The 55679-nt window shown below is 56.0% G+C and carries 55 protein-coding genes and 3 pseudogenes (1 of these 58 running past the window's edge); 30 read left to right on the top strand and 28 right to left on the bottom strand.

Going from position 1 to position 55679, the window contains the following annotated elements:
- The 3 genes from E1H13_RS12890 to E1H13_RS12880 form a co-directional block, all read left to right on the top strand.
- Positions 1–544: the 3' portion of an S-layer homology domain-containing protein gene (locus E1H13_RS12890; protein WP_169613821.1), read on the top strand. Its footprint begins 1604 nt before the window's first position; 544 of the gene's 2148 nt are visible here — the last part of the coding sequence; the start codon falls outside the window, past its left edge; the stop codon is at positions 542–544.
- A gap of 114 nt (positions 545–658) precedes the next feature.
- A complete protein-coding gene (psb28, locus tag E1H13_RS12885; RefSeq protein ID WP_169613820.1) occupies positions 659–991 on the top strand; it encodes a photosystem II reaction center protein Psb28 in 333 nt (110 codons plus the stop codon).
- Positions 992–1003: 12 nt separating this feature from the next.
- Positions 1004–1498, top strand: coding sequence for a MogA/MoaB family molybdenum cofactor biosynthesis protein (locus tag E1H13_RS12880; RefSeq protein WP_169613819.1), 495 nt, complete (start codon positions 1004–1006; stop codon positions 1496–1498).
- 125 nt (positions 1499–1623) lie between these two features.
- Here E1H13_RS12880 and E1H13_RS12875 read toward each other — a convergent pair whose 3' ends face one another.
- The gene (locus E1H13_RS12875; RefSeq protein ID WP_169613818.1) at positions 1624–1821 is read right to left on the bottom strand and encodes a hypothetical protein; all 198 of its coding nucleotides are present in this window, start codon (positions 1819–1821) and stop codon (positions 1624–1626) included.
- Between the two features lie 154 nt (positions 1822–1975).
- Positions 1976–4582, bottom strand: coding sequence for a chloride channel protein (locus E1H13_RS12870; RefSeq protein ID WP_169613817.1), 2607 nt, complete (start codon positions 4580–4582; stop codon positions 1976–1978).
- Positions 4583–4885: 303 nt separating this feature from the next.
- On the opposite strand from E1H13_RS12870, the gene E1H13_RS12865 reads away from it, so the two are divergent.
- Together E1H13_RS12865 and E1H13_RS12860 are read left to right on the top strand one after the other, a co-directional pair.
- Positions 4886–5530, top strand: coding sequence for a response regulator transcription factor (locus E1H13_RS12865; protein ID WP_169613816.1), 645 nt, complete (start codon positions 4886–4888; stop codon positions 5528–5530).
- A 224-nt stretch (positions 5531–5754) separates the two neighbouring features.
- Positions 5755–6237, top strand: a complete 483-nt coding sequence (locus E1H13_RS12860; RefSeq protein ID WP_169613815.1) for a hypothetical protein — start codon at positions 5755–5757, stop codon at positions 6235–6237.
- 471 nt (positions 6238–6708) lie between these two features.
- Here the strand turns inward: E1H13_RS12860 and E1H13_RS12855 are convergent, their stop codons facing one another.
- Together E1H13_RS12855 and E1H13_RS12850 are read right to left on the bottom strand one after the other, a co-directional pair.
- Positions 6709–9306 carry a fused MFS/spermidine synthase gene (locus E1H13_RS12855; RefSeq protein WP_169613814.1) on the bottom strand — a complete coding sequence of 866 codons (2598 nt, stop codon included), beginning with the start codon at positions 9304–9306 and terminating at the stop codon, positions 6709–6711.
- Positions 9307–9651: 345 nt separating this feature from the next.
- Positions 9652–10470 (bottom strand): hypothetical protein, encoded by an 819-nt coding sequence (locus E1H13_RS12850; protein ID WP_169613813.1) that lies wholly within the window; start codon positions 10468–10470, stop codon positions 9652–9654.
- A 91-nt stretch (positions 10471–10561) separates the two neighbouring features.
- On the opposite strand from E1H13_RS12850, the gene E1H13_RS12845 reads away from it, so the two are divergent.
- Entirely contained in the window at positions 10562–11635 is a 1074-nt protein-coding gene (locus tag E1H13_RS12845) for a zinc ABC transporter substrate-binding protein (protein WP_169613812.1), read from the top strand.
- Between the two features lie 92 nt (positions 11636–11727).
- On the opposite strand, the gene E1H13_RS12840 is transcribed toward E1H13_RS12845, so the two are convergent.
- Together E1H13_RS12840 and E1H13_RS12835 are read right to left on the bottom strand one after the other, a co-directional pair.
- Positions 11728–11958, bottom strand: coding sequence for a hypothetical protein (locus tag E1H13_RS12840; protein ID WP_206070434.1), 231 nt, complete (start codon positions 11956–11958; stop codon positions 11728–11730).
- A gap of 48 nt (positions 11959–12006) precedes the next feature.
- Positions 12007–12276, bottom strand: a complete 270-nt coding sequence (locus tag E1H13_RS12835; protein ID WP_169613811.1) for a hypothetical protein — start codon at positions 12274–12276, stop codon at positions 12007–12009.
- Positions 12277–12355: 79 nt separating this feature from the next.
- Here E1H13_RS12835 and E1H13_RS12830 point away from each other — a divergent pair, with 79 nt between their 5' ends.
- Positions 12356–13204 (top strand): glutamate--tRNA ligase family protein, encoded by an 849-nt coding sequence (locus tag E1H13_RS12830; protein ID WP_206070432.1) that lies wholly within the window; start codon positions 12356–12358, stop codon positions 13202–13204.
- Between the two features lie 131 nt (positions 13205–13335).
- On the opposite strand, the gene E1H13_RS12825 is transcribed toward E1H13_RS12830, so the two are convergent.
- Positions 13336–14760, bottom strand: coding sequence for a Na+/proline symporter (locus tag E1H13_RS12825; RefSeq protein ID WP_169613809.1), 1425 nt, complete (start codon positions 14758–14760; stop codon positions 13336–13338).
- 109 nt (positions 14761–14869) lie between these two features.
- A complete protein-coding gene (gene sufR / locus E1H13_RS12820; RefSeq protein WP_169613835.1) occupies positions 14870–15535 on the bottom strand; it encodes an iron-sulfur cluster biosynthesis transcriptional regulator SufR in 666 nt (221 codons plus the stop codon).
- 277 nt (positions 15536–15812) lie between these two features.
- On the opposite strand from sufR, the gene E1H13_RS12815 reads away from it, so the two are divergent.
- The 5 genes from E1H13_RS12815 (at position 15813) to E1H13_RS12795 (ending at position 21505) form a co-directional block, all read left to right on the top strand.
- A complete protein-coding gene (locus E1H13_RS12815) occupies positions 15813–16172 on the top strand; it encodes a ferredoxin-thioredoxin reductase catalytic domain-containing protein (RefSeq protein WP_169613808.1) in 360 nt (119 codons plus the stop codon).
- An 86-nt stretch (positions 16173–16258) separates the two neighbouring features.
- Positions 16259–17698: a Fe-S cluster assembly protein SufB gene (sufB, locus tag E1H13_RS12810; protein ID WP_169613807.1), complete on the top strand. Its 1440-nt coding sequence runs from the start codon at positions 16259–16261 to the stop codon at positions 17696–17698.
- A 274-nt stretch (positions 17699–17972) separates the two neighbouring features.
- On the top strand, positions 17973–18761 hold the full coding sequence (gene sufC, locus E1H13_RS12805) for a Fe-S cluster assembly ATPase SufC (RefSeq protein WP_169613806.1): 789 nt from the start codon (positions 17973–17975) through the stop codon (positions 18759–18761).
- Positions 18761–20110: a Fe-S cluster assembly protein SufD gene (gene sufD / locus E1H13_RS12800; RefSeq protein WP_169613805.1), complete on the top strand. Its 1350-nt coding sequence runs from the start codon at positions 18761–18763 to the stop codon at positions 20108–20110. The genes sufC and sufD overlap by 1 nt, the downstream gene beginning before the upstream one ends.
- Positions 20111–20236: 126 nt before the next feature.
- Positions 20237–21505, top strand: a complete 1269-nt coding sequence (locus E1H13_RS12795) for a SufS family cysteine desulfurase (RefSeq protein ID WP_169613804.1) — start codon at positions 20237–20239, stop codon at positions 21503–21505.
- A gap of 37 nt (positions 21506–21542) precedes the next feature.
- Here E1H13_RS12795 and E1H13_RS12790 read toward each other — a convergent pair whose 3' ends face one another.
- The 3 genes from E1H13_RS12790 to E1H13_RS12780 all read right to left on the bottom strand — a co-directional run bounded on the left by E1H13_RS12790 (position 21543) and on the right by E1H13_RS12780 (position 24405).
- On the bottom strand, positions 21543–22247 hold the full coding sequence (locus E1H13_RS12790) for a C40 family peptidase (protein WP_169613803.1): 705 nt from the start codon (positions 22245–22247) through the stop codon (positions 21543–21545).
- Between the two features lie 3 nt (positions 22248–22250).
- Entirely contained in the window at positions 22251–23735 is a 1485-nt protein-coding gene (locus E1H13_RS12785) for a hypothetical protein (protein ID WP_169613802.1), read from the bottom strand.
- A gap of 265 nt (positions 23736–24000) precedes the next feature.
- Entirely contained in the window at positions 24001–24405 is a 405-nt protein-coding gene (locus E1H13_RS12780; RefSeq protein WP_169613801.1) for an AbrB family transcriptional regulator, read from the bottom strand.
- A 312-nt stretch (positions 24406–24717) separates the two neighbouring features.
- On the opposite strand from E1H13_RS12780, the gene E1H13_RS12775 reads away from it, so the two are divergent.
- The 5 genes from E1H13_RS12775 (at position 24718) to E1H13_RS12755 (ending at position 29783) form a co-directional block, all read left to right on the top strand.
- Positions 24718–25161, top strand: a complete 444-nt coding sequence (locus tag E1H13_RS12775) for an Rrf2 family transcriptional regulator (protein WP_169613800.1) — start codon at positions 24718–24720, stop codon at positions 25159–25161.
- A gap of 284 nt (positions 25162–25445) precedes the next feature.
- Positions 25446–26003 (top strand): bifunctional pyr operon transcriptional regulator/uracil phosphoribosyltransferase PyrR, encoded by a 558-nt coding sequence (pyrR, locus tag E1H13_RS12770; protein WP_169613834.1) that lies wholly within the window; start codon positions 25446–25448, stop codon positions 26001–26003.
- Between the two features lie 36 nt (positions 26004–26039).
- Positions 26040–27092, top strand: coding sequence for a type 2 isopentenyl-diphosphate Delta-isomerase (fni, locus tag E1H13_RS12765; protein ID WP_169613799.1), 1053 nt, complete (start codon positions 26040–26042; stop codon positions 27090–27092).
- 324 nt (positions 27093–27416) lie between these two features.
- The gene (locus E1H13_RS12760) at positions 27417–28622 is read left to right on the top strand and encodes a DNA double-strand break repair nuclease NurA (RefSeq protein ID WP_169613798.1); all 1206 of its coding nucleotides are present in this window, start codon (positions 27417–27419) and stop codon (positions 28620–28622) included.
- 114 nt (positions 28623–28736) lie between these two features.
- Complete coding sequence (locus E1H13_RS12755; protein WP_169613797.1) at positions 28737–29783, top strand: WD40 repeat domain-containing protein; 1047 nt, start codon at positions 28737–28739, stop codon at positions 29781–29783.
- Here the strand turns inward: E1H13_RS12755 and E1H13_RS12750 are convergent.
- Together E1H13_RS12750 and E1H13_RS12745 are read right to left on the bottom strand one after the other, a co-directional pair.
- Complete coding sequence (locus E1H13_RS12750) at positions 29780–30178, bottom strand: DUF2294 domain-containing protein (RefSeq protein ID WP_169613796.1); 399 nt, start codon at positions 30176–30178, stop codon at positions 29780–29782. The two genes, E1H13_RS12755 and E1H13_RS12750, sit on opposite strands and share 4 nt — an antisense overlap.
- Before the next feature lie 236 nt (positions 30179–30414).
- The gene (locus tag E1H13_RS12745; protein ID WP_169613795.1) at positions 30415–31131 is read right to left on the bottom strand and encodes a response regulator transcription factor; all 717 of its coding nucleotides are present in this window, start codon (positions 31129–31131) and stop codon (positions 30415–30417) included.
- Positions 31132–31383: 252 nt separating this feature from the next.
- Here E1H13_RS12745 and E1H13_RS12740 point away from each other — a divergent pair, with 252 nt between their 5' ends.
- The 3 genes from E1H13_RS12740 to speA all read left to right on the top strand — a co-directional run bounded on the left by E1H13_RS12740 (position 31384) and on the right by speA (position 36328).
- Positions 31384–33501, top strand: coding sequence for a PAS domain-containing sensor histidine kinase (locus E1H13_RS12740; RefSeq protein WP_169613794.1), 2118 nt, complete (start codon positions 31384–31386; stop codon positions 33499–33501).
- Between the two features lie 69 nt (positions 33502–33570).
- The gene (locus E1H13_RS12735) at positions 33571–34161 is read left to right on the top strand and encodes a type II CAAX endopeptidase family protein (protein WP_347404155.1); all 591 of its coding nucleotides are present in this window, start codon (positions 33571–33573) and stop codon (positions 34159–34161) included.
- Between the two features lie 193 nt (positions 34162–34354).
- Positions 34355–36328, top strand: a complete 1974-nt coding sequence (speA, locus tag E1H13_RS12730) for a biosynthetic arginine decarboxylase (RefSeq protein ID WP_169613793.1) — start codon at positions 34355–34357, stop codon at positions 36326–36328.
- Positions 36329–36561: 233 nt separating this feature from the next.
- Here speA and queF read toward each other — a convergent pair whose 3' ends face one another.
- Positions 36562–36993: a preQ(1) synthase gene (queF, locus tag E1H13_RS12725; protein WP_206070430.1), complete on the bottom strand. Its 432-nt coding sequence runs from the start codon at positions 36991–36993 to the stop codon at positions 36562–36564.
- 280 nt (positions 36994–37273) lie between these two features.
- On the opposite strand from queF, the gene E1H13_RS12720 reads away from it, so the two are divergent.
- The 3 genes from E1H13_RS12720 (at position 37274) to E1H13_RS12710 (ending at position 39887) form a co-directional block, all read left to right on the top strand.
- On the top strand, positions 37274–37876 hold the full coding sequence (locus E1H13_RS12720; RefSeq protein ID WP_169613792.1) for a hypothetical protein: 603 nt from the start codon (positions 37274–37276) through the stop codon (positions 37874–37876).
- A 319-nt stretch (positions 37877–38195) separates the two neighbouring features.
- On the top strand, positions 38196–39026 hold the full coding sequence (locus tag E1H13_RS12715) for a tetratricopeptide repeat protein (RefSeq protein ID WP_169613791.1): 831 nt from the start codon (positions 38196–38198) through the stop codon (positions 39024–39026).
- A gap of 255 nt (positions 39027–39281) precedes the next feature.
- On the top strand, positions 39282–39887 hold the full coding sequence (locus E1H13_RS12710) for an alpha/beta hydrolase (RefSeq protein WP_169613790.1): 606 nt from the start codon (positions 39282–39284) through the stop codon (positions 39885–39887).
- A 240-nt stretch (positions 39888–40127) separates the two neighbouring features.
- Here the strand turns inward: E1H13_RS12710 and E1H13_RS12705 are convergent, their stop codons facing one another.
- Positions 40128–40718 carry a hypothetical protein gene (locus E1H13_RS12705; protein WP_169613789.1) on the bottom strand — a complete coding sequence of 197 codons (591 nt, stop codon included), beginning with the start codon at positions 40716–40718 and terminating at the stop codon, positions 40128–40130.
- A gap of 504 nt (positions 40719–41222) precedes the next feature.
- Positions 41223–41345, bottom strand: a complete 123-nt coding sequence (locus E1H13_RS27680) for a hypothetical protein (RefSeq protein ID WP_256378521.1) — start codon at positions 41343–41345, stop codon at positions 41223–41225.
- 93 nt (positions 41346–41438) lie between these two features.
- Between E1H13_RS27680 and E1H13_RS12695 the strand changes: the two genes are divergently transcribed.
- The 3 genes from E1H13_RS12695 to E1H13_RS12685 all read left to right on the top strand — a co-directional run bounded on the left by E1H13_RS12695 (position 41439) and on the right by E1H13_RS12685 (position 42909).
- Positions 41439–41879, top strand: a complete 441-nt coding sequence (locus tag E1H13_RS12695; RefSeq protein WP_169613788.1) for an SRPBCC domain-containing protein — start codon at positions 41439–41441, stop codon at positions 41877–41879.
- Positions 41880–42117: 238 nt separating this feature from the next.
- On the top strand, positions 42118–42351 hold the full coding sequence (locus E1H13_RS12690; protein WP_169613787.1) for a DNA alkylation repair protein: 234 nt from the start codon (positions 42118–42120) through the stop codon (positions 42349–42351).
- 3 nt (positions 42352–42354) lie between these two features.
- Positions 42355–42909, top strand: coding sequence for a GNAT family protein (locus E1H13_RS12685; RefSeq protein WP_347404154.1), 555 nt, complete (start codon positions 42355–42357; stop codon positions 42907–42909).
- Between the two features lie 151 nt (positions 42910–43060).
- Here E1H13_RS12685 and E1H13_RS28300 read toward each other — a convergent pair whose 3' ends face one another.
- The gene (locus tag E1H13_RS28300) at positions 43061–43375 is read right to left on the bottom strand and encodes a TetR/AcrR family transcriptional regulator (protein ID WP_206070425.1); all 315 of its coding nucleotides are present in this window, start codon (positions 43373–43375) and stop codon (positions 43061–43063) included.
- A 296-nt stretch (positions 43376–43671) separates the two neighbouring features.
- The gene (gene abc-f / locus E1H13_RS12675) at positions 43672–45276 is read right to left on the bottom strand and encodes a ribosomal protection-like ABC-F family protein (RefSeq protein WP_169613785.1); all 1605 of its coding nucleotides are present in this window, start codon (positions 45274–45276) and stop codon (positions 43672–43674) included.
- Between the two features lie 196 nt (positions 45277–45472).
- Here abc-f and E1H13_RS12670 point away from each other — a divergent pair.
- Positions 45473–45655 (top strand): annotated as a pseudogene (locus E1H13_RS12670) (cation transporter); the annotation flags it as partial.
- Positions 45656–45693: 38 nt separating this feature from the next.
- Here E1H13_RS12670 and E1H13_RS12665 read toward each other — a convergent pair.
- Entirely contained in the window at positions 45694–46083 is a 390-nt protein-coding gene (locus E1H13_RS12665; RefSeq protein WP_169613783.1) for a type II toxin-antitoxin system VapC family toxin, read from the bottom strand.
- Positions 46070–46315 (bottom strand): AbrB/MazE/SpoVT family DNA-binding domain-containing protein, encoded by a 246-nt coding sequence (locus tag E1H13_RS12660; protein ID WP_169613782.1) that lies wholly within the window; start codon positions 46313–46315, stop codon positions 46070–46072. Before E1H13_RS12660 ends, E1H13_RS12665 begins: the two co-directional genes overlap by 14 nt.
- Positions 46316–46388: 73 nt before the next feature.
- On the opposite strand from E1H13_RS12660, the gene E1H13_RS12655 reads away from it, so the two are divergent.
- Positions 46389–46700 (top strand): hypothetical protein, encoded by a 312-nt coding sequence (locus E1H13_RS12655; RefSeq protein WP_169613781.1) that lies wholly within the window; start codon positions 46389–46391, stop codon positions 46698–46700.
- A 281-nt stretch (positions 46701–46981) separates the two neighbouring features.
- Here the strand turns inward: E1H13_RS12655 and E1H13_RS12645 are convergent, their stop codons facing one another.
- The 5 genes and pseudogenes from E1H13_RS12645 to E1H13_RS12620 all read right to left on the bottom strand — a co-directional run bounded on the left by E1H13_RS12645 (position 46982) and on the right by E1H13_RS12620 (position 51286).
- Positions 46982–48391: a caspase family protein gene (locus E1H13_RS12645; protein ID WP_206070423.1), complete on the bottom strand. Its 1410-nt coding sequence runs from the start codon at positions 48389–48391 to the stop codon at positions 46982–46984.
- Between the two features lie 18 nt (positions 48392–48409).
- Positions 48410–48835, bottom strand: a complete 426-nt coding sequence (locus E1H13_RS12640; protein ID WP_169613779.1) for a hypothetical protein — start codon at positions 48833–48835, stop codon at positions 48410–48412.
- Between the two features lie 470 nt (positions 48836–49305).
- Positions 49306–50382: a GNAT family N-acetyltransferase gene (locus E1H13_RS12630; protein WP_169613778.1), complete on the bottom strand. Its 1077-nt coding sequence runs from the start codon at positions 50380–50382 to the stop codon at positions 49306–49308.
- Between the two features lie 66 nt (positions 50383–50448).
- Positions 50449–50741: pseudogene (locus tag E1H13_RS27960) on the bottom strand (hypothetical protein).
- Positions 50738–51286, bottom strand: a complete 549-nt coding sequence (locus E1H13_RS12620; RefSeq protein WP_169613777.1) for a DUF1772 domain-containing protein — start codon at positions 51284–51286, stop codon at positions 50738–50740. Before E1H13_RS12620 ends, E1H13_RS27960 begins: the two are co-directional and overlap by 4 nt.
- A 115-nt stretch (positions 51287–51401) precedes the next feature.
- Between E1H13_RS12620 and E1H13_RS12615 the strand changes: the two genes are divergently transcribed.
- Complete coding sequence (locus E1H13_RS12615) at positions 51402–51896, top strand: MarR family transcriptional regulator (RefSeq protein ID WP_169613776.1); 495 nt, start codon at positions 51402–51404, stop codon at positions 51894–51896.
- Between the two features lie 141 nt (positions 51897–52037).
- Positions 52038–52622 (top strand): flavodoxin family protein, encoded by a 585-nt coding sequence (locus tag E1H13_RS12610; protein ID WP_169613775.1) that lies wholly within the window; start codon positions 52038–52040, stop codon positions 52620–52622.
- A 166-nt stretch (positions 52623–52788) separates the two neighbouring features.
- Here the strand turns inward: E1H13_RS12610 and E1H13_RS12605 are convergent, their stop codons facing one another.
- From E1H13_RS12605 to E1H13_RS12590, 3 genes and pseudogenes are all read right to left on the bottom strand, one after another.
- Positions 52789–53079: a DUF2442 domain-containing protein gene (locus E1H13_RS12605; RefSeq protein ID WP_169613774.1), complete on the bottom strand. Its 291-nt coding sequence runs from the start codon at positions 53077–53079 to the stop codon at positions 52789–52791.
- Positions 53030–53209, bottom strand: a pseudogene (locus E1H13_RS27955) (DUF4160 domain-containing protein). Before E1H13_RS27955 ends, E1H13_RS12605 begins: the two are co-directional and overlap by 50 nt.
- 188 nt (positions 53210–53397) lie before the next feature.
- The gene (locus E1H13_RS12590) at positions 53398–55611 is read right to left on the bottom strand and encodes an NACHT domain-containing protein (RefSeq protein WP_347404153.1); all 2214 of its coding nucleotides are present in this window, start codon (positions 55609–55611) and stop codon (positions 53398–53400) included.
- Positions 55612–55679: the final 68 nt, after the last annotated feature.

Below are 55679 nucleotides of genomic sequence, written 5' to 3'. Positions count from 1 at the left end.
AAACCATTGGGCCAAAGCCTATATTCAAGGACTGCTCAGCCAGGCGTTGATCAGCGGCCAGGGGGATGGCCGATTTTACCCTGACCAACCCATGAGTCGAGCCCAGTTTGCGGCGCTGATCAACCAGGCATTTGCCCCGGCCCCCCGCCGCCCTGCGATCGCGTTCCGGGATGTGCCCCCCGACCACTGGGCCGCCACCGCTATTCAGCGAGCGAATCGGGGGGGCTTTGTGGCTGGGTTTCCGGATCAGACCTTTGCCCCCGACCACCCCATGTTGCGGGTCCAGGTGTGGGTGGCGTTGGTGAACGGGTTGGGTCTCGGGGGCGATCGCCGAGGGGATACTTCTGTCCTAGAGCCATTTGGCGATCGCAGCCTGATTCCCGAATATGCCCGCGAACCCATGGCCCAGGCAGTACCCCTGGGGCTGGTGGTGCTGGGGCCTGATACCCCTCAGTTACAACCCAACCGGGTGGCCAGTCGAGCCGATGTGGCAGCGGCAGTGTACCAAGCCCTGGTGCAGCAACGTCGCCTTCCAGCGCTCTGAATCAACCCACTGTACCCCTCTAAACTAGGGATGACCCCCATGGGGATCGGCCCTGACCCTTAACATGCAAAGATAGAAACTTACCGATTGGAAGATTTGATAAGGATATCTGGTATGGCCGAAATACAATTTTCCCGTGGTGTTGCTGAACCGGTGGTGCCTGACGTCAGGCTTACCCGGGCCAAGGATGGCAGCGACGGTACCGCCACCTTCTACTTCGACTATCCCGAAGCCCTTTCGGAAAATGGGGTGGAAGTGACTGGGATGTACCTGGTGGATGAAGAAGGGGAGTTGGTTACCCGCGATGTGAACGGCAAGTTTATCAACGGTGAACCCGCTGGCATTGAGGCAGTCTACGTGATGAAAAGCGAAGCTGAGTGGGATCGGTTTATGCGGTTTATGAACCGCTACGCCGAGCAGAAGGGTCTGGGCTTCACCAAGAGCTAGCACGGCCTGGCCATGTCTCATCCCCAACCGTTGACTAGCCCCGTGGCCTGTGCCGTGATTACGGTGAGCGATACCCGCACCTTTGATAGCGATCGCAGTGGTCAGTTGATTCAGGCGCTATTGCATCAGGCGGGCCATCAGATCAGCGACTACCGGATTGTGCCCGATGAGCCCCTTTCCATCGGCCCGTTGTGTCAGGGCCTGGGGGCTCAATCAGACGTGGATGTGATTATTTTGACCGGGGGCACTGGCATTGCCCCTCGAGATACCACCTACGACGTAGTCGCCACCCTGCTCGACAAAACCCTACCGGGATTTGGGGAAATTTTTCGGCAGCTCAGCTTTCAGGAGATTGGTTCTCGGGCGATGGCATCCAGAGCGGTAGCTGGCGTCTATGGCTCTACCCTGGTGTTTTCCCTACCAGGCTCTAGCAAAGCGGTGCAGTTGGCCATGGAGGCGCTGATTTTGCCGGAACTGCCTCATCTGGTCAGTCTACTGCGATCGTGAGGACAAACCTGGAGACGTAAGGAAATTTTTAGGACGGTTTATTGAGAGCCGCTATAGTCGAGGGGCAGAGGGGATTATCCGTAACTCCCTATGAGTGCAATAACGCCTTAACTTGTCATCAGGTGTTACAGTTTCAAGCTTAAATCACTGCCGACGTTGACACTGGCCCCATCTTGCACCGCTTCTAGAGACTGGCCAGTGGGTTCAATCCGCAGGCGATCGGTAATCACAGCAGCGACAACACAGGCTAAAGCCAACCCGGCCAACAGCAGCGGTAGGCCCCAGGCGTTCGCTAAAATGGGCAGCACAATAGTAGCCAGCACCGCCCCTGCTTTGGCAAAGGCCGCTGCAAACCCATCTTGCGCGTTAGTGGGGAGTTGTCCAGACGCTGTTCAAAGGACCCAGGGCTTACCATATTCATGACCATTCGCCTTTACAGAGATGAGACTTGCCCAGGCACATTATCGGCGGCTTTGATTACTTGATCTCAGTGGACTCTTGGCGCAGCAGGATGATGGTGAGGTCGGTCTGCAGGGCAATTTCTAGGGGAATGTTGCCCTTCAGGACTTGGCTGAGCAGATTTTCTCGGGAGGCCCCCAACAAAATGGCATCGCTATGGCACTGCTGAGCCAGGTCTACCACAGCCTCTGCCACGGACGGATGGGTCAACACATGGGTGGTGACTGGCCGGTGTAGGGTAGCTTCCAGATGGTCGGCCATTTCACTCAAGTGATAGGGGGTCAGGCACTGGCCTTTTTCAGGATGGCATACGGTACAGAGCTGAATCTGGGGAGACTGACCTAGGGTTAACAGCCCCGGCAGCAGGCGATGGGCACTCTGGGCATTGGGACCGCCAGCGGTGGGAATCAGCCAGTGGTTAAAGGTTAAATTGCGGCCCGGGCGCACGACGAGTACTTGGCAGGGGGCCTGACGAATCAGAGTGTCGACTACACCACTAATTACCCGACCGGGGGTGAGGCTGGGATGGTGCCAGCCCATCAATACCAGGTCAATGTGGCGCTCTTTGATCACCTCCAGCAGGGTGCGACCGACTTCGTGGGCAGCCCGCACCTGAAAGTGTACTGACAGACCACTAATGTCGGCATAGGTGGCCGCCAGTTGTCGCAGGGGTTCTACCTCTTGCAGGTCAATGCGAACCTCGGCCGGGGAAACGCTGCGGGGCACCGATCGCACATGGATGCATTCCAGTTCGTAGTGAAAGCTTTTAGCCAGGGCCGCTGCTATTTTGACTAAATCTGGGGCGGTTTGGGGGTCCGCCAGGGGCACCAGTAGTCGCCCCTGGCCAATGGCTGGCCCTTGCTGTTGAAGCACCACATAGGAGGGTTCTGCCTGGGGACCTAACTTTTGTAACTTGCCACTGACCTGGTCAGACTCGGCCCGAATAATGTCGGCTCGGGTAATGATACCTACCAGTTTTTGCCCTTCGGTGACAGGCAGACGACTAATTTTGAGCTGGTTGAGCAGGTGCAGAACCCGGGGTAGGGTGGCCTCGGGGGTGACGCTGACTGGGTTCGGGGTCATGATATCGGCGAGAGTCAGGTATTGATCGAGCCCCTGGGCTGTTGCTTCCCCTAGGTCACTTTGGGTAACGATGCCCACCAAACGCCCCTTTGCTAAGACTGGAAAGCCCCGGTGGTGCGATCGCGAAAAGGCTTGCACCACCTCTGGTAGGGTCATTTGGCTAGACAAGGTCTCCACCCGCCCCTGCATCAGGTCTGACGCTTTTAGATCAGCCCAGGGGTTATTGGCCTGGCCTACAGGCTCGATGTGGATCCCGTGCATCGCCAGTAGTCGGTTATAGATCGACCCGTCATTGGTGCGATCGGCAATCAGATAGGCAATGCCGGAGCCAATCATCAACGGCAAGACCAGGTTAAAGTTAGCCGTCATCTCAAACACAATCACGATCGCAGTGATTGGCACCCCGGTCACGGCACTAAAAAAGGCTCCCATCCCGGTAAGGGCATAGGTAGTGGTGCTAGCGAGTTGATCGGGGGGTAGCCAGGCTCCAAAGCCACTGTAGGCTCCTTGGGCCAAGACACTCACCAAGCCTCCCAAGGCCGCCCCTAACACCAGGGACGGGGCAAAAATTCCGCCCGAAGCGCCAGACCCGTAGGCCAGTAGAGTGAGCAGAAATTTGGTGGCAAAGGCGATCGCGATTAGCTGCCATCCGGCCGAACCCGTCACTAAAAACTCTTGTAAACCTGTATTGTCGGTCGCAGCTACCGGCACAAACACTCCCACCACACCGGTCACCAACCCGGCTAGACCAATGCGTCCAGGCAGCCCTAAGTGCTTAAACTGTCGAAAAAAGCGAAGGCTGCCAAAAATTCCCCGCCGAAACAGAGCCCCCAACACCCCTGCCAGCAACCCCAGCACAATAAAAAACGGCAGGTCGTATAGCGATAGGCTGATAGACCTGGCATCCAACGGTAAATTCAGCCCCTGGCCCCCCAACAAGCGAGACACCACCGCCCCAATAAATGAGGCCAAAATAGCACTGCCCAGGGTCAGCCCTGAGAAATCTTGCAGCAGCTCTTCTACCACAAACAACACCCCGGCAATGGGGGCATTGAACCCCGCCGCTAGACCCGCCGCCGCCCCAGCCGAAATTAACTGGCGACGGTACTCTGGGGAGGTGGGCACCCAGCGGCTGAGCTGAGCCGCTAACCCGGCCCCGATTTGCACCGTCGGCCCTTGCCGTCCTAAAGACAACCCCGACCCCAGGGCTAGCAGCGTACTGAGCAGCTTTACCAGGGCTACCCGCAAGTTCAGCGGTACTGGGGCAAACCCCAACACAGCCTTGACTTGGGGAATACCGCTACCGGAAGCTTCTGGCGCCAGCCGTTCCACCAACCAACCCGACAGCCAACCGCCCCCCAACCCCAGGGCTGGCAACACCAGCCACAGGGGCAGGTCAGATGACATACGCCACAGGGCCAGCCACTCTACCCCTTGTTTCAGCAGTACGGCGGCCAACCCGGACACTAACCCAATGATGCAGGCTTCGGCAATGGCTACCCGTTTACGGCTGAGAAAGGGTTCTAAGCGTTTTCGCAGCATGCTAGGGACAAAGGGCAAATCATGACAGTAGCTCTATAGTCGACCAGCGGCGGCATCCCCAGCAAGCCTCTGGGGGGATTAGGCGTGGGCCTGACACCATCTTATCGGCCAGGCCGGCTCGAAAGTGTTTTGGTGAAGTATCATCAGCAGTAGGGTCAGCCCAACTTAACAAGCTTAAGTAAATGGCTTAAGCCTGTTCCAAGGCTCTATTCCAATTCGTAGAATATTCGTGGAATAGATGTAAGTCGAGGTTAACCTAAGGGGCATACTGAGTTATCAGTTAGTTGAACTTACGGTCAGCGCATGAAGGATTCCAACCCAGGCGATCAAAAGCAGCTACTGCTCATTGACGACGACCCCAATTTGATCTTGCTGGTCAAAGACTATCTCGAGTTTCGTGGCTATGAGGTAAAAACTGCCGGCAATGGCCGTGAAGCTTTGGATGTGCTGGAAACGGCAATCCCAGACATGATCATCTGTGACGTGATGATGCCTGAGATGGATGGTCATACGTTTGTGCAGCATGTGCGGGACAACCCTACTACTGAATGGATCCCGATTTTATTCCTGTCTGCCAAGGGGCAGAGTCAGGACCGGGTCAAAGGGTTAAACACCGGAGCCGATGTGTACATGGTTAAGCCGTTTGAGCCAGAAGAGCTGGTGGCCCAGGTGGAGTCCTCCCTAAAGCAAGCCTCCCGGCTGATTAAGCAGCAGATTAAGAGTGGTGGCGGCCCTGCTATTCAAGTTCCTTTTGATGTCGAGCTAACCCCGACCGAGCTGCGGGTGGTGCAGTTTGTGGCCCGAGGCATGGCCAATCGTGAAATTGCCCAGGAACTCCAGGTCAGTCAGCGCACCATCGAAAGCCACGTCAGTAATATGTTGGGTAAAACTGGCCTCCACAACCGCACCGAATTGGCTCGCTGGGCCATTGAAAATAATAAGGCTTAAGTCCCAGACTAAAGCTCTATCTTTTCAGTGCAGACCCAATCACAATCTGACCATTTTTGTTTTTATCCTTTACTGTCCCTGTAAACTTGAGGCCCTGTAAACTTGAGGCAACCGGTACCAGGGTAAATGAGGATTTAGAATGATGCTCTCGATGATACTCCCACTCGTGCGGACACTGCACCAGGCCATGCTTCACCCAGGAGCTCGATCAGGCGGCGGACACCATGGAGCGATTGGCCAATCTGCGGGTTAAGATACGAGAACAGCAGGCGGATCCGAAAATCAGTCATAGCCATTCCTTCGGGCCAAGTCTGTTTTTGGATAAAGTATTAGCAGGATCAGCCTACCCCTTAATCGCTGTGGGAGAGCATTCGCCAGTGACAGATGCTGTAAATTTCAACGCCAGCCCCAAAACAACAGTAGTCCTGCAGTCTGACGACGCTCCACGGGCCATGCTAGCGATTCGGTGTGCTGTGGAAAAAGAAATTGCCCGGTTGGAACAAGGTCGAGATTTTGCCCTGACTCGTCTTCAGCAGTTTGAAGCCCAATACAACATATCCTCAGCCAGGTTTGCTGAAGAGATGACCGCTGAAGACGTCGCTGGGGGAGATTTAGAATATGTCGAATGGGTGGGAGAATATCGCCTCTTTCAGCAGCTTGTCGAAGATTTAGCTCTATTGAAAAGCCTAAGCTATGTCTCTGGCTAGCTTTGTTACCCAGGTTAGAGCAGACTTGCAGCGCCTGGACGACTATGGCTTGGCAACCCAAGTTGATATCTCAGAGGAGATCCGCCTGAGTTCACAAGCGGTTCTACGAGCGACAGTTCAATTTGGCGAACGGCAGCATTATCCCGGCAGATCCTCCAAAGATTCAGGCTTTAGTGGAGGAGGTGATGGATTGTATGGCGCGCTGACCGTAAAGGTCTAAGCACATTAGAGACCCGGCTTTGCAAACCGCAGCCATTAACCCAAAAATTGCAATGGTCAGGTATGCGCCGCAAGGTGCAAGGTGTCAGGCAAAACCGTGAACCGTGAACCGTGAACCCCAATAACCCACCCCTGCCCACTTCGACAGGTTGCCCCTCCGGGGCCGCTACACGCTAGCGAAGCCATGCCGCAGGCTATACAGCGCAGGCCTCCCAGGAGGGGATCCTGAAACCCAACACCCAACACCCCTTCCTACGGCAACAACTGCCGCGCTGGAGACAGGGCATTGCGGGTACCAGCGGGCGACAAGGCTTCAAACTCCAGCAAAAACGGCTCGGCTTCGTCGGTCAGGCGGGCGTGGTTGAGCTGGGCGAATTGAGAGTAGCTGTGGCCTGCCTGCACGTAGCCCAGTTGAGTGGGGGTGAGCTGGGCCAGGTAGGGATCGCGATCGGGTGGGGTGGCGTCTCGGAGGTTGGCATAGAGCTGTTCTCGTTCGCGGCCGACCAGAAAACGGCGATCGCCTGCTTCCACCTGGCGATGGGTCTGGGGAGCCAGGTACTCAATCCGAGGAAAGTTGTCGGTGTTGAGGGGGGCGTCGGCAAACAGGCCGCTGGCCGTGAGGTTGCCGACGTAGAGGCGCAGCAGCAAGGCTTCAAAGTACTCGTCGGGCAGGTCGGCGGCGTTGGGCCACTGGGCCAGCAGGGCTCGCCCCTGGCGCACCGCCACCGCTGGGTCCAGGAGGGCAGGCTGCTTTTGCCCCACCAGGGCCACAATCGAGCGGCTCGGCCCCAGGTCGCCGCGCCACACCACCACCTGGGGAAACACCGTCGCCATGGTGCGGGCGATGATGGCAAACTCCCGCTCTGACACTTGGTAGAGGGGAATCCACTGCACGTAGAGGCCGTCGGGTTCCAGGCGGTCCAGGGCCATGCGGTAGTGTTCCAGGGTGTAGAGGTTGCCGGTGCCCCGCTCCCAGGGGGTAAACAGGTCGCTGATGATCAAGTCGTAGGTGGCGCGGCTGCGGCTGAGGCAGTTGCGACCATCCTCGGCGTAGACGGTCACCCGAGGGTCCTCAAACAGGCCGTAGATCCAGCGGCCAAAGTGCCGTTCCGCCAGATCCACCACCTCCGGCAGCAGTTCGCACACCACCACCTGCTCCGGGTTAAAGGGCAGGGCGGCCCCGGCGGTAATACCCGTGCCCATACCCAGGTAAAACACCGAGCGGGGATTGGGGTGGGTCAGCAGTGGCACCACGGTTTGGTTTTGCTCCAGGTGCAGGTGGCGGGAGCTGCCCAGGGTGTAGTAGCTGTTGACCCGAATCGCGCGATCGCCCCCTGATTCGACCACCGTCACCGTGGCGTGGGTGCCCTCCTGCACCTCCACCAGGCGCTCGTTGCCCCAGACGCCAAAGGTGACCGCCTGCACGTTCTCTAGGGTGAGACTGGCCAGGGCGATCGCCGCCGCGATCGCCAGTGCTCCCAGCCCCAGACGGGGCCAACTCCGCCGTTGCAGCACCAGCCCCGCCAGCATCAGCGGGTAGAGGGCGGCCAGCAGCATCAAACTACGCCAGGTACCCAGGGTGGGCAACAGCACAAAGCCGGTGAGCAAAGAGCCCGCGATCGCCCCCACCGTATCTGCCGCCACCAGTCGCCCGATTACCTCCCCCGGCTGGCGGGGGTCGGCCTCCAGCAGTCGCATCAGGTAGGGCAGCACCGTGCCCAGCACCACCGCCGGTAGCAGCACCACCAAAGCTGCCAACCCGGCGACTTCCGCAATGTAGTCCCACCAGCCCAGCCCCCGCCCCAGGTAGGTGAGGCCATCGGTGAGGCGGTAGAAGCCCCAGGCGGACACCACCGTGACCAGGCTGGCCAACCCCAGGAGCGTGCCCAGAATCACCGGCGGGGACAGACGGGACAACCGGATGAGTTGGTTCGCCACCCCAGCCCCCACCGCCAGGGCCAGCAAAAAGCAGGACAGCACCAGGGCATAGGTGTAGGCGGAGTTCTGTAGAACCTGGGAAAACAGCCGGGTCCAGAGGATTTCGATGCCCAGGGTGGCAAAGCCGGAGAGGAAGGCGAGGGGGAGGGGGGAGGGGGTGTGTGGGTGGATGGGTGTGTGGGTGGATGGGTGGATGGGTGGATGGGGTGCCGTAGGGGCAGACCGGTGTGTCTGCCCGGGTTGGCGATGGGGCGCATGGGCAGACCGATGTGTCTGCCCAGGATCGCGAGGAGTTGGTGGGGGAGATGATTGAGCCGCCAGGAGGAGGGCGGTGAGGCCGACGGTGAGATCGAGGGCGACGGCGAGGAGGTAGGCGTTGCGGAAACCCAGGGGCAGGGGCAGGATGAACCCGGCGGTGAGGGCACCGGTGGCGGAACCGGCAGTATTGACCGCATAGAGGCGGGTGCCGACGTTGCCCAGGGCTTTGGGGTGGCGCACCAGATGCTGCACCATCAGGGGTAGGGTGCCGCCCATCAGAAAAGAGGGGGGAAACAGCAGCGTGGCGGCGATCGCTCCTTTAGCCACCGTATTCAGCCAGAGGGAATCGCCAAAGTGGTCGTAGAGCAAGGGGTAGAGGGCATGGTAGCCATCGATCAGCACAAAGTGCCCCAGGGCGGTGACGGCCACCCCAATTTCTACCCAGCCAAAGCCCCGCAGGCTAGAGGTCATCTGCGGGGCGCGGCGGCCCCAAAACCAGCCGCCACTGCCCAGCCCAGCAAAAAAGATCGCCACCGTCAGTGCCGCCGCCTGGGCCGTACTGCCCAAGAGCAACCCCAGCTCCCGCACCCACATCACCTGGTAGACCAGGGCCGCGAAGCCGGAGACGAAGAATAGGCTGAGGAGGAGGGGCATGGGGGGATGGGGGGATGGGTGGATGGGTGGATGAGTGGATGGGGTGAGGGGGTGACGGGGGGGATGGGGGGATGCGTAGGGGCGGACCTGTGTGTCCGCCCTGGTGGGGAAATGGGGAAAGAGGAGAATTTTGGATTTTCGATTTTGGTATCCCCTCCTGGGAGGGACAGAGGTGGGGCAACCCAATTTTGAATTTTGAATTTTCGATTTCAGCATCCCCTCCTGGGAGGGGCAGGGGTGGGTCAGCCCGACACCCGACACCCGACACCTGCCCGCCTTCTGCCTTCATCCTTCTGCCTTCATCCTTCTGCCTTCATCCTTCTGCCTTCATCCTTCTGCCTTCCCCTACGGTTCCTCCCGCCACAGCACTATCAGCGTGCCGCCGCTTATGGGCACCAGGTTGAGGTACTGCCGCAAGGGTCCACATTGGGTGGCATAGACGGCGCCGCCACCGGCTTGCTGGTGGGGGGAGGTGGATAGGGCATTCACATCGCAGGCGGCGGTGTCAATCAGCTGGGGCTGAATCAGCTGGGCCAGGGCCTGGGTGGGGCTGTGGCGGGGCAGCAGCACAAAGGTTTCCAGGTGCGATCGCGCCTTTCCCTGCTCATCCACAAACAGTGCCGCCTGGTAGGGGGTGCCGAATAGCTCTAGGGTCTCGGCCAGGGAGCCAGCGTCTAGGGTGCGATCGCTGAGGCCGTCCCAGAACTGGTAAAACTGGGTTGGCTTGGCGGAGTTGTCGTCGGTTGGGACGGATTCAGCAGGGGGCGAGGGCATCACCGCCGCAGCGGCGGTGGGTTTTTCCAGTGGCGATGGGGAGTTCTCTCTATTCATATCTCTATTCAGGTAATGCCCATCCGGCGGTGTCGGTGAATGGACGGGAAGCGGATCGAGTTGCTCTGGGTGCTGAAGCTCTGGGTGCTGGCTGGTTGAGGTGCCCTGGGCCGCAGAGGGCGGCTGATCGGGCTCGCTGGGTTGCTCTGGTGGACTCGGTAAGGAAACGATGGCAATATCTGTGACAGTGGAATTGGTTGCTTCAGCCGCCAGCGGCTGCTCTGTGGCCGGGTGGAATCTAGGGGCAGGCAGCTGCAACAGCAAACCGTGCCCCGCCAGCGATAGCCCCAGGGCAAACAGGTAGCAGCATGACCTAGACAGCCCGGGCACCATAGCGCGGCGATCTCCAACGTTGACAGCATTGGCAGATCAATTCTAAGCTCTGATGGGAAAGAATGAAAATCATTATCATTCTGGTGCAGCTATGCCCATGACAAACGCCGCCCGCTCGGTTGGAAAGGTTCTACTGATCACCACCCTGAGTCTGGTGGGCAGTGTACGGCCGGGGCTGGCCGATCGCCCCCGGGTGGTAGCCAGCCATAGCGTTCTGTGCGACCTGGTGGAGCAGATCGCCACCGATACCATCGACCTTACTTGCTTGATGCAATTCGACGATGATCCCCATGTCTACCAGGCTCGGCCCTCTGACCGACGGGCGATCGACGAGGCCGACCTGGTATTCTACGGCGGCTACAACTTTGAGCCCTCGATTATTGACATGATTGTAGCCACCCCCAACAGCGCCCCTAAGGTGGCGGTGGGGGCGATGGCGGTGCCCAGCCCCCTAATGGGTGAGCATCATCACCACGGTCACGATCACAGCCACGGTCCTCCACCTGGCGAGGATGTCGGTGACCTTACCCTAGTCCACGACCACGACCACGGCCACGACCACGATGATGACGGCTTAGTGCCCGACCCCCATGTGTGGCACGACGCCCGCCATGGTATCAGTATGGTGTTAGTGATCCGGCGCTACCTGATTGACCTGGTGCCCGACCAGCGCCGAGGTTTGAATTACCACCGTAATGCCCAGGCGATTGTCGATCAGCTAGAGGTAATCGACCAATGGATCAATGCTCAAGTGGCCACTATTCCACCTGAGCATCGCACTCTGGTTACCACCCACGATGCCCTGGCCTATTATGGTGACGCCTACGGACTCACCATCGAATCTGCCCTGGGCAGCATCAGCACCGAGGCCAGCCCCTCAGCCGCCCGGGTTGCTGAAATGGTGGATCTGGTGAAGGAAACTGGGGTGCCCACTGTCTTTGCCGAAGCCACCAGTAACCCCCGCCTGATGGAAATTCTGGCGCGGGAGGCGAACGTCACCCTGGCTGAGCAGTCCCTTTATGCCGATACCCTGGGTGAACCGGGCACCGCCGCCGCTACCTACCAGGGCATGCTAGTGACCAACACCTGCACCATTGTCGAAGGGCTTGGCGGGCAATGCGACCTGAGCCAAGTTCAGGCTCAGGGCTGGGCGGAGGAAGGGTGAATTCTGGTATTCATCTCCCTGGCTGACGGAACTGCCTGACGCGGTGCGATCGATTTCTCCAAGTATTTCACTACCTTGTCATAACTCCCCTGCTATTGGCATTGGGCGGCCATGGTGCCGTAAAGTGCTGCCAAATTGTTCAGCCTACTGATGGTTCCACCTAACACTACTCCAGTTGTTGAGGGGGTTAGTCGTCCTTGGGCCGCGAGACTATCCACCACCAGGGGATGAATGCCAAACCAGCGCTGACCGTTAAATTCCTGGACGGCGCAATCCCGTAGGGAATACATGGCTGGCCCGGTAAAGGGCACTATCCGCCGCATAGTTCACCAGGGCAAACAAGTCCCGCAGGTTTCCCCCCGAAGCCACAATCAGCCGCGTAGATCTTCAGATTGCCACTTCAGCACAGCTGCGTTCACCCCTTGCTCCCGCTTTAACTTGGCGTCTTGTTCAAACCACTGGATGATTTGTTGTGGGGTCAGGGCCTCCACTGGGGTATCGAGATCTTGGGCAATCACCTGTAGGAGTTTAGCGGTGGAGATGGTCAGCCGAGCCAAGAACTTTTCGGGGGACGACAGTAGGGCCTTATCGACCTCGGCAGATTCGGCTTCGGTTAAAAATTGCACAGATTGGTCAAACATGGATTGCTAGTCAAGCAGGATGGTACGGCTATTTACATCCTAACGGCTGGCGATGAGTGGATTAGTCTGGGGTAGTGCAATGACGTTGGTGATGACTCAGCCTTACCGGGGGCGGTTGGCCCCCACCCCCACCGGCCATCTACACCTGGGCCATGCCCGGACTTTTTGGGTGGCCCAGCAGCGGGCGCAGGCGCAGGGGGGCGTGTTGGTGCTGCGCATAGAGGATTTGGATCGCGATCGCTGTAAGCCGCAATACACCCTTGATTTGCTGGAAGACTTAGCCTGGTTTGGCTTGCGCTGGCAGGAAGGACTGGATCTGGGGGGGCCGTATGCTCCCTATCGTCAGCAGGATCGCCTGGACGTCTACCAGCGGGTTTGGCAACAGCTCAATCGACTCGGTGTGATCTACCCCAGCCCCCATTCCCGGCGGGATGTGGCCCGGGCCCTGAGCGCTCCCCATGAGGGCGATCGCGAGGTAATTCTCCCACCCCAGCTGCGGCCTGACCGGTGGCCCCAGGTGGAGCAACCCGGTGCCGTGAACTGGCGCTTTCGAGTACCCGATGGGGAAACCATCACCTTTGTGGATGGCAATCTTGGCCTGCGATCCTTTACCGCAGGCCAGGACTTTGGCGACTTTATTGTGTGGCGCCGGGATGGATTCCCCAGCTATGACCTGGCGGTAGTGGCCGATGACCAGGCCATGGCTATTTCAGAAGTAGTGCGGGGCGAGGACCTGCTGCTGGCCACCGCCAAACAAATTTTGCTCTACCGGGCCTTGGGTTGGTCCATCCCCGGGTTTTACCACTGTCCCTTGGTGCGAGACCAGGCCGGGCGGCGCTTGGCCAAGCGAGATGGGGTAAACAGCTTGCGATCGCTGCGGCAGCGGGGCATCACCCCAGAAACCCTGCGGCAGATCGTCAACCTGTAACGTGACATGCCCCCCTAACCCGCAATCGAGGTGTCAGGTGTCAGGTGTCAGGTACAAACCTTAAACCCTGAACCTTAAACCCTGAACCCTGAACCTTGAACCTCAAACCCTGAACCCTGAACCCTGAACCCTTACCCCAGCTTCTGCTGTTTCTGCCCTAGGATTGTGGCCCCCACGATATAGCCCGCCGTACACAGCAACAGACCATACACATTCACCCCCAGGTCAATGGCATAGCGACCACCGCCCAGACTGACCCAATCCGGGAAGATCGGTGCCCCCATGACATTCTCGGCCACCCGCAGCACGCCAAACACCAGCCCGGGCCAAAAGGCCAAGTGAAAGCTAAGGGCACCGGCCCGGGGTAAGAAAGCTAGCAAGAAAATTGGCGCTAGCCCCATGACCATGGTGCCGCTGATGGTGGTGGCCAAAATGATCGCGGGGCCGACGCGATCGCCCATGTAAATGCTCAGCAGGGGTAAGTTACCCAGCAGGGCGATGGCGATAATCCACCAGCGACCGATCACGGCTTGCCCCTCCGTGGGTGCCCCTTTGCGGTGAAACCAGTCCCGAGCCCCGACCTTGGCGACACTGGAAAAGGTCGAATCCAGGGTGGAGCCAGCGCTGGTCAGCATAATGGCGTTGAAGATCAGCAGCATCGGCAGGCCAAATAAGGCGGGTACCGCCAGGCTGGGGGTGCCTTCCACCCCAAAGGCCCGGGCATAGAGCCCCACCGAGCTAAACAGCAAAATGAAGCCGCCGCTGATTACCCCGGCCCAGAGGAACCCTTTGACCATGGTACGGGGGCCGGTAATAAAGGCCCGGTCGGTCATCACCGGGTCGTGGAAGGGGTAGCTAAAAATTTGCACAAAGGCTAGGCCGCAAAAGGTAAGCCCAGCCAGGCGAGTGTCGCTGTCGACCACGGGTAGCCCGGTTTGGACCAGGCCCGGCCCCAGGGTGACCAAAATCGCCACCAGTAGCACGGCGGCCAGCACCATCTGGGCCCCATCGGTGAGCAGGCTGCTGCGTAGCCCCCCCAACAGGGTGTAGTAGACGGTGAAGAGGGTAACCACCGCGGCGGCAATCCAGTAGCTGGGGCTACCCTCGGGGCCAAAGTAGAGGGAAAATACCTTGGTGTTAGACCACACTTCGTTGAGTAGGCGAATGGCAATCGCCAGCAAAAATAGCCGCGAACACAGCTTGCCGTACTTGCTGACTAAAAATTCAGGGATGGAGCGAAAGCCCCCCCGGGTGCGAAGGAAATACAGCGCGATCGCCGCCGTAAAGAAACTGAGGTAATAGATGGCGTAGCCAATGCCCCCCAACACCCCAAAGGCCTGGCCCAGGCTGGCCGCATTATCGATGGACTTGGCAAAAATCCAAGAAATGGCGGCACTGGCCACCAGCAGCCATAGCCCCGGAGCATCCCCCCGGCTGGACTGGCCTTCAAAAAACTCGGGGGCGCTCACCTTCTGGGGCGTGGTTTGGCGCACCAGATAAAACAACACACCGCCATATCCGGCGAGGAGCACCCAGGTCAGGGTATTAGCAATCATATCAACCTAATCAACGACGAAAGGGCAGCCGCATTCTCCCACAGGAGAATTAGCTTGAGCGCTACCCTACCAAGGTCACCTGAAATTTGGCTGAGAAGGCGATCACGGTCTAACTCTGCTTTTTCACCAAATAGCCGCAGCGATGCTCGCCCTGGACAATCCAGTGGGTGCGCTGCACCAAGCAGTCCGCTAGGGCCACCTGAAACATCTCCAGTTCGTGGCCACAGACGCTGGGAAAGGACTCGGCGATATGGGAAATGGCACAGTTGTATTCGGTAATAACGTAGCAGGGACCGGGGTCGCAGCGGTCATCGTCAGCAGGCACCTCGTGCCATTCAGCCATGTACCCTTCTGCCTGGCGCAGCTTCACCAAATTAGCCACCCGCTCCGCCAGACTACCCGTACCGACGCGATCGCGATACTCCAGGGCTTTCCGCTCCCACTGTTTGCGCAGGATTGTCCCCACCTGGTCTTGGCCCACGGTTTCCGCCAGGGTATCTAGCAGGGAAATCGCGAACTCGTCATACTGGGCCGGAAAGCGATCGCGCCCCTTGGCACTGAGTTGATAGATATGGTTGGGGCGTCCCATCCCTTCCTGCACCGCTCGATGCTCAATCAGCGCTTCCGCCTCCAGGTCTTTCAGGTGACGGCGAATGGCTTGGGCACTGACCTCAAAATGGGTGGCCAACCCTTGGGCCGTGGCTTCTCCCTGCTTCAGCAGGTAAGTCAAAATATCGTCTTTGGTGCCGGTGGAGGGTTGCTGCACAGAGGTCATGGCGTTGGCCCAACTAATTGTCATGGATTAAACAGGCGGATGGTAGCAAGCAGATAAGCTGGGGTGGCTTAGCTCAATGGAGATGCTGCGGTGACAAGTTGCGGTGACAAGTTGCAGTGACGATAGGTGCGATCGCAACCATCAGTCCCTGGCTTGATCAACTCGCTATTAACTTTGACAACACTCGTGTTGTTAAACTAACCTAAGATCAGTTAGACAACTTAAATGTTGCTTTAATTGTATAGAATTAGTGGGCTGTGTAGCCACATCCTGAGTAATGACTGATAACAAAACCACCCAGGCTTCCGAAAAGAACCTAGAGCTGATGCGCAACTTCGCCCAAAGTTATGCGAAGCGCACTGGTACCTACTTCTGTGCCGATCCAGGGGTTACCGCCGTGGTGCTCGAGGGGTTGGCCAAGCATAAGGATGACTACGGTTCGCCCTTATGTCCCTGCCGTCACTACGAAGATAAGGAGGCCGAGGTCAAAACCATCTACTGGAACTGTCCCTGCGTGCCTATGCAGGAGCGCAAAGAGTGCCACTGTATGCTGTTTCTCACCCCTGATAACCCCTTTGCCGGGGAGCAGCAGGACATTTCCTTTGACACCATTCGTGCTGAAACCAATAAATATTAGGCTTTGGCTCTAAAGGGCGATCGCCCTTTAGAGGTCTACCCGCTCCGGTTCCGTTCCTTCCTCGCAGTCCGTTCAGAGAGTCCCCTATGAGTACTTCTGTTCAATCCCTGGTTACTCAGCCCTATAAGTACGGCTTCAAGACCGACATTGAGGCCGATGCCATTCCTCGCGGCCTTAGCGAAGACGTGGTGCGGATGATTTCCGCCAAAAAGAACGAACCGGAGTTCATGCTGGAGTTCCGGCTCAAAGCCTACCGGAAGTGGCTGACCATGGCCGAGCCCACTTGGCCCAACGTCAACTATCCTCCCATTGACTACCAAAACATCGTTTACTATTCGGCGCCCAAGGCCAAAGACAAAAAGCTGGGCAGCCTGGATGAGGTTGATCCGACGCTGCTCGACACCTTTGAAAAGCTAGGTATTCCCCTATCCGAGCAAAAACGGCTGGCCAATGTGGCTGTGGATGCCATCTTTGACAGCGTCTCGGTGGCCACCACTTACAAAGAAAAGCTGGCCGAATCTGGGGTAATCTTCTGCTCGATTTCGGAGGCCCTGCAAGAGCATCCTGATCTGGTGGAAAAGTACCTGGGAACGGTGGTACCCATTGGTGACAACTACTTCGCGGCCCTCAATTCGGCTGTGTTTAGCGACGGCTCCTTTGTCTACATTCCCAAAGACACCCAGTGCCCGATGGATCTGTCCACCTACTTTCGGATTAACAACGGTGAGTCCGGGCAGTTCGAGCGCACCTTGATTGTGGCCGAATCCGGCAGTTCAGTGACCTATTTAGAGGGCTGTACCGCCCCCATGTACGACAGTAACCAGCTCCATGCGGCGATCGTTGAACTGGTGGCCCTAGATGACGCCGCCATCAACTACTCCACCGTACAAAACTGGTTCGCCGGGGACGAAAACGGCAAAGGCGGCATTTACAACTTCGTCACCAAGCGGGGGCTCTGCGCCGGTAAGAACTCTAAAATTTCCTGGACCCAGGTGGAAACCGGCTCTGCTATCACCTGGAAGTACCCCAGTTGCGTTCTGGTGGGTGACAATTCCGTGGGTGAGTTCTACTCGGTGGCGCTGACCAACAACCTGCAACAGGCCGACACTGGCACCAAAATGGTGCATGTGGGCAAAAACACCAAAAGCACCATTATTTCTAAGGGGATTTCGGCGGCCAAGTCGAAAAATAGCTACCGGGGGCTGGTGAAAATGGGACCAAAAGCGGCTGGTGCCCGTAACTACTCCCAGTGCGACTCGATGTTAATTGGCGATACCTCCAGCGCCAACACCTTCCCCTACATCCAGGTGCAAAATAGTACCGCCCAGGTGGAACACGAAGCTTCTACCTCCAAAATTGGGGAAGACCAGCTGTTCTACTTTGCCCAGCGGGGGATTTCCCCCGAAGATGCGGTGTCAATGATCATCAGTGGCTTTTGCCGGGATGTGTTCAACAAGCTGCCCATGGAGTTTGCCGCCGAGGCGGACAAGCTGCTGGCCCTGAAGCTGGAGAATACGGTGGGGTAGATGGGTGGATGGGTAGATGGGTGGTAGACGCGGAGCGGCTTCCCGCAGGGTAGGGTAGATGGGTGAACAACCCATAGGGTGCATCCACGCAGCGATGCACCGCCCCCACCGATATCCCCAGCCAACCCCAGCCAAGTAGGGTGGGCATTGCCCACCAACGGCCCACCGGTCCCAACCCACCCCATCTGCCTGGCAGCGAAATGTCTTAGTAAACATCAACCATTCAACCCGCAGTTAGGAGCATAGTGGGCGGTGCCCACTCCACGAAAGAACCATGATTAACCCAAACAGCAAAACAATTCTCATGGTGCGCAACCTCCATGCCACCGTTGACGGCACCGAAATCCTCAAAGGCCTGAACCTGGAGGTCAAAGCCGGAGAAATTCACGCCATCATGGGCCTGAACGGTTCTGGTAAAAGCACCTTTTCCAAAGTGTTGGCCGGTCACCCTGACTACGAGGTGACCACTGGCGACATTCAGTTTCAGGGCAAAGACCTATTGGAGCTAGAGCCTCACGAGCGCGCCACCGCCGGGATATTTCTGGCCTTTCAGTATCCCCTAGAAATTCCCGGTGTCAGCAACCGGGATTTCTTGCGAGTGGCCTACAACGCCCACCGCAAAGGCCAGGGCGAAGATGAAATTGACGTCTTTGATTTCGATGACCTGATCGAAGAGAAGCTGGATGTGGTAAAAATGGACGCCTCCTTTTTGGACCGCAGCGTCAACGAAGGGTTTTCCGGCGGCGAGAAAAAGCGCAACGAAATTTTGCAAATGGCCCTGTTAGAACCAATCCTGGCGATTCTGGACGAAACTGACTCAGGCCTCGACATTGACGCCCTGAAGACCGTGGCTGGTGGCGTTAACCAGCTGGCTAACCCAGACAATGCCGTGGTGCTGATTACCCACTACCAGCGGCTGCTCAACTACATCCAGCCGGACTATGTCCATGTGATGGCCGATGGCCGCATTATCACCACCGGGGATAAGTCCCTGGCCCATGACCTAGAAGCTCGCGGCTATGAGTGGATTATGGATGAGCATCGAGCGGAGGTGACGGCATAATGACACGTTCAGTTTCAGAGAATGTAGTTGCCCCCATGGCTCGTGGTACCGAGCAACGAGATACCTACCTGAAGGGGTTGATTCAGACGGTTAAGGGGGGCGTACCCGCAGATCTGGCCCTGCCCGAGTTGCGATCGCGGGCTGAGGCCTTGTTGAAAGAGCAAACCTTCCCCCATACTCGCCAGGAAGACTGGCGCTTTACCGATCTGTCCCCCATGCTGGACATCGCGTTTGCCTGTGCCGATGGCCCGCAGGGGGACACTACAGATATCGAAGCCCGGCGTTTGCCCGAAACCGCTGGGGCTCAGGTAGTGGTGGTGAACGGGCAAGTGAGCCCAGAGCTTTCCCAACTAGGGGGACTGCCCCAGGGGGCGATCGTCGGGAGTTTGAGGGATCTCCAGAATCACCCCATCTGGTCGGAAAAACTGGTGCAGCGCTTGGGCCAGGCCAGTGGCCACCACGATGTGTTCACGGCCCTCAATACCGTTGGCTTTCAGGATGCGGTGGTGGTGTGGCTGCCCCCTAGTGGGGTGATGGAAACGCCGTTGCAGATACTCTACGGAGCTGAGGCCGCAGATACCCCAGTTCTGGCTCAACCCCGCTGTTTGGTGGTGGCAGAAACGAGTAGCGCCCTCACTCTGATCGAAGACTACTGGGGCCATGCCAGTACGGCTTATTTCACCAATGCGGTCACTGAAATTTGGCTAGAGGCCAATGCCCAGATCACCCACAGTCGCCTCCAACGAGAGGGCAGTGGCACGTTTCACATGGCTAAGACCGTGGTGACCCAAGCCCGAGATAGTCAATATATTGGCACTGCTGTGGACTTTGGGGCTAGGCTCAGTCGCCACAACTGGGAAATTTACCAAACCGGCGAGCAAACCACCACCAAGCTGTATGGGTTGGGGGCGATTACCGCCTCCCAGCGCGCTGATACCCACAGCCTGGTGGCCCTTAGTCATCCCTACGGCACCGTGGACCAGGTGCACAAAGCGATCGTGGATGACAAAGCCCACAGCGTCTTTAACGGGCGCATGGTGGTGGCCCAGGCTGCCCAAGAAACCAACGCTAGTCAGCTCAACCGCAACTTACTGTTGTCGGATAAGGCGCGGATAGATACCAAGCCCCAGCTGGAAATTGTGGCCGATAATGTCAAGTGCGCCCACGGAGCCACCGTCAGTCAACTCCAGGCCGACGAAATTTTCTATCTACAAAGTCGCGGCATTAGTGCCCCCCAGGCCCAGCGCTTATTGATCTATGCTTTTGCTATGGAGATGTTAGAGACGATTCCGGTGGCTACCCTGCGATCGCGTCTGACCAAAATCCTTGCTCAATGGACGGGGGCCTAGGGCAGACACTTGGGTCTGCCCCTACCCATCCACCCCCTACCCATCCACCCCCTACCCATCCACCCCCTACCCATCCACCCCCTCCCATCCACCCCCTACCCATCCACCCCCTACCCATCCACCCCCATGACCGTTGCCCAGGAACTCACTCTTGCTGCCAAGGTCCGCGCCGACTTCCCAATTCTGCACCAGGAGGTCCACGGTCACCCCCTAGTGTATTTTGATAATGCCGCCACGTCCCAAAAGCCCAAGGCGGTGCTAGAGGCGTTGCAGCACTACTATCAGCAGGACAATGCCAATGTACACCGGGGCATCCACTGCCTCAGTGCCCGGGCCACTGATGCCTACGAAGGGGCGCGGGACAAGGTGGCGGCCTTTGTCAATGCCACTAGCCGCAACGAAATTGTCTTTACTCGTAACGCCAGCGAAGCCATTAATCTGGTGGCTTATAGCTGGGGCATGACCACCCTGCAGCCGGGGGATGAAATTCTGCTGTCGGTGATGGAACACCACAGTAACCTGGTCCCCTGGCAATTTGTGGCCCAGCGGACGGGGGCGGTGCTGAAGTTTGTGGAGCTTTCAGCCAATCAGGGCTTTGACTTAGATCATTATCGTGAGTTGGTCAACGACAGGACCAGGCTGGTGGCGGTGAACCATGTGTCTAACACCCTGGGTAGCCTTAACCCCGTCGAGGAGATCATCGCCATCGCCCACCGCCATGGGGCTAGGGTGCTAATCGACGGCTGCCAGAGTGCCCCGCATCTGCCCTTGAACCTACCGGCCATGGGCTGTGACTGGTTTGTGGCCTCGGGCCATAAAATGTGTGGTCCTACCGGCATTGGCTTTTTGTACGGCAAGCTCGATCTGCTGGAGGCCATGCCCCCCTTCCTGGGCGGCGGCGAGATGATTGCCGATGTGTTTCTGGACCATGCCACCTATGCCGAGTTGCCCCACAAGTTTGAGGCGGGTACCCCAGCCATTGCCGAGGCGATCGCCCTGGGGGCCGCCGTCGACTATTTATCGTCCATCGGTATGGATAAAATCGCCACCTACGAGCACGAACTGACCGCCTATCTGTACCAACAAATCCAGACCATTCCTGAAGTCAAGCTGTACGGTCCCCTGCCCCAAGCGGACGGTAGTGGGCGAGCGGCCCTAGCCACCTTTACCGTGGAGGGGGTCCATGCCCAAGATTTGTCCACCCTGTTGGATCAATCGGGTATTGCCATTCGCTCAGGTCACCACTGCACCCAACCCCTACATCGGCTGCTAGGGGTAGACTCCACTGCGCGGGCCAGCCTCTACTTTTACAATACCAAGGCCGAAATCGACGCCTTTATAGCGGCCCTCAAAGACACGATCGAATTTTTCCAGAGCGTGTTCGAGGACGACTGAGTGCAGTCTCCCGTTCGGAGTGGTATAAGTCCAGGGACTATACCACTGGGGGACAGTAGCTCTCCATTACTCGGCCTGGGCGACGTTGTTGAGCCTGGTAAGCAGCACTAACGGGATCGGACAAGTCTGTCAGCGAGTCGATGCCGATGCCATTGCGGCCTTGATCAATCCCAGAGCTATGAATATAGTTACCTGCCCCCAGGTACAATCCCACATGCTTAGTACGCTCTGGAGTGCCAAAAAAGACTAAATCGCCGGGCTGTAGATCATCCCAGGGGATCGGCTGAGTGAAGGCTTCTTGCTGGTACGAATCGCGGGGTAGCTGAATACCTACCGCCCCAAAGGCGGCTTGCATCAGCCCAGAGCAATCGTAATCGGGGCCAACGGTGCCCCCCCACAGATACCGGTTGGGCTGGGCCATGGCCCGGTGGGTAAAGGCGATCGCCTCGGTTAGTCGCGGTTCAATGGCGGCCCGATCAAGCACTGGCGGTATGTAGGGAGATGGGGCTTGGCCCAGGCTATACCAGTCCGCTTGACTAATCCAACCCAGGTAACCATCCTCACACAGACGCACAGCCTGGGCGATCTGGGATGATTCAGTTGGGACCATGGACCACCGCCGCAAATGCCGCCCAGGGGCCGTCTGGGTGACTAACCCACCTAGGTCCGGGGTTTTGTACAGGTTAATGGCCCGACTGCAGACGTACTCCGTAGCCAGGTCCGTAGCCAGAGGCCATGCCATGCCTTACTCTCCCACTTCTCCGGTATTGCGAATGTTGGCCACTCGCTTCAGCACGTTAAACCAAAATGTAGATCCCATGGAAATGGCAAACCCACTCACTAGCCAGCCCAGGAACCGACGCTGCACCACAGGCACCGGCCATGTATCCTCTGCCTCCAACTGCTGCTGCACCACCCGGTCACCATAGCCTAGGGGGAAGGGAATCTCTTCTAAGGCTTGATCGATCGCCGCCTGTACCTGACTCAGGTTGTCGCCAAAATCTCCTGGGGAGTCGGTCACCAATTGGTCGGCGGTTTGGGTAATAGAACCGCGCAGAACAGAGTCTTTCGCCAAGCGAGTAGCAATATGGAAGGAATCGGCATTGATGGCGATCGCGGTGGCTATCCCTAGAATTAGGGCCACCGCCTTAGCGTTCCGCTTGTAAACGCCAGTGGCTCGCTCCATGCCTCGGTCAAACCACTTTTCAATTTCTTGGCCAAATTGCCGTACTTCATTGCGTACCACACCTGACGCGGCTACCTCTTTTGTGGCCTCTATCCGGCGCGCAATGGCTAGCAAACTCGATCGCAGGGCTGGGGTAATGGTGTCGCTATCCAACCGACTAAGTAGCTCTTGGGCCGTGGCATTGCCTTGCTGCCCCAGCCGACCTAGTTCTCGAAAGGTTGAGCTTTTGCTGTCAAACACATCCAGCAACTGGGCCACGCTAGGACGCAGTTTTTTTAGCAGGGCCGATCGCTCGGTGGGGGTGCTATCTAAGCTGCGCTTGATGTAGTTCAACCGCCGGATAAACGTTTCTGTTAAATAGTTTTGGTCGGGCAGCACATCTTGCGCCATGAGAGCAAAGTCGTCGAGCTTGGCGATTAACCGATCGAGGCTATCTGATAGGGATACCAGCCCTAACTGAAAATCTTGAACGGTTTCGGCGATCGCCTGTTCTAGCTGCTGACGCTCAGCGTTTAGCAAAAATTCGTTACCGGTGCTGGCTTTAAGGTCACTGAGACTATGGGTAACAGGCAGCAAGATTCTCTCTGTCGCAAACTCCTGTAGCCGGTCCTGAGCCAGAACTTGCCACAGGTTTTCTAGCTGCATGCGCTCTATCAGGCTGTTGGCAAAGGCCTCAGAGGGAATATAAGAGGGACCGCTAGTTTTACCCTTGCCAAACACATTGCGGTTGCCAGTAAGGGCGCGATAAATCCGGCCAATAGTATGGCTGCCCCCCCTAAATGTCTTGGCAATAGGCCCCTTTGCCTCTTGATTAAGGCTGCGAATCCAGGGGCTGTCGTATAGGGCGTCGGCCAGCACCTGGGCATCGGTGGCTTTCTCGTTTTCGTTACCGGCTAGCAGCACCTCAATGGACTGCTTCAGGTGCTCAGCCCGCCACTGGAGTAGCGTGCCAATAATCTCTTGCATTTCGCTGGCCAAGAGACTCAACACAAAGAAGATAAAAACTAGACCCAGCGCAATATCTAGAACAATGGGGAAGCTCATAGACTGACCCTACAATCCCTCAATCATGTCAGCTAAAACTGTTGTCAAGTGGTGGCAACTGGCAGCGGTTAACCAGGGACCTCTGACAGCTCAGGTGAGGCTGTATAACTATCCCAAGTAAAGCCCATGCATAATCTATAACCGCAGGAATAGGTTCACAAAAATAGGCAAGCCGCACGGGTTTGTGCTTAGCCTGCCCATTGTACTTAAACTTACTGACGATGGATCAACCTTTAAGAAAAATAGCGTTTTATAGCGTTCTTAGTTATTCATCTTCATCAGTGAGCATCTCGCCATTAGCACTCAGTTGCTTTAAGCGAATATGCTTACGGCCTAGGGAAATTTCAAATTCATCTCCCGGTTTTAGGTTCATTTGCTTGGTGTAAGCCGAACCAATCAGTAGATTGCCGTTTGACTGCACCGTAATCCGGAAGCTAGCGTTGCGTCCACCGCGACCATTGCCATTCTGGCTGCCGTCAAGCTGAATCCCCTCTGCTTCAATTAGGGCATTCATGAATTTCATCATGTTGACCCGTGAGTTGCCAGACTTAGTCAGGGTGTAGTAGCCACAAGCCTTCGCTTTTTCTTCTTTGCTATGGTCTTCTAGCTCTTTTACCTTTTGCAATAGCTCTGGTCCGGTCAACATCTCTACCTGGGTATCTTTAGCCATTCACACTATTCTCGATCACGACAGTTTTGGGGATGGGCTCTTGAGGAAGAGCAGAATTCTTGTCTGCTTGGCCACAGTTTAACCAAGACACCGAGAATGATACTACAGGAAAATAGTTTTTTGCATTCATTTTTTTAAGGGAGATTCAAACCTGGCGGAGTCTCTCTCAAAGTTGGTCTCTTTTGAGGGATTAGGTTACTTTCAGGGGGGCTTTGTTAAGCCCGGGGTAAATCGATCAAATGAACTGACAATGCCCTTCACAATGGGATAATAGCCCCTAGACTAAGGCAAAAGCTGTCTTGAAATCGTCCCATGAAACTAACGACCCGTGGTCATTACAGTGTTAAGGCGCTGCTGGACTTAGCCTTGCAGCCATCCAAACAACCGGTCTCTGTCCACACCATTGCCCACCGCCAGGATTTGCCGCCGCCTTACCTAGAAAAGCTACTGATAGACTTGCGCCGGGCTGGCATTGTGGAATCGGTGCGGGGTCCCCAGGGGGGATACTGCTTGGCCAAAGCGCCTGACCAAATTTTCCTGGGACAAATTCTAGAGGCCGTCGGCGAGCAAGTCACGCCTTTACCCCGCCATCAACCCCAGGCTGAACAAGCGGAAGATTGGGTTACCTTTGCGGTCTGGAACCGTTTATCGGCCAAGCTGAAAGAGGCCCTTTACAGTATTTCCTTGGAAGACCTTTACTTTGATGCCCGCAGTTGGCAAGCCGCCCAGGGAGAGGACGCCAACTTTGTGGTTTAGTACTGCCTGGCAGAAATATGACCACTGTTGCTGAGAGGATCAGGTTTCGGGTATCGGGTGTCAGGAATGGTGGGCCGACTTATGCCTCAGAATACTAGGGCAGCGGTACAGTAGGTCAAGCTCCCACGGGTTTTAGGCCCAGGGGATATGAATTTTGGGGTATCCCAAGGCAGACCCCTGGGATCTGTACTGGCGGTCTGGGACAAGAATTGGCTGATAAATTCGTCGGCTATAGTGTCTTTATTCCGCTTTATCTGATCAACTGTCATCTATCAGTGGAAGCCATGAGTTTAAGCCGGACCACGGTGGAAATTTTATCGCCTGAAGAGTTGCGTCGCACCTTGAACCGACTGGCGTCGGAGGTGATTGAGCGGGGCGGTCGATTGGATCAACTGGTGCTGCTGGGAATCTACACCCGAGGAGTGCCCCTAGCCCAAATGTTGGCCCAGCAGATTCAGCGACTGGAGGGGGTGTCGCTGCCAGTGGGAGCCCTGGACATCACCCTTTACCGGGATGACCTGGACAAAATTAGCACGCGCACCCCGGCGCGCACCAAAATTCCCTTCGACATTACCGACAAAGTGGTGATTTTGGTGGATGATGTGATCTACAGTGGGCGCACAATTCGGGCCGCTCTAAATGCGGTGATTGACTATGGTCGCCCCCAGCTGATTCGGTTGGCAACGTTGATTGACCGGGGGCATCGCGAGTTACCGATTCACCCAGACTTTGTGGGTAAGGTGTTGCCCACTGCTAAAGATGAGTCAGTCAAAGTTTTTTTGCAGGACACCGATGGCCAGGATGCCGTGCATTTACTCAAACCCGATGCCACCGTATGCTGAAACAGGCTGTGATTCCCTGATACCTGAGCTGAACCAGTGACCGTATTGCCCGCCCAGTCCCATGACACCCAAACCCGTAAGGCTGATCATCTGCGTATTTGCTTGCAGGAAAATGTGCAGTGTGCCCAGTTGACCACAGGGCTAGAGCGCTATCGTTTTCGCCATGCCTGTTTGCCTGAGCTAGATTGGCAAGACATTGGTTTAAATACGCAGTTTCTGGGCAAGCCGCTGGGGGCACCGCTGCTGATTTCATCGATGACTGGCGGTACAGCCGAGGCCCACCAAATCAACCAGCGGCTGGCGACGGTGGCCCAGCACTACGGCCTGGCCATGGGGGTGGGGTCTCAACGGGTGGCGGTGGAAAATCCAGATTTAATGGGCACGTTTAAGGTGCGATCGCAGGCTCCGGACATCCTATTGTTGGCTAACCTGGGGGCGGTGCAGCTCAACTATAGTTACGGCCTGGACCAATGTCGCCGGGTGGTGGACCGCTTAGAAGCTGACGCCCTGATTTTGCACCTCAACCCCCTACAAGAGGCGGTCCAAACCGGTGGCGATACCAACTTTAAAGGACTACTCCACAAAATTGAGCAGGTGTGTGCCGCCCTGCCGGTGCCGGTGATTGCCAAAGAGGTGGGCAATGGGATCTCTGCCCCCATGGTACAGCGTCTGCTGGATGCCGGAATTACCGCAGTTGATGTGGCTGGGGCCGGGGGTACCTCCTGGGCTCGGGTGGAGAGTGAGCGGGCCCAAGACCCGGTCCAGCGTCGTCTGGGGCAGACCTTTGCCGACTGGGGGCTGCCCACCGCCGACTGTATTGTGCAGGCGCGCCAGGTGGCCCCCACCCTGCCGTTAATTGCTTCCGGGGGGTTGCGCAACGGGTTGGATGTGGCCAAGACCTTGGCCCTGGGGGCTGATCTGGCGGGGTTGGCGTTTCCGTTTTTGAAGGCGGCGAGTCAGTCAGAGGCGGCGGTGGCGGCCCTGGCTGAGGTGCTGATTGCTGAGATCACCACGGTGTTGTTTTGTACCGGGCAAGCTAGTCTGGCTGGACTGCGCCAGCCGGGGCTTTTGAGTCAGACCGCTACCTAGTTCTGGCCGGTAGAACGGGGACTGCCTTGGCGGGGGGTGTCAGGTTCTAGGTGACAGGTATCAGGAATAGTGGGCCGGTTGATGTCGCAAGGCACTCGTTGTTGTAGTGTATACGTACTGACATTTGCTGCGTCATAGGGTCATTGCGATCGCTACTTGGGAGAGGGCATGTTCTTACTAACAGGTTCTTCTAATTGTGTCGTGAGCGATCGCAGGCTAGATAGCGTCTTAGGGGTTTACAGTTCACGGTAGTGCAGACTGATGTTCTAAGCTATCTGGCAACCCTCTTGGTGATGGGCTGTTGTTTGGTGCGAGAGTGCCCCTATGCTTGATTTGATGAAGCTGGCCCGCCAGATGCAGGGCATTAGCCAGCACCTATCCGAAGAGGCGGAAGCCGCCAAGGTGCGGGTTGAGGTGGCTCGACAGCTAATGGTAGTAGCCCTCCAGCAGCAAACGGCGCTGAGCGATCAGCTGGACCAATGGCGCGATCGCATGGGGTTTATGGCCGCTCAGCCAGTGGAACCCCTGGCCACCCGCCTGGCCCTGGCAGCGGCCCCAGCGACCCACACCGTACTGGCCACCGACGGCTCGCAAATTTCCCCCAGTCACCACGAAATTGCCTACTGCTATTTGATTAATATAGGTCGGGTGGTGTTGCACTATGGTCAAAGCCGCTACCCTCTGCTAGATAGCCTGCCTGAGGTAGTGTACCGCCCCGAAGATCTGTACCAGTCTCGGCCTTGGGGTATCGGCACCGAAGAATGGATGGGATACCGCCGTACTGTAGCTGAGGCGGTGGTCTTAGCGGAACTGGGAGAGGCTACACGTCAGTTACTGTCGGCGGCTGAGGGCGCTGGCCAGCCCCCTCCGACCCTAGCCCTGGTGGATGGATCGCTGATTTACTGGTTTGTAGAAACCCTGCCTGCCGAGGCCCGTCAACACATCCTGCCCCCCATCCTCGACGCCTGGGAGCGCCTGCGGCAACTGGGCATTCCCCTGGTGGGCTACCTCAGCGCTAGCCGCAGTGGCGAAGGGCTGAACTTTTTGCGATTGGCCGCCTGTCCCTTTCCCCAGCCCGACTGCCAAACCCACTGCCAAGGCCAATCTGATGCCGCCCCCTGTACCCAGTTCATGCCCCTGCGTGACGCCACCTTTTGGGCTACGGAACTGGTTCCTGGTCAGCGTAGCCCCTTCTGGCGCAGCTCTGCCGACATTTTAGACAGCTACGGCGATCACACGGTGTATTTTTGCTATCTGCATGTGGGAGCCGAGGTGGCCCGCATCGAGGTACCCCAGTGGGTGATGGTCGATCGCCAGTTGTGTCAGCAGGCGATTCAGATGGTGCTGACCCAGGTGCAGAAAGGGTATGGCTACCCTGTGGCCCTGGCGGAAGCCCATAATCAGGCGGTGGTGCGAGGGGGCGATCGCAGTCGTTTCTTTGCCCTGCTTGAACAGGAAATGATTCGGGCCGGGCTTAAACAGGTGGGCACCTCCTACAAAGAGGCCCGCAAGCGGGGCAGTATTGCTTAGGGTAGTAGCGGTCCCTCTGATTTTCGGAATAGGATGCAGGCAGACTGTAGTCAACGGAGCCTTTCTGGCCTTGGCCAGCCCCGGCAGCTATGTTGTGATTTACAGTATTAACGTATGACGCTGCGCCCCCCTGTCATGGCCCCTCTGCCCTACCACTCATTTCTCCACCAATCGGCATCTGATCCAACCCCTGCCTTTCAGTGGGCTGACCTGACTACCGCCCTAGGGGCTGAAGACGGCGGTAAGGCCCTTGCCGAATCCGTCGCCCACCCATGGACCTGCACCCGCGTATTGACCGGTCACAGTAGCTGGGTGCGATCTGTGGTCATCAGTGCCGATGGCAAATTTATCATTAGCGGCAGTGGTGACAAAACCATTAGGGTATGGCATTTGGCCACGGGCAACCTGCTGCAATGTATCACAGGGCATCATGCCTGGGTGCGATCGGTGGCCCTTAGCCCCGACCAAATCTGTTTGGCCAGTGTCAGCAATGACAACATTATTTACCTTTGGAACTTAGCCGATGGTCAACCGTTAGGTCAACTGAAGGGACATCGCAATTGGGTGCGAGCGGTGGCTTTTAGCCCCAGTGGCCAGTACCTGTTTAGCGGCGGCCAAGACAATACCGTAGTCGCCTGGCAGATGGGACAATCAACCCCGCTGCACTGCTTTCAAGGACATAGTCACTGGGTGCGCACCGTGGCCGTGAGCCACGACGGTACCACCCTAATTAGCGGCAGTCAGGACCACACGATTCGCCTTTACCGCATCCAAGGTAAAGGGAAAAACCTGGTGCTGACAGGCCACACCGCTGAGGTATTGTCGGTAGCCCCGAGCCCCAACAACTGGCTCCTGGCCAGTGCCAGTGCTGATTGCACCGTGCGTTTTTGGAAACTCAACAGCGGGCGAGAAATCACCAGTTTTAAGGCCCATTCAGCACCGGTCAACTCGATTAAATTTAGCCCTGATGGTCAGCTGTTAGCCACAGCCGGTAACGACGGCTCTGTGCGCCTATGGGCCATGGCCCAGGGTAAGTTAGTGGCCATTTTGCAGGGCCATGAAGGAGGGGTGTGGTCCGTCGCCTTTGCCCCCGACGGTCGAACCTTGGTCACGGCTGGGTGGGATGGTACCGTGCGGGTCTGGCAGCCCCAACCTGCCTAGGCTGAAGCTTTGCCATTAAGGCGGACCATAGGGGGTTCTGAAAGCACAATGACGATGCCCGTGCGCCCGGTTTCTAGGGTGGCATCGCTTAAGACATCAACCACCTTACTACTTAAGAGGGTTTCGATCAGATGGGTGATTTCAGACTGTAGGGCATTGGCTAAGTCCCCTCTTACTGTTGCCGCCAGGTCAGTTTCTCCCCGTTCTACCAGCAACTGCTCAGGCTTGGTCACAGAATCCTCAACCACCAGAAACAGCTTTTCATCCACTAGTTGACAGGTGATTTTGCCAGGAGAATGCCCCAATTGCTCTCGATGGAGCTTATGAATTTGTTGGCTAATCTTACGTTCCAATTCCCCCTTAGTGGGGATAGCCGACGAGGAAAGTGTATCCATGGAAAGGTGTGCAGCGGCAACAATGGATGGCAATACAGCAGACTAAACCGATGGGGGCAGAAAAAACTTCAGCCCTATTATGACACTTACTTGAGATTTCGATGGTGCTAAGCTTGTGACCTAGGCGGCCTAGTACTCTGAGGCAGAAGTGACTCGCCTATTTCCGCAAGCCCAAACCTTTGCTTAGAGAGGGATTCCCTTTCTGCCTTCTGCATTTTGCCTTCTGCCTTTCCGTACTAGGTCACTAGCCCCGATCGCAAGGCTCGCACAGCGGCTTTGGTGCGATCGTCAACCCCCATCTTATTCAAAATGCTGCGCACGTGAGTTTTAACCGTGCCAACGGTAATGTAAGACCGCTCAGCAATTTCAGCATTGCTGCAACCAGCCACAATCAGTTCCAGGATTTCGAGTTCCCGATCAGTTAAGGGGTAGGACTCTAAAATTTGCTCAAACTCAGGCTCAACGGCCTCAATGGATACGGTGCGATCGCCCCCAGCGATCGCCTGGGCCGGGGTCTTGCGCACCTGCCGTAGCACCACACTAGCCACCGCTGGATCAATCCACGAATTGCCCTCGCAGGTTTCCCTGACGGCTACCACTAAATCGTCAATTTCTGTTTGCTTCATACAGTAGGAGTTAGCCCCCGCCGCAAACGCAGCCATCACCGCCGCTTCACTGTCATGCATGGTTAACATCAAGACTCGGATGTTGGCATTATCCTGTCCAGCCTGGGCTTGACGCAGCCGTTCCACCAGTTCAATGCCGTCAATATCGGGAAGGCCAATATCGACAATGGCGACGTTGGGTTGGTGCATCTCCAGCAATTGGAGCCCCTGCATACCATTCGCCGCTTCCCCTACCACGGTCATGCCGTCAACCTGCTGCAGAGCCGCCTTCAGCCCCATGCGGGTGAGGTCGTGATCTTCAATCAGTACAATGCTAATGTCAGTCATAGATCGCCTTTTATGGGGATACAGAGACCTGAGCGTCCCCTTTCAACTATAAAAAGATTATTGGATTATCGGCTAGCCAGGGGAAACTGGCACGTACCCCAAGGGAGACTTAGCTCCGCCATGGCCTCTATCTAAGGATAGACCGCGCCCGGTTTGGTTTGTTGCCTGGCTATGGTTTGTAATTTATTGTTTGGCTATTGTTTGGCTGGCTGCGGAATTGCTTGGGTCAGCTCAGTGTAAAGGACACCTGCTATGCTCGACTTTCTGTCCGCCTTATCGTTGTCTGGGCCGTTTATTCCCCACGGACACTGCTACCTGTGGCAACCTGAGTTGGTTTGGCTGCACGGCCTTTCTGATGGGCTGATTGCTCTGGCCTATGGGGCGATCGCCTTTGCCCTGGCCTACTTTGTGAATCGACGGCCTGACATTCCGTTCCCGCCTTTATTTTGGCTATTTGCGGCGTTCATTGCCGCCTGTGGCGTTACCCACCTGATGGCCGTTTGGACCCTGTGGGTGCCCACCTACTGGCTATCTGGCACCATGAAAGCGCTGACGGCATTGATCTCTTTATATACGGCGGTAGAGTTAATTCCACAAATTCCGGTCGCCCTGGCTATGCCCAGCCCCACGGAGCTAACCCAGTTGAATCAGGCACTGCAAGCGGAAATTCGCGATCGCACCGAAGTCGAAGCCGAGTTACGCAGCGTCGAAACCGAAGTCCGTCGCCTGAATCAAGAGTTAGAAGATCGGGTGAAGCGTCGCACTACTGAACTGGAAAAAGCCAAACAGCGAATTGAAAACCTGCTAACTCAGGAACAACAAGCTAGACAGACCCTGCAAACGGCTAAGGATGATTTGCAACATACCGCTGAGCGTCTCAATCTTGCCCTCAGTGCCGCCCAGATGGGAACTTGGGACTGGAACTTACTCGATCAAACCCAAATCTGGTCTCCCCAGACAGAGCGCATTCTGGGCTATGAGCCCGGCACTACAACCCACACTGCTGACCATTGGGCAGAGCGGGTTCACCCCGATGATTTACCCGCCATCCAGGCCCGGGTAGATCAAGTCTTAGCCACCCGCCAAGATTTGTCTGGACAGTACCGGGTGCAGTGGCCCGATGGCCACATTCGCTGGGTGCGTGCCTATGGGCGAGTGGTCGCCGTCAAAGCTGGCCAAACTCAGCGGATGGTGGGAATCATGCAGGACATCACCGAAAGCAAACGGGCGGAATTGGCTCAACAGGCCAGTGAAAGTCGCTTTCAAGCCATATTCGAGCAGGCGGCGGTGGGTATGGCGCGACTGTCTCCGGCCGGGCATTGGATTCAGGTGAACCAGAAGCTGTGCGAGATCTTTGGCTATCAGCCTGAAGAGCTGATTAATCAGCCTTTTCAGGCCATTACCTTTGAGGCGGACAAAGGTCAGGACGAATACTACTATCAGCAACTGATGACCGGGGCTCAACCTTATTGCCAATTCGAAAAGCGCTATGTCCACAAAGATGGGCATCCCATTTGGACCTTGGTGACTGTGTCCGTAGAAGAAAGCGATCAGGCCGAGGGCATCACTGCCCTGATTGCCATTATCGAAGACATTGAGGAGCGTAAAGCCTTTCGCGAGGAGCTGATGAAACGGGCCGACGAACTGGCCAATACCAACCTGGTCTTAGCCCATACCACGGCAATGCTAGAGCGGCGGAATGCCGAGCTCGATCAGTTTGCCTATGTCGCCTCCCACGACCTGAAAGCTCCCCTAAGGGCGATTTCCAACTTGGCAGAATGGATTGGCGAAGATTTAGAGGGCCAAATTCCAGCCGAAAATCGCCACCAGTTGCACCTGCTGCGCAGTCGTGTGCAGCGGATGGAGGGATTGATTAATGGCTTACTGGAATATTCACGGGTGGGTCGGCGAGAGCGCAAAATCACCCAGGTGGCTCTCACTCCCCTACTTGACGCCATCGTTGACTCCCTGGCGCCCCCTGACCAATTCACAGTGGTGATCCCCAGGGACATGCCCACCCTTTACACCTACGAAACCGCCCTGAGTCAAGTCTTCGCTAACTTGATCAACAATGCCTTCAAGCATCACCATCGAGACCAAGGAACCATTCAAGTCATCTGGGAAGATCAAGGCAGTATGATTCAATTTGCGATCGCCGATGATGGTCCCGGTATCGATCCCCAGTACCAAAACAAGATCTTTACCATCTTCCAAACCCTAAAAGCTCGAGATGACTTTGAAAGCACCGGAATTGGCCTATCTGTGGTTAAGAAAATTGTCGAGTCTGAAAATGGCCGGATCTGGATTAGCTCTGCCGTAGGCCAGGGGAGCACCTTTTACTTCACCTGGCCCTTTACTAAACAGCTCTAGATGGCAAGAGATAACTGTGTCCTTTTCCCCGCTCCGCTAAGATAGCAATGCTGCCCATTCCTGTTACTTGTGACTTCACCCCCTGACGACCCCCAGCTAGAACCCTTAACCCGTGTGCAGGTGCTAGCGGCCATGGGCGTGACCGCAATTGTGCTGCTCGTCATTGCCCGGGTCTGGCTCCACTTTGACCCAGCTGGTCTACTGCCGTTTACCGCTTCCATTCAAGATGGCCTGATTGGGGTGGCCATGGGGCTGGGAATTACTCTGGCTAGCGCTGCTATCTACCAGCTCTGGCCAGCCTATCGTAAAAGCGCCGATATCTATTTGATGATGGTGCTGCGGCCGCTGCATTGGCCCGACTTAATTTGGCTAGGGTTACTGCCTGGCCTCAGCGAAGAATTGCTGTTTCGGGGGGTGATGTTACCCGCGATCGGTCTCAATAGTTTAGGGATTGTGGTGTCTGCCGCTAGCTTTGGCATTTTGCACCTGAGCAGTCCACAGCAGTGGCCCTATGTGGTGTGGGCCACGACCATTGGCCTGGTGCTGGCGCTTGGGGCTGTGGCCACTGGCAACTTGCTGGTACCGGTTTTGGCCCATGTGGTTACCAACCTGGTCTCTAGCCTAGTCTGGAAAATTCGTCAGACTACAGCCCCCTCCTGAGGAATGCCAGGGTATTCCATCAAAAGATGATCCGTTGGGTCGGTCGGCTGCAGCCCGATGACGCATCGAGCCAGTCACAGGGTTACTGTTTGTTAAAATTTTGAACGCTGGCATTGCTGGTAATGCGCCGAAATTAGCACTTGAGTGACGCCAGTGGACTTAGGTACATCACCATGGGGCACTATCAACGCGTATGGCAAAGTTTAACTCTCTCCAGCCCTCTCCTCGGTTTGATCGGGCCGCCCTAGAACATGTGTTGACATCCTCAGAGGCTAGCCAGGGCTGGACCATCGAAGCCAGCGAAGAGCTCTATCGGATTCACAGTTGGGGCGACCCCTATTTCTCAATTAACGCTGATGGTCATCTGACAGTTTCCCCCAAGGGCGATCGCGGTGGGTCCCTAGATTTACTGGAATTAGTGGAAGCCATCAAACAGCGTAACCTGAACCTGCCGCTACTGATTCGCTTCTCTGACATTTTGGAAGATCGAATCGAGCGGATTAATGCCTGTTTTGCCAAAGCGATCGCCCGGTACAAATACCACGGGGTCTATCGAGGGGTGTTTCCGGTTAAATGCAACCAGCAGCGACAACTGCTGGAAGACGTGGTGCGGTTTGGCAAGCCCTACCAGTTTGGCCTGGAAGCCGGGTCCAAGCCTGAATTATTGATCGCCCTGGCCACCCTTGACACCCCAGGGGCACTGCTGATCTGCAACGGCTATAAAGACAAAGACTATATCGAAACTGCCATGCTGGGGCAGCGATTGGGCCAGCAGCCAATCGTGGTGATCGAGCAGATGAACGAGGTCGACATTGCGATCGAAGCCAGTCAGCGGCTTGGTATCCGGCCGGTACTGGGGGTGCGGGCCAAACTTAGCACCAAAGGCAGTGGCCGCTGGGGGGTTTCCGCTGGCGATCGGGCCAAGTTTGGCCTGGCCGTACCCGAGATTTTGGCGGTGGTGGAACGACTGCGCCAGGTGGACATGCTCGACTGCCTGCAGCTGCTGCACTTTCACATTGGCTCCCAGATTTCGGCTATCAGCGTGGTGAAAGAAGCCCTGCGGGAAGCCAGTCGCATTTACGTGGAACTGGTGGGCTTGGGGGCCAACATGCAGTACCTAGATGTGGGTGGGGGCCTGGCGGTTGACTATGATGGCTCCCAAACCAGTTTTTACGCCTCTAAAAACTACAGCACCCAAAACTATGCCAACGATGTGGTGGCCGAAGTTCAGGAAGCTTGTCGGATGAAGGGGGTAACGGTGCCTACCCTGGTGAGCGAGAGTGGGCGGGCGGTGGTTTCCCATCAGTCTGTGCTGGTGTTTGACGTGTTGGGCAGTAGCGATGCCCCCTCTCAGGACGACATTGCCATACCCGAAGCAGGTGACCACGTGATCTTGCGGGAGCTATACGACATTTATCAAAACCTGAACGCCAGCACCGTCCAAGAGCTGTATAACGATGCCATTCAGTTCAAAGAAGAAGCCATTAGCCTGTTCAACTTTGGCTACCTCAGCCTGGCCGAGCGAGCCCAGGCCGAACGACTCTTTTGGGCCTGTTGCCGCAAGGCTCTGTCTGTGGTTAGCGATGCTGATTACGTGCCGGAAGACATCGAAGACCTGAATCAGGCTATGGCATCGATTTACTACATTAATTTGTCGGTATTTCAGTCTATGCCCGATGCCTGGGCCATTGACCAGTTGTTTCCCATCTTGCCCATTCACCGTCTGAACGAAAATCCCTCCTGCCGGGGCACCCTGGCCGATCTTACCTGTGACAGCGACGGCAAACTCACTAAATTTATCGATCTGCGGGATGTGAAGCATGTGCTGGAATTGCATCCCCTCCAGCCGGGGCAACCCTACTACCTGGGTATGTTTCTGGGGGGAGCCTACCAGGAGATTATGGGCAACCTACACAATCTGTTCGGCGATACTAACGCCGTCCATATCCACATGACCCCAAAAGGTTACCAGGTAGAGCATGTGGTCAAAGGTGACACCATGACTGAGGTGCTGGGCTATGTGCAATACGATGCGGAAGATATGGTGGAAAATATTCGCCGCCGTTCTGAACGGGCACTCCACGATAACCAGATCACCTTAGAAGAGTCACAGTTATTAATCAAGCACTACGAGCACAGCCTCAGCCAGTATACCTATTTGATTTAGGGGTGTCGGGTATTAGGTTTACGGTTCACGGTTCACGGTTTACGGTTCACGGTTCACGGTTCACGGTTCACGGTTCACGGTTCACGGTTTACGGTTCACGGTTTACGGTTCACGGTTTACGGCTCTGGTTTTTGCCTAGCACCTAGCACCTAGCACCTGACACCTAGCACCTGTCACCTAGCACCTGCCACCCTCCGTGCTAAGAGCAATAGCGCTGTTGTTCGTCGAACCCCTTACAACATATTCGCCTGGTAAGGCTCAAAGCTGTCACAGTCTCCCTTTTTAACCGTGATCACGGTTTTCACTCCCCCTCGACGGGTAAAGTCGCCAATCACCCGCAGACCATGGGGGGCCAATTCGCTCCACAGGCGATCGGCAATTTGGTTGGTCACCCCTTCGTGGCTAATGCGCTGGTTGCGAAACCCATTGATGTAAAGCTTAAACGCCTTGAGCTCGACCACCCACTCGTTGGGCCAATAGTCCACCACAATGGTGCCAAAGTCTGGATAACCCGAGCGGGGGCACAGGGCCGTAAATTCTGGATGTTCCAGGTGAATGGTGTAGCTATTGCTAGAAGGATTTGGCCATTTTTCCAGGGGCTCCTCCCAGGCGCTGAGAATTGCCATATCGCCATATTGGTTTGGAGCCGTGGGAGTTGGGGTCATAGGATTCAGGATTCAGCTGGTTTCATTAACTAATGTATCTTCCTTTTAACGGGCTGGTGTAGCAGACGAGGTCCCCAAAATTTTGGTTAAGACGGGTGGGCTTCAGGTTAAGTTCCCGATACAGGCCTTAACCAAAGTTATTCCAATCGCTTCACCACAACTTCATACTTCTTGCTTAATTCGGCTGACTTGGCCAAAAGCCATGTGATAGTCTCAGCCAACATTGGCGACTGAGCGTGCGCCAATGCTCCATCACCACGCTCATTAAGGAGAGAGACGCATGATGTTAAGTCGTAAGTTAGCCCTAATCACTGGTGGCTTAACCCTGGCTGGATTGGCCGTGGGTATGCCCGTTCAGGCTGAGCAAGACATCGCTGAAATGCTGGAGGAGGCGATCGAAGCGGTGGATGCCGAAGCGGCGGCTACCCTGGAGAGTGTTGTTGAAGAGGCTGATGTGGCGGACAGCCCAGTGGCTGTCGATGACCTCGAGACGGCTGAGGATTTGGATGTAGACGAGCCGGAGGCGGTTGAAGACGCCGACGTCGAGGAACCTGAAGTCGAAGAGCCCGAAGTCGATGCCCCTGAAGTCGAAGAGCCCGAAGTCGAGGAGCCTGGCGAAATCGAGGAGCCTGAATTCGAGGAGCCTGGCGAAATCGAGGAGCCTGAATTCGAGGAGCCCGAATTTGAAGAGCCCGAGTTCGAGGAGCCCGAGTTCGAAGAGCCTGAGGCAGTTGAAGAGACAGACGTTGAGGCTACTGAGGTGCCAGAGGCAGATGACGCCGCTGACGCTGCCACCGATCTGGACGCAGAAGCGAGTGATGCTGATACAGAGCCCGCCGCTGATGACCTGGTGGAAACGTCTCCATCAGAGTCTGAAAGCTAAAGGTTAGGGAACGTCAGGCTTAAGAGACTTCTGAGAAGGTGCATCCCCGCTTTACGTCAGCGATTATCGCTACCGTAGGTCGGGCGTTGCCCACCGCTGGGGAGAACGTTTTCCAGAAGTTACCTTAAGTGGCTGGGTGGGCGATCGCGCTCACCCGAGCCCCGTTACTAACTGCTCCTCTACCCTCCTGGAAAGCACGCTTTCCAGGAGGGTTTGCTATGTATTGCCGCTGGTCTCTCAAGGGCGACCTGGGGGGCTAATCCGGCATAATCAGTAGTGGAGGGTAGCTATGGTATCGATGAAAACGAAAATTCAACCTATGGTTAAAAGCTGGCAACGGTGGGGGCTCATCGCCCTGGTTTGTAGCTGGTGTTGGCTGGGTGGGGCGGGGGTAGCCGTTGCGGCCACGACCCAAGTTTCTCAGGCGGCCCAGTTCTCCCAGGCGGACAAACAGGCGATCGCCGATCTGAAGCAAAAAGCCTTTACCGCCTCAGAATCAGGCCAATTTGCCCAGGCTGAAACCTACTGGAGCCAGTTGATCGAGTACTTGCCCGAGGAAGCCGCCCTCTGGAGTAACCGGGGTAATGTGCGGGTGAGCCAAAACAAGCTATCGGCCGCCCTGGCTGACTATGACCAGGCCATTATCCTGGCCCCCACAGAACCTGACCCCTATCTGAATCGGGGGGCCGCCCTTGAAGGCTTAGGACGTTGGTCAGAGGCGATCGCAGATTATAACCAGGTCCTCGCCCTCAGCCCCGAGGACGCCGCTGCCTACAACAATCGAGGTAACGCCAAAGCGGGCCTGGGGCAGTGGGACGCTGCCCTGACTGACTATCAAACGGCTGTAGATTTAAATCCCAAATTTGCCTTTGCCCGGATCAATGCCGCCTTGATGGAATACCAACTGGGGCACCAGGGCGAAGCCATCCGTCAACTGCGCAATCTGACCCGCCGCTATCCCAACTTTGCCGATGCCCGGGCGGCCCTGACGGCGGCCCTGTGGGGCCAGGGGCAAGCCGGGGAAGCGGAAAGTAATTGGGTGGCTGTGGTTGGTCTCGATGGGCGCTACAAAGATCTTGACTGGGTCAGCACCATCCGCCGCTGGCCCCCAGCCATGGTCGCTGCCCTTGAGAAGTTTTTGCATTTGTGAGGTAACCCTCTCTTCGAGCCGGAAACCCTCGAGCATCGGTATAGTATGTCAAGATCCCAGAGTTCTTGGGCTGATTACCCAGGAGTTTTGGGGTATCCGAGGGCAGAACCCTGGAATCTGTACCGGCGTTCTAGGGGCTTATCGAGTCAGACATGACGGCTGCAAATCCCACCGTGATCTTGGGTAACACCAGAAACTTTTGAATCGCCACAGTCGTCATAGCGATTCATAAAGACTTTCACTTCCGTCACCACCATGGGCACACCGCGTCGGACCCTAGCTCGTCCCTTAGTTAAATGGCAACCCCTCCGCCGTTTGGGGATTGGGGTTGCATCCCTAGCGCTGGTCACCACCACCTGGGCTGGTTTAGCGGTGACGACCCCCGCCGCTGAATCCTTAGAAGAAATTCGCATGACCTACGGCAGTCTGGAGGTACCCCCCATTTCCCTGGCGGAGCTAGAGTCGTTTGCCCTGACTGGCATTGCCAGTCGTGACTTGCAGGCGTTGCTGACCCTCCTGCGGATTGATGAAAGCCGAGCCCAGCACATCCTAACGCGAGAAATTCCGATCGATTTTGACAGCCTGCGGGAAGTCTCTGACAGTTTTGTCGGTCAATTCTTCTGGCGGTTGCTGGCGACCACCATCACGGTAGACTCCAACGCTGGGGCTGCCTGGCAGGTGCTACAAGATGCTGTGCTGCAAGCGGCTAGCCGCGATCGCCTCACCCTGCTGGATATTTTACGTAGCGTAGACGCTAGCGTTTTGGTGATCGACAGTCAGCGGGTGATCGCTGTGGCCTCCCAAATCGGCGAGAATTTCGAAAACATCGAATGGCTGCTTTCCATCCTATTGGGAAAATGACGGTCCTTAGCAGACTCCTTTCGACGGCTACGATTTAGCCTAAAGAACTCAGCTTTTACTATCAAAAAGCCAATATTTGAATCTGACCGATCTAGCTCCTTCGCCCTAGAGCCAAACAGTCCAATCTGCTCTGGGGCCACCGCCTGCACAATGGCTTCCGTCATTTGCTCTAGCAGTTCTGAAGTCAGTATCTGAAGTCAGTACGGGAAGCGCTACCCTACAGCTTAGCCATCATCTCGTTTAACCAACCCAGGAAATATCATCCGGCTCGGTTTCGGTTGGCGCTTGAACTGGCGGGCCTGTAACCGGCTTTGGCTGGCTGGGTTGCGCCTGGGATTTTGACCGCACCTGAGCGGTTTGGCTAGGGCGATCGCCCCTTAGGGACGGTCTTTGCCCATCGTCCTTATTCGATCGCTGCCGCTTAATAAAGGCAGAGGACGTAGACTCCTCCGGTGCCAGCGATTGCAGAAACCAATCTAGGGTCTCTTGGGAAAGCCATCCGCGTAAAACCGCTAGCGCCCCAATTTTCAGCCCCGCTTGCGCCTGCTCCTGTAGGAGGGCGTCTACCTGTTGATCGTCCAGTAGCCCTGCCTGCTGAAAATAATACCCGATGGGGTGATCTCGCCCGCCTGTGGCGAGGTGCGGCCACTGTTCAGCAAAAAATTCAATGGCATCGCGCTTGACCCACCCGCGTAGCTCAAGAATGTCGCCGATTCTCAAATTAGGCTGCCATTTTTGATCTTGAAGTACCACCTCCAGCTGCGCCGGGGATAGCAACCCTGCCCGGCGTAACACTTCTCCGAGGGGTTTGGTTTTAGGCTGGGCTAGCATAGCTAAACGGTCGTGGCAAACAACACTTTTTTTGAGCGAGTATCCCTATTCTACCATTTCGCTCTTGGCCAGCCCTGGAGCTATTAACATTTAAGTAGAGAGTTTGCTTAACTTTGTTCAGCCTAGCTAACAGCTTGCCAACTTGATTTTTCAAAAGCGGCAAATCTTACTTAGAGCCTATCTGAATAATCTAGCAAGACACCATATGTGGCGTAAATCAAGGATTGAAATACCGTCAGTAGCGCTTTTAGTGACTTTTCGGATAGGTTCTTAAGACTAGTTCAAACTCTGGGTAAGGTAACCCTCACATAGTTATACATAAGCATGTCTCGTCTGCTAGATATCTGTCTTCAACGGATATCTGAATTTTCTGCTCTCAATTGATTAGATCAATCAAGCCCATGTTGAAAACCATAGTTTTGCCCCCTCGCCCCCAGCCTCTCTTCCCAAGGATGAGGGAAAACCCAGGCTTCAAGTGAGACGAAGTTTAGGGGCTTGGTTGCTTCACCTTTGAGCGATCGCCACCTGAAAATCTAGCCCCGACTCATCGAGTTGCAGGGTGGGGGAGGCTAACGCTAGACCGTGGCAGCTGGCCAGGGCCAAAATAGCGTCGGGCGATAGAGACATAGTGGGGAGACCGGGTGGCTGAGGCTGGCACTAGCATAGCTGGAGATGCAAGCGAGTTGACGGTAGTATGGGGCCAATCCTGAGGAACAGGCTATGAAGGAACTAACAACGGCGATCGCGATTGATGCGGCCCCTTCGGTCGTCTGGCAAATTTTGATGGACTTTCCGGCTTACCCCGACTGGAACCCCTTCATTCGCTCAATTCAGGGACAGGCTCTACCTGGGGCGCAGCTGGTGGCGCGGCTACAGCCCCCTGGTGGACAGGCTATGACCTTTAAACCCACGGTTTTGGTGGCAGACCCGGAACGGGAGTTTCGCTGGCGGGGTAAGTTGATAGTACCGGGACTGTTTGACGGCGAGCATCGGTTTCAAATAGAATCCCTGGCGGCAAATCGGGTGCAGTTTATCCATAGCGAACAGTTTTCAGGACTGCTGGTGCCGCTGTTGGCTAAAAGCCTCGATACCAATGTGCGTCAAGGCTTTGAAGCGATGAACCGAGCCCTCAAAGCTCGGGCTGAGACGGGGCTAGAATAGGAGGCTCAAACGGTCGAGGTTCAATCGATCGCGTGGTATCGGCAATCCAACCTGAAAACAGATCATTTGCTCTAGACCAGATCATTTGCTCTAATAGTCGGCAAGATCGCTGATACAAGGAGGGTGCCGATGTCTATCGAGCTGCAAAAAGGCAAACACCGGGAGGCCATAGCGTCCATCGTGCGATACTTCCAGGAGCAGCGGGAACCTGATCTATGGTCTGCGGCGGGGGCTGCTGTTGGCGGAGGCGCTGATGGTGGCGGAATGCCTGCTGAAGGAGGAGGACGAGCTGGTGCAAAAAGGCTGTGGCTGGATGCTGAAAGCAGCCAGCAAGTCTTACCCTGATGATGTGTTTGAGTTTGTACTGCGCTACCAGGGGCAACTACCCCGGTCGGTGGTGCGAACTGCGATCGCTAAACTCCCAGATTCTCAACGACAGCAAGTCCTGAGACACAAAGCGACCTCCCATTGATCCGTGCATTCCTTCCCATCCCTTAAAAGTTCACGTCTACAATTGCGACCCTTGGCACAGGCCGATGTAGCGTTTGTTCTGTATCACTTTTCTGACCCGGCGGTGAACCGGCACCTGCTAGATCAAGCTGCGATCGCCAGCCTGGAAGAGGCCCAGAACATTGTGGATTTTTTTGTGCAGTCCACCGATGACACCTACACCCGCTGGGTGCTGGTCAACCAGGCCGATGGCCAGCCCATCGGCACCTGCGGCTTCCACAAGTGGGACCAGCGCAATCGCCGAGCGGAGATTGGCTATGATCTGACCCCTGGGGCCTGGGGGCAAGGGTATATGAGTGAAGCCCTAACAACCATGCTCACCTATGGGTTTACGGCAATGGGGCTAAACCGGGTAGAAGCCCTGGTGTATCCCGCAAACACAGCTTCGGTGAAGCTGCTCGAAAAGCTCAATTTTCAGCGGGAGGGAGTCTTGCGTGACTGTTTCTACCACGAAGGCAGCTTCTACGATCACTGGCTGCTGTCGCTGCTGAAGCCTCACTTTCAGGCCCTTTCAGCCTAAATCCTGACAGTTTTCAGGGGGGTGCCACCCTCCCAGGTGGGTTTCCAAATGGTGGGCCACCGCCAGAGCTACATCCTCCCGCCAGGGGCGAGCCACCACCTGCACACCAACATCACATTGGTTTTGCCCAAGCAAATGCCTCCCGCCGCCTTCAACCGCTGCACCACAGTAGCGTCAACGGTCGGTATCCGCTGGCGATGGGCTGAGTCGCCCCCGCGTAGCCCTGCTGGGCAAACACCCGCTGGGCCGAGGCCAAAATCCGGCTGCGGGTGTCGAGGGGCTGATCGGCCTGGGGGTTTTCCTGGGTCAGAAAGGCCTGGAGCTGCTGCTTGTTGCCCAGATAGCGCCGCACCGTGGGCCAGCTTACCCCCGCTGCTTTGGCCACAGCGGTAAGGCTAATGTCTTGCAGGGGCTGGGTTTGGGCGAGCTGACGGGCAGCGGCGAGAATCCGATCTTGGGTAGACATGCCTTAAAATACCGTTGGGTATTCATAGTATGTACCACTGGATATTTTGGAAGATCACTGGGTTGCATGCCCTAGTAGTTTGTCAAGTCTAAATTTGTAGGTTGGGTGGCGCGATAGCAGAACCCAACCAGGTTTGCTGCTGTTGGGGTTTCTCCGCTGGAGATGCTGCGCGAACGCTCCGCTGCACCCAACCTACGAGAAGCTAAAAAACCGGTTTCTTCGTCGCTGCTCTAACGACAGGACTGGCCTTCTGGCCCAGAAACCGGGTTTCTGCACTGGCGTTCTAGCAGAAACAATCAAGTATCTGCCAGGAGTTCTTGGTAGTAGGCCGCCGTGTCCTGGGGCAAAAAAGTGGTGGGCTGGAAGGTTTGACCGGTGAGCTTAAAGGCTCGGGTGATCTCGATTTGGCTCAAGAAATCTAGATCGTGGGAAATCACCCAGAGGGCACCTCGGTAATCATTGATGGCGGTAATGATGGTCTCAACCGTGGCAATATCCAGATTGTTGGTGGGCTCATCTAGAATCAGCAGATCAAGGTTCGCGATGCTGATCATGGCCATGGCCAGTCGGGCCAGTTCTCCTCCACTCAAGGTTGAGGCAGGCTGATTGACCGTTTGGTTAAAGAACAAAAAATGCCCGAGTTGCTGACGCAAGTGTTGGTAAGGCAGCGCTGGGTTGGCGGCTTGCATATTGTCCAGCAGGCTGCGACGGCGATCGATCAGCTCATAGGTTTGATCAAGGTAGACGATCGCCAGCGGGTCAGCCAGCCGTCGCTCTGCGGCTTCGAGCCCGACCGCCTCAGTTTCCGCAACGATGGCCTTGACCAGACTAGACTTGCCTGAGCCGTTGGCCCCGGCCAGCACTATGCGATCGCCCGCCACCACCTGTAGCTGAATATCCCGAACCAGGATAGTCTCCCCCACCCTGAGGCGGCCATCACGAATGTCCAGTAGGGTTCGGCGTTTTTGATTGGTTTCTTCCAGGTGCAGGGTGGTGGCTTTGGTGGTTTTTACCTTGGTTTCAGCCACCCGCTGGGCCGCCTGGGCAATGGCCGCCTGGTTGCGCTTGGCCGCTGTACCCGCCGTGCCAGAGGCCCGATTGGCAAAGTAGTGCTGAGCCATCTTGCCCATGCCGCTGCTCTCAGCCTTTTGTTTACCCCCGCGTTGGGATTGGGCCGCTCGTTTTTGCTCCGCCAGGGCCATCGCCTTCGTCCGCTTCAGCGCTTTTTGGGCCACCTCGTGGGAGCGCTCCGCCGCCGAGAGTTGGGTTTGCTGTTGCTCTCGGTAGAGGGTGTAATTGCCGCCGTACTCGTTCAGTCCCTGGGGCGTTAGCTCCCAAGTGGTCGAGACCACCTGATCGAGAAAATAGGGCTTGTGGGAGACGATCACCAGTGCCCCCTGGAACCGATCCAGGCAGGCCCGGAGGTGCTCCAGGGCCAGCAAATCTAAGTGATTGGTGGGTTCATCCAGCAGCAGGATGTCTGGGGCGGGCGCCAGGGCGATCGCCAATAGCAGCTTCGTCAGTTCCCCTCCGCTCAAACTGGCGATGGGCAGAGATAAATCGAGCTGGGTATGGAGCTGAGTCTGCAAGACCTCATCCATGTACCACCAGTCTTCTGATGCAGCACTGAGGAATTCCAGGATCGTCTCCGTCGGTCGGGTCTGATGAACGGTGCTGACCTGGGGCACGTAGGCCCTTGAGCCGTACCGCGCAATTGATCCCTGGGTGGGTTGCAGCTGCCCCGCTAAGAGTTTCAGCAGGGTAGACTTGCCGCTGCCGTTGCGTCCTACCAGGGCAACGCGATCGCCGGATTGAAGGCTGAGGTTAATTTGTTCAAATAAAGGCGCGATCAGGTCAAACCCGAAGCTGAGATTCTGGGCAGATAAAAGTGTTTTGGCCATGACTTCTAAAGCGAATCACCGAAACGTTGGGAAGGGGTGAAGGGTTGCTTAGAAGAAACTTCATGGCTTTCAACGGAGGGAGCTAAGGGTGGTCTGGGGCGCAGATGCGACCAGGCAAATCGCACCTATTACAATCTTGCATCTGTGCTTCAACATAATACAAGCTCCCCGGGCCAGATTCCTGACGAAAGAAATTCACATGTGGGCCAGCTGGGTTTTTTCTAAAAATGATGGGATTATCAACCTGGGGGCGATCGGTGCGCGCTTTTTGGTCAGCCTCACCGGTTCCGCCTGGCTTGACTTGGTGATGGGCCTGCTGGTGGCGGCGATCGTCCTGCGCGGTGGGGTGATGATTTTGCCCGATCGCGCCGACGACTGAGCCGACTGATTTGTCTGACGGTTATGGGCCTGCTGACGCTATTTCAGACAGTGAAAACCTCGTTCACCCTTTAATTTGCCGTCGAAGCTTACGGTTTCTGTACAACCTGCCTGTCGGGCTACTGCCCCAATCAGATAATCAGAAAAATCAGCCTTGCCCTGCTTGTATCGCTGTAGAGCTTGGTCAGCCGTCGAGCGGTCTTCCAATTCAAAAGCTGCACTATGCAACATCCCCTCTAGGACGCTGATGATTTCGTCCTTACGAAAGCTATAGTTTGCACCCCTCAGCACCCAAACCAACTCGCACAGAACGATATTGGTAACGAAGCAAGGCTGACTCTGGTGAATAACGGTAGCAGCTTGCTGCCATTGCTGCTCGTCGTCGCGGGTGAGGTAGCGAACCAGGATGTTGGTATCAAGCCCAATCATTCGCGCCCTCGGAGATGGCGGTTTCCATATCCTCCAAGGAGGCAGGTTGAATGCCCGGTCGGTGGAGGATACCGGACAGGGTTTCTACGGCAACGGTGAGGGGAAAGATTTTGACTTGCCCATCTTCGTCGATCACAAACTCGACTCGGCTACCGCTCACCAGCTTGAGATGCTGCCGAATTTCGTCAGGTAGGGTGATTTGTCCGGTATCGGTGACGGTGGTAGTCAGCATAGTTAGGGTGGCGGCAGGTAGGCTTGTACTAAGATTTTAACGGGTGTTGAGAAACCCGGTAAAGGCGGGATTTGTGGAACGTTCCGAAGATGGGGAGTTTTCCAGCTATCGAGAGTACGTCATGGGGACGTTGCCCACGCTGGAGGTGATCCTCCAGGAGGTGGGCAACGAAGACGCCTATCGAGCGTTTGTGGCAGCGTCAGACGCACCGAACCAGGCCATCATTACCTTCTGTTTGACGAGTGAGAAGCTAGAACAACACTCCGGACAGTTTTTGATGGTCAACGGTAAAGTGAGAGTTTCAGACATCTCCCCCAGCGACCTAGCTAACGAGAAATTAAGGGTCTCAGCGCTTGCTCAGAAAAGTGTCCGGACTACATGTTAAGGGTTGTGGTTGGGCAGGATGAAGGGGGGGAATTCAAAGTTCAAAAAGGGCAAATTTTGACTTCTTCCGTTTTTTGGATTCATAATTTTACATTGACCCGCTACACTTCACAGTGCTTTGTGCGAGAGAGAAAGACCCACGGGTAAGCTACCACCCCCCAAAGATCCATCGCAGGAAGTTCCCCGCTCGGAGAAGTAGCAATGTCGAAGGTAAGGGAGTTATAGCCAACCCAATTCCCATTCTTGCGCCAGCCGACACGATTCTCAAAAGCTAACCAATTATCATATGACCGTGGAGCTATCGGACGACTCAAAGTCAGACAGACTACCCAGGTCATCAAATTCACTGAACTCATCCAAAAACTCTACATTATTTTCAGTTTTCTGCCGTTCGGACTCCTCTCGCTGGCATTGGGTTTCGGCTTGCCGTTTACGCTCTGCTTCGGCTTCCTGTTGCTGCCGTTCGGCTTCAGACTTTGCTTGTCGTTGGCGCTGGGTTTCCGCCTGTCGTTGCTGTTCCGCTTCCGATTCTCGCTGTCGCCGTTCGGCATCTGCCCGTGCCTGCTGTATACGTTGGGCTTCCGCCTGCCGCTGGCGTTCTAGATCCGCAATATATCCCTCTAAATCTTGGCCATTCAAGGCCGCTTGCTCAATGGCCGCCACATCCTCAGACTTCAGCCGCAAATGTGCCCGATAATCCTTCAGGTCCTGGATAGTGCGCTGGCTCAGAGCCGATTCCTGCTCTACACACTGGCTCAGGGTATCCTGGTACTCTTGGCGCTTGCGCTGATACTCCCGATGGGGCTTCAACACCTCCGCTTCAATCGCCTCCGCCTCTGCCTCCGCCAAGCCCAGTTCGGCCCGGAGCCGGATCAGTAACTGCTTCGCCGGGATCGTAAATTCCGCTGCGACAGCTCGGCGCTCGACTTCCTTGCGATATTTCAACTTGGGGTCGTCCTGGGGCGAACGAGCTAGCCGAATCCGATACCCTTGCCCCTGGGGAATCAAGATCTGGGGACTCATGGCTGGGGAGGTTTCCTTCACCTTGCGTCCCGCATACCGATGGAGTTCCTCGGCGGTGATCGTCCCATCGCCATTCTCATCCGCCGCCCCAGTCGCAATGCCTTCCACCAAGTAGCGGATGTAGATCGACAGATCCGCGTCCTTTTCTTCAAAGGAATAATCCACCGCACTGGTGGAAGTCAGCACTACTCGCCCCTCGGCCCCCAATTGCTCCTTCAGCGGAATTTCCCCATCATCCTTGCTAACCAGGTCCCCAAAAGCACCGCTAAAGCAACAGTCGAGGATCAGCACCTGGTATTTGGCTGTGCAACCGCGAATGCAGTCATGGAGGAACCGGGCCGGGGTGGCGGTAGAGCGTACCAGGCGATCGCGCCTTTTCTCAGTATTCGCAGCGGCAAAGTAGAGATCGCGGCGATCGTCCTTCACCCCGTGCCCCGAAAAGAATAGCAGCACCAGATCCTCCGGCTGCCGCTCCTGAAACCACAGTTCAATTTTCCGCGCCATGGTGGGCTGGGTGGGGTTTATCAGCGGCTTGGCTTCGTCAAACCCGCCCATCTCAGGGTTCAGCAACACCTCTCGCAGTGCCGCCACATCCTTTGGGGCAGCGGGTAGCGGTTGTAACCCCTCGCCGTAGGTATCAACGCCGATTAAGAGTGCATATTTGCCCATTAAGTTGAATATGGATGGCTATGGCTGATTTTCGGGTTCGGTCTGCTGTTCCCGTATCTTAACCCGCAGATTTGCCAATCGCTCGATGGTATCCGCCGCCTGATCGAGCTCCTGTTTGTTGCGATACTCAATGTTGTAAATCATGCCGTCGATGTCGCCAGATAGGGTCAGGGTCTTGCCGTAGCGCAGATTGCCCAGGTAGTCCATCACCTTGCCCAGGTTCTCGCGGTTGATCTCAGCGGTCAAAACTCCAACGAGAAACGCAGCCACCCCAGATTTAGCCGCCTCTGGAATATCCTCATCCTGAGCCAGCCGAGCCGATCGCACCAGGTCGCCAGCCTCCATTTCGTTGGCGATGGTCAGCAAAAAGCTCTCCAGTTCAGCTCGATCCAGATCCAGACCTGCTTCGCTAAAGTCGATTAACACAGAATTGGGTTGGGGCATGGCAATGGGGGATTAGATGAGTTGGCTCTCAGCCCATCCTAATTATCGCCATCAAACCTGACAAACACGAAGCACTTATAACAAAGGGATTGCGCTGGCTAACTTAGGCCGCACCAAGGCGGTGACCGCCGCTTTCAAGCTTTGCTAGAAGCCGATATAGAGATCCAGCTTCTTGATTCAGGATATCCGTCCTATTGTTTCCACGCTCCAGCATGAAGACACCTCCCTAGACGCTCCCGCTTTATCTGAGCCTGGGGCGTCATGACGATGCGCTCTGTTTCAGCTGGGTCAGCCCCTTGCAGCGGTACCGAAAATCCTTTTGCGATCGCCTTAATTATTGGCCCTCTGGTTGAACTCCCTGTCCTAGCGCTGGTTTCCCAGGTCTTACTTTGGATTCGCTGCCGGGGGCTCTGATCCCATAACAACTGAGCATGGGCGATCGCCGTACTAGCGATCACCACGAATTTCCCTTACGGTAAGCTGATGCCGATCAAACACAAGATCGCTACGCTGGCCCAAATGCCAGGATGCCACTGCCACAGCCGACGGCCATTGAAGCAGTTAAAGGGGTAAACCGGCACCAGGGTATCCCAACCCACCAACAGTAGGGCCGTGAGGCGGGCTAGCCGCAGCCAGTTTGTGGCTGGGTCGGGCAAGCCCCAACGCAAGCCCCAACTGCACCCATAGACCAGCAGCAAAATCGGGACGATACCGCCCAGTGCCATCCAGCCCAGATGCGATCGCAGGTCTCGATAACGCCACACCCGCTGAGCCGGGTAGCGGTTGCCCGGTACCGGGAAAAAGCCCCCCAGTAGAGCCACCACGATGGCGATCAAGCTACCTGACTCCCAGCCATAGTGGCGGGTGGCCAGTCCGCGCCACCGCGCCACCCAGCCCATCCCCGCTTCCCGCAGCCCGATTATGCCTGCCACCATCAGCACCACTAACCCCAGGGCAGACCAGCTTAAGAAATCAGTCGCCCCTCGTCGCCACAGCATCAACGCCACCGCCAATCCATTGCCCACCCCACTGGTGAGCCAGGCCACCTCTGGCCTCCCAGGGGAAAAGTCTACACCCCGGCACCAGAGCAAATGCCCGATATCGCCCAGGTGGCCCGTCTTGTACCAAATGTAGGGGATGCGCCAGCCGTAGGCGCGCCACTGCTGCCCCAGGGACAGCACCCGAAATCCCCGGGTGGCAAACTGCTGGCTAGAGGAGGTGTTGTGGCCCTCAACGCAGGTGAGGACCTGGTGACAGCCCTGGTCTTGCAAGAAATCTAGGGCTGCTTCCACCAAGCGTTGACCGACCCCTTGCCCCCTAACCTCGGGGGCGGTGGCCAGAGACAAGATGGTTCCTCCCCGCTGCCCCCCAGGCAGGGAAAATATTTTGATGACAATGCCGCCGCAGATCTGTTCCCCTTTGATCGCCACAAAGCCAGGGGGATGAGCTGGGAGAAACGGTAGCTTCATCCAGTTAAACGCGCGACGAAACAGATGACGGAGTGACCTGCCATCAGTCGCCTGCAAGGGTCGAATAACGATGGTCATGAACCCAGGGGAAGATTCGACAAGCCTCAAAACAATAGGTTACTTTTGCGAAGACCGCCAGTAGCGTTACAGTGGACCAAAGGGCTCAATATCAGCAAGATTCGAGATTTCAACCACCTCCCCCCGACGAAACATCCGTTTTCCCAGACGGGGGAAATCAGCAACTTCAACCTCTAAATTTTCTCCTCCCATTAGATAAACCAACTCCTGGTCACTGGGATTACGAAGATGATGGGCCACAGAAGGCGTGGGGAACGCCATGAAGTCACCCGTGATTGAGGATTCCATGGATGGGAAAAAGTTTGTAGACTGGCTTCAATCTGCTGCACGCGCAAGAGAAAGGGTTGTGACTCAGTCATTGTGAAACTTTCCTATGAGAGAACAGAGCAAAGGTTTGCAAGGCCGCTACCCAGGCCAGCAGCAACAGTATATGGCGCAGATGGTTGAGGTGGCTCCAGCGCAGTGCCGTCGCGATCGCATCTGAGCCAGCCACGTTATCCCCCATCAGGTGCAGCATCGTAGGTACAAAATAGCCAAAGGTGAACAGGCGCTCGGCCAGGGCTAGGCCCACGGCCCCGAACCACCAGCGGCGGAGTTTGCCCTGGGAAGGCCAGGCCATCATGGCATTAGCCAGGGTCAGCACCGTTAGCGGCACCGTCGTCACGTACACCCAAAACCGCAGCCCGGTGTTCGCCGCTCGAGCCACTTCGGCCTGCCACTGGTAGCTCCCATCGGGCAGCGTCACCAGCCACTGGGGAAAGACGATGGTGGCTTCATACAGCCCCGCCCCCAGAGCAATACCGAGATTGAGCACCCACAGCCACAGCAGCAGTTGGGCAATGGCAGCAGAGCCGGACTTACCTGGCCGCCAAGTCATTGGCCAGGGATGGAGCTGTGGATTCATGGGAGTTCTCCTGGGGCACAGTGAAGTTTTAGAGCGAGCGCTAAACTAAAGAAAATCTTGGAAGCTATATTTCTTAGATTCTAAGATAATTAGATGCTAAGAGGAATTCGGAGACTTGTCAAACCAAGCGTCGGATCGCGAGGCCCTGTTGCAGGCCAATCTTCAGTTGGGGCGGGAGCTCAGTGCCCGTACCCTGATGTTCCATGCCGCCGTCAGCGATCGCGTCGGCCTGAGCGCAGTCGAGCATAAGGCCCTAGATCTGCTGAGCCGGGCCGGAACTCTCACCGCTGGTCAACTAGCGGAGTTGACCGGACTGACCACCGGGGCAATCACGGGGCTGGTGGATCGGTTGGAAAAGGCGGGATTTGTGCGGCGCGATCGCGACCCCAGCGATCGCCGCAAGGTGGTGATTCAGCCGGTCTTAGAAAAGATGGAAGCAGAAATCGCCCCCCTGTTTGCTGACCTGGGGCAGCAAATGGAGGAGCTACTTTCTGGCTATAGCGATCAAGAGTTGGCGATCATCCAAGATTTTGTCAGCCGCAGCATTGCTGTGCTGCAAGCAGAAACCACCAAGCTAAGTGAGAATCCAGCATCAGCTGAAACCCCTTGAAACCTCTGAGGCCAAGGTCTAGAAGGCACGCCCGAAAACCCAGCTTCGGACGGGCTGATATTAACAAATGATTAGCAGCTTGTCGTCCATAATTCGTTTGTACTATATTTTTCTCGGTTGTGATACAGCAAAGGGACTACCATGGGCAAAGCTGCCATCATTTACTTTTCCAGTACTGGCCATACTCACCTAATGGCCGAAGCCATCGCCCAAGGCATTCAGAATCATGCCGGGGCTGAAGCTGATTTACTTCGTATTCGTGGCGCTCAAATTCAGGCGGGTCGCTGGGCAGACAACGGCTATATGCAGCGTCTGCAATCCGCCGCTGCCATTGTCTTTGGCTCCCCCACTTACATGGGCACTGTCGCTGCCCAATTTAAGGCCTTCGCCGACTACAGCAGCGAAATTTGGCTGCAGCAGGCCTGGAAGAACAAGCTAGCTGGCGGGTTTACCCATGGTTCAGCCCTCAGTGGCGACAAGCTCAATACCCTGATCTATTTCAGCGTCTTGGCGGCCCAGCAGGCGATGGTCTGGGTCAATCCAGGGGATATTGACTGCACTGCACGCGAATCGAACGACGGGGTCAACCGGGTGGGGGCGTACCTGGGGGTGATGGGGCAAACTCCGATGGACTTTGAGCGCGGCCCGGAGCTACATCCCGGCGATCGCCTCAGTTGCGAACGGTACGGCCTGCGACTGGCTCAGTGGATGGAGCGTGTTCAGTAGGTACTGACTGATCTCAAGGGATAGATCGCTTACCATGCCAGCCTGGTTTGAACCCATTGCAGCTAACTTGGTTACACTGGATGACATCACCTTGTGATATCAAAGGGATAAGCCATGGAACGTCAGGCCGTGACAGTACGGCTCCCCATCGATCTACTTGAGCAGGTCAAACGGTTTCAGGAAAATCGCGAATCGTTCCGCTGATTAGAGGGAATCGCTCTGGGTGCTGGATGATGTCAAGGGATAGATCAATGTCGAGATCAGGCCAGTAGAGATGGCCAGGATGGGGTTCTTCCAGGTTAAAGATATGTTTGATGGGCGCATCTTTGAACCAGGGGAACTGGTCGTAGGGCAAGAAATACTCGCGATCGTGGCAGAGTACCCACAGACCGTTAGCTGAAATGTTGCTAACCTCTGTCTGGGAAGTAATTATTCCATGCATTTCTGAAGTCGTCATAGTGTTCCTCAATCAGCTTCTCTATCTGCTTTAGTTGTACTCGTGAAAGTTTGTAATTAGTGGCCAGCTCTATGTCTGACTCTAGCTAAAATTTAGCTTCCCCGTCGGCACAGGAAACATGAATATGCATTCGACTCTCTTCTCTGGAAAAGAAATAAAAACGGTAAGCCCCAATTCTTAGCACAGTTGGCATAGGTTAGCACTTATCTACGATTGGTATCTGCACTGGCATTCTCGCAAGCCAAGCAAGACATTCCTCCATTTTAGCGACCCTCCAAAGTCCCCAATTCAAAATCCTCAATCCAAAATCTGAAATTGTCAATCGGGCACTGTGACCATGCGCGACTCAATGCCCTCCCACACCTGCGGCGACACCCGCACCGCTGCCTCCTTGCAGCGAATCATGAGTTCTAGAAGGTAAAAATAGTCAGATAATTGGTTAATCTCTTGTCTTGAAAGCGAGAAATCATCTACGTCATAATTCAGATTTTCGGCAAATATATTGGTGATTTCCAGCTTGAAATCACCACGATCCTTCTGTGATATTTTTTTGGCTGAAGTGTAGTATTTATTTAGATCTGAAACGATGCTATCAATTGAATTGACGTTAAAAATGCCAAGCCCTTGATATTCTCGGGCGAGATCCAATGCGCGGGCGCGGGAGAGGGCTTGCACACGGGTGCGGCCGTAGTCTTTAAGGTCAAGGTCAAGGTCAAGGTCGGCGTCGCCTGCTAGGTCAAGGTCAAGGTCAAGGTCAAGGTTGAGATTGAGGTTAAGGTTGAGGTCAAGGGCACGAGCAAGATCGCGGGCACTGTCTAGAGCACGATCAATGCCGAGGTTGAAAAAGATAGCAGAAACCCGCTTAGCCAATGCTTTAGCAGATCCTGTTGAGTTGTCAATTGCTGATGCAGACCAGACGATAATAGCTTTAAGTTTATCGCTAGTGAGGTATGTTTGTGCTTGCTGCTCCATAGCTAGTAATAAATCGGTGGCTCCACACTTACCCGGTGCTAATCCAGCTACCAGCAAAAAGACTTCTCGCCAGTGCTTCTCAGTTCCGTGGTCGTGGGGCAGTTGATTGATTTTGTTGTTGTCAACAATGCATTTAGCGGTCAAATACTCCTGAAATGTCAGGTGCGAAAAAGAATAGGCATCCCTAGCTCGCTCGACCAAGATCCCCTGCTGAATCTCGATTTCGTGCAGTACGGTTTCGCTATCCAGATGGCTGGGGGCGTTTAGGTTATGGATCAAAAATTCGCGAATTTGGTGGATCAGCCTGTCTTTGGAGAAGAAAAGCTGGTCATCGACAAAGCTGGTATAGGCGATCTCGGCCAGCATATCTAGCTCTAGCTCGGCACTCAGCTCTTGATAGATGGGATTGCGCTGGATGCGCTTTTCAGAGGCCCACTTGCGCAGCAGCACGTCTAGGGCTTCGCAATAGAGAGCGTGGCGCTTTTTGGGAAAGTCTTGAAACTCATCGTAGACTACGCACAAAAGGGTGAGCAGTAGCGGGGTTTGGGCCAGCTCTTTAGCGGCCTGATAGTCGGGGCTGTTCAGCAGTTCCCAGCAACGTTCAGCCGTGTTTGTTTCTGCATCGCGCTCTTTTTGGAACCAGTTTTTGATGAACTGCTGAATCTGCTCATCTTCAAAGGCGGCCATGGCCACATCTTTGAAACGCGTAAAGCCGCCAAAGGTGTAGGCTGCTACTCGGCAAGAAGCAATAAAGCGGTTATCACCATATCGATCAACCAGACCTCTAATCTCCTTGAGAACATGATCCAAAGTGGCGCTGGGTACTTCATCCAGGCCATCCAGCAACACCAGAAGCTTGCCGTTCTTGAGAAATAGCTCCGTCAACTCCTCGGAATGGGGAAAGCCACAGGTTTCCAGTTCGGCGGCAATGAAAGACTGAATGTTGAGATCAGCCTTGTCGAACTGGCGTAGCTCTAGCATCACCGGAATGCAAGGGTGCTGGTAGAAAATTTGCTGCGGCACCAGCAGGTTACCGGGGTCTTTGCCCGGAAAGTCGCGGCGGCCCAGGGTGCGCAGTGCCTCCAGACCCACTTTGCGCAAAAAGGTAGATTTGCCCACCCCTGGCCCGCCCAAGACCATCAGGTATTGCTGCTCGTTGGCCACTTGCAGACCGGGCTTCTTCTCAGCACGGGTGACGTTGAATCCGCGCTTGCCGCTTTCGCGGTACTGCTCTTGCAGGGCATCTTCCGACTCAAAGTAGCGCAGGGCTGAGCGATCCAGCAGTTGCACAGCGGTGTAGATTTCGTCGAGCCGCACGGGGTAATCCATGCGCACGCAGGCGACTTTGAGGGTGCCGTGGCGATCAATGTAGCGGCGCACGTAGTCCACCAGGGCCTTTTTCAGGGCCAGGTTTTTGCTGATGTCCCAGTCGAACTTTTTCAGGGTTTCGGTGCCCTTGTCTTTCACCAGGCTGGTGATCAGGCCACCCAGGCCAGCGGCGGCGGCTCCGATCAGGGATTCAAATCCGGTCATGGCGTAGACGGGGGTGCAGTTGCCCACTACTATAGCCTGGGCGTTATGTCCTAATCGAGCGCAGTCGCTTCATCAGGGCGGGGCGATTGCTATAG

It is taken from the genome of Nodosilinea sp. P-1105, from assembly GCF_012911975.1.
Classification (GTDB): domain Bacteria; phylum Cyanobacteriota; class Cyanobacteriia; order Phormidesmidales; family Phormidesmidaceae; genus Nodosilinea.
The sequence above is the reverse complement of the archived record's forward strand: the minus strand, read 5'-3'. Positions and strand labels throughout refer to the sequence as shown.

Excerpts from the sequence above, each read along its gene's own strand:
- E1H13_RS12880 (WP_169613819.1), top strand. The coding sequence starts at position 1,004 with ATGTCTCATCCCCAACCGTTGACTAGCCCCGTGGCCTGTGCCGTGATT.
- E1H13_RS12845 (WP_169613812.1), top strand. The coding sequence starts at position 10,562 with ATGCCCATGACAAACGCCGCCCGCTCGGTTGGAAAGGTTCTACTGATC.
- speA (WP_169613793.1), top strand. The coding sequence starts at position 34,355 with ATGGCAAAGTTTAACTCTCTCCAGCCCTCTCCTCGGTTTGATCGGGCC.
- E1H13_RS12830 (WP_206070432.1), top strand. The coding sequence starts at position 12,356 with ATGACGTTGGTGATGACTCAGCCTTACCGGGGGCGGTTGGCCCCCACC.
- E1H13_RS12660 (WP_169613782.1), bottom strand. The coding sequence starts at position 46,315 with ATGCTGACTACCACCGTCACCGATACCGGACAAATCACCCTACCTGAC.
- E1H13_RS12790 (WP_169613803.1), bottom strand. The coding sequence starts at position 22,247 with ATGGCATGGCCTCTGGCTACGGACCTGGCTACGGAGTACGTCTGCAGT.
- queF (WP_206070430.1), bottom strand. The coding sequence starts at position 36,993 with ATGACCCCAACTCCCACGGCTCCAAACCAATATGGCGATATGGCAATT.
- E1H13_RS12610 (WP_169613775.1), top strand. The coding sequence starts at position 52,038 with ATGGGCAAAGCTGCCATCATTTACTTTTCCAGTACTGGCCATACTCAC.
- E1H13_RS12785 (WP_169613802.1), bottom strand. The coding sequence starts at position 23,735 with ATGAGCTTCCCCATTGTTCTAGATATTGCGCTGGGTCTAGTTTTTATC.
- E1H13_RS28300 (WP_206070425.1), bottom strand. The coding sequence starts at position 43,375 with ATGTCTACCCAAGATCGGATTCTCGCCGCTGCCCGTCAGCTCGCCCAA.
- E1H13_RS12780 (WP_169613801.1), bottom strand. The coding sequence starts at position 24,405 with ATGGCTAAAGATACCCAGGTAGAGATGTTGACCGGACCAGAGCTATTG.
- E1H13_RS12750 (WP_169613796.1), bottom strand. The coding sequence starts at position 30,178 with ATGGATACACTTTCCTCGTCGGCTATCCCCACTAAGGGGGAATTGGAA.
- E1H13_RS12795 (WP_169613804.1), top strand. The coding sequence starts at position 20,237 with ATGACCGTTGCCCAGGAACTCACTCTTGCTGCCAAGGTCCGCGCCGAC.
- E1H13_RS12630 (WP_169613778.1), bottom strand. The coding sequence starts at position 50,382 with ATGACCATCGTTATTCGACCCTTGCAGGCGACTGATGGCAGGTCACTC.
- abc-f (WP_169613785.1), bottom strand. The coding sequence starts at position 45,276 with ATGGCCAAAACACTTTTATCTGCCCAGAATCTCAGCTTCGGGTTTGAC.
- E1H13_RS12640 (WP_169613779.1), bottom strand. The coding sequence starts at position 48,835 with ATGCCCCAACCCAATTCTGTGTTAATCGACTTTAGCGAAGCAGGTCTG.
- E1H13_RS12835 (WP_169613811.1), bottom strand. The coding sequence starts at position 12,276 with ATGTTTGACCAATCTGTGCAATTTTTAACCGAAGCCGAATCTGCCGAG.
- E1H13_RS12705 (WP_169613789.1), bottom strand. The coding sequence starts at position 40,718 with ATGCTAGCCCAGCCTAAAACCAAACCCCTCGGAGAAGTGTTACGCCGG.
- E1H13_RS12715 (WP_169613791.1), top strand. The coding sequence starts at position 38,196 with ATGGTTAAAAGCTGGCAACGGTGGGGGCTCATCGCCCTGGTTTGTAGC.
- E1H13_RS12620 (WP_169613777.1), bottom strand. The coding sequence starts at position 51,286 with ATGAATCCACAGCTCCATCCCTGGCCAATGACTTGGCGGCCAGGTAAG.
- E1H13_RS12850 (WP_169613813.1), bottom strand. The coding sequence starts at position 10,470 with ATGGTGCCCGGGCTGTCTAGGTCATGCTGCTACCTGTTTGCCCTGGGG.
- E1H13_RS12760 (WP_169613798.1), top strand. The coding sequence starts at position 27,417 with ATGCTTGATTTGATGAAGCTGGCCCGCCAGATGCAGGGCATTAGCCAG.
- E1H13_RS12870 (WP_169613817.1), bottom strand. The coding sequence starts at position 4,582 with ATGCTGCGAAAACGCTTAGAACCCTTTCTCAGCCGTAAACGGGTAGCC.
- E1H13_RS12815 (WP_169613808.1), top strand. The coding sequence starts at position 15,813 with ATGACTGATAACAAAACCACCCAGGCTTCCGAAAAGAACCTAGAGCTG.
- E1H13_RS12665 (WP_169613783.1), bottom strand. The coding sequence starts at position 46,083 with ATGATTGGGCTTGATACCAACATCCTGGTTCGCTACCTCACCCGCGAC.
- E1H13_RS27680 (WP_256378521.1), bottom strand. The coding sequence starts at position 41,345 with ATGTCTCTATCGCCCGACGCTATTTTGGCCCTGGCCAGCTGCCACGGT.
- psb28 (WP_169613820.1), top strand. The coding sequence starts at position 659 with ATGGCCGAAATACAATTTTCCCGTGGTGTTGCTGAACCGGTGGTGCCT.
- E1H13_RS12775 (WP_169613800.1), top strand. The coding sequence starts at position 24,718 with ATGAAACTAACGACCCGTGGTCATTACAGTGTTAAGGCGCTGCTGGAC.
- E1H13_RS12695 (WP_169613788.1), top strand. The coding sequence starts at position 41,439 with ATGAAGGAACTAACAACGGCGATCGCGATTGATGCGGCCCCTTCGGTC.
- E1H13_RS12865 (WP_169613816.1), top strand. The coding sequence starts at position 4,886 with ATGAAGGATTCCAACCCAGGCGATCAAAAGCAGCTACTGCTCATTGAC.
- E1H13_RS12645 (WP_206070423.1), bottom strand. The coding sequence starts at position 48,391 with ATGGGCAAATATGCACTCTTAATCGGCGTTGATACCTACGGCGAGGGG.
- E1H13_RS12825 (WP_169613809.1), bottom strand. The coding sequence starts at position 14,760 with ATGATTGCTAATACCCTGACCTGGGTGCTCCTCGCCGGATATGGCGGT.
- E1H13_RS12740 (WP_169613794.1), top strand. The coding sequence starts at position 31,384 with ATGCTCGACTTTCTGTCCGCCTTATCGTTGTCTGGGCCGTTTATTCCC.
- sufB (WP_169613807.1), top strand. The coding sequence starts at position 16,259 with ATGAGTACTTCTGTTCAATCCCTGGTTACTCAGCCCTATAAGTACGGC.
- E1H13_RS12755 (WP_169613797.1), top strand. The coding sequence starts at position 28,737 with ATGACGCTGCGCCCCCCTGTCATGGCCCCTCTGCCCTACCACTCATTT.
- E1H13_RS12855 (WP_169613814.1), bottom strand. The coding sequence starts at position 9,306 with ATGCCCCTCCTCCTCAGCCTATTCTTCGTCTCCGGCTTCGCGGCCCTG.
- E1H13_RS12860 (WP_169613815.1), top strand. The coding sequence starts at position 5,755 with ATGGAGCGATTGGCCAATCTGCGGGTTAAGATACGAGAACAGCAGGCG.
- E1H13_RS12840 (WP_206070434.1), bottom strand. The coding sequence starts at position 11,958 with ATGCGGCGGATAGTGCCCTTTACCGGGCCAGCCATGTATTCCCTACGG.
- sufC (WP_169613806.1), top strand. The coding sequence starts at position 17,973 with ATGATTAACCCAAACAGCAAAACAATTCTCATGGTGCGCAACCTCCAT.
- E1H13_RS12720 (WP_169613792.1), top strand. The coding sequence starts at position 37,274 with ATGATGTTAAGTCGTAAGTTAGCCCTAATCACTGGTGGCTTAACCCTG.
- E1H13_RS12605 (WP_169613774.1), bottom strand. The coding sequence starts at position 53,079 with ATGACGACTTCAGAAATGCATGGAATAATTACTTCCCAGACAGAGGTT.
- E1H13_RS12745 (WP_169613795.1), bottom strand. The coding sequence starts at position 31,131 with ATGACTGACATTAGCATTGTACTGATTGAAGATCACGACCTCACCCGC.
- sufD (WP_169613805.1), top strand. The coding sequence starts at position 18,761 with ATGACACGTTCAGTTTCAGAGAATGTAGTTGCCCCCATGGCTCGTGGT.
- pyrR (WP_169613834.1), top strand. The coding sequence starts at position 25,446 with ATGAGTTTAAGCCGGACCACGGTGGAAATTTTATCGCCTGAAGAGTTG.
- sufR (WP_169613835.1), bottom strand. The coding sequence starts at position 15,535 with ATGACCTCTGTGCAGCAACCCTCCACCGGCACCAAAGACGATATTTTG.
- E1H13_RS12710 (WP_169613790.1), top strand. The coding sequence starts at position 39,282 with ATGGGCACACCGCGTCGGACCCTAGCTCGTCCCTTAGTTAAATGGCAA.